The following is a 57,671-nucleotide window of genomic DNA, read 5'->3' as shown; positions in this document are numbered from 1 at the left end:
ATATTTGATCGCGCGGATCTGGACGTTGACCTGGGCAGGCCCGCGACGGGTTCGGTGGCGCCGGGAACGGGTGGAAGCGCTGTATTACCCGGTGCCGGACTCCGCAGGGCAAGAGTCATCGCTGGAAAACCGGGCGAGACCGGTTGGCCGGGTTCGTTGGTGGCGTGGATCGAGCGTTCTTTGTCGTAGGCGGGGGTTACTGTCCGGGTTGGGCGCGATCGGGGCGACATGTTGCTGGTAAAGGAGCTGGTGGATGACTTCATGGGTGTTGTTGGTGTCGCTTCCCGGCGGTGCTGCCGGCCGCGGAATCAGCGCAGGCGGCGGGGCGACGCCTCAGCACGGTGGGGGTCGGGGTAACCGATGAGTACCAGCGGGGATCGTCGGACTGCGGTTGCTGCGCGGCAGTTTTCGGTGACCACCCGCGCCCATGTGGCGGTCGACGACGCGACCGGCGAGCCGATCGGCCTCGACGACGTCGACACCCGGGTGGGGTGGCTGCTCAACCTGATTGCCAGTGCCGGTGGCGAGTTGGTGTCACGACTGTGGCAGCCGGCGACGTTCGATCTGCTCGCCGCCGGCCTGGACCGCCAGGACCGCAGGCTGCCCGCACAGGGCCATGTCGCCGCGGCCCGCCTCGGCTGGACTCCGATCTACCCGGACGGAATCTATGTGCCGTCACGGGTCACGCGGGTGGTGACGGCGCAGGTGATGGCGACCCTGCGGACCCTGGCCTACCGGGATGCCGCGATCACGGCGCTGTCGGCCCGATTCGACCCGGCCACCGGGGCTGTGGCACCGCCGACCGGGCCGGGCGACGCTGTGCCGTCGGGTTTCGCTCGAGGAGTACGACGCCAGCTCGCCGCACACGCCCGCCGCACCGACGGGGCGCAGTCGACCCGATTGCGGATCACCGACGTGCAGGGACCACCCCGGATGGCGGCGATGGCCCAACTGTCGGCCGCCGATCGGCAACTCGCGCAGATCACCGTGGCGGAGCGTGAGCTGGTGTTGACGGTGAAGCTGCCGACCTGCCCGACCCCGGCCGGGCGGGCGCAGTGGCGCAGTGTCCGGCTGACCGCGACCATCCCCGAGCATCTATACGGCAGGGCGATCACCGACTGGCATCTGCCGACCCTGGTCCTCGACCACCGGGGCTTGCTGTGGCGGTGCGCGGCCACCGAACTCGTCCCGGCAGCCGACCTGGACTCGGCCACGGTCGCTGTGGGGGTGGATTGGTCACCGACCACTCTGGGTGCCGCCGCCATCGTGGCAGAGGGTTCCGGCGGGTTGTCCTCGAACTTCCGGGGTTGGACCTACGACGACCGCGGCCTCGGGATCAAACTGGCGCGCCTGCAAGCGGAGGGGCAGCTGCTGCACGCCAAGGCGGCCCGGTTGACACGGCTGTCCGCCACCGCCCCACCCGAGGTCCGCGCCGAGTTGGAGGAGAAGATCGCCGTCCTCGACGCGCACCGCACCGCGGTGGGTATCAAGAGGGGGAAGATCAACCGGGAACTGGCCTTCGACTTCGCCCGGCAGGTCACCGAGTACGCCGCCGCGGCGGGCGCGCAGGTGATCGCGGTGGAGGATCTCACCACCCTCGAGACCCGCGGACACGGACGGGTGAACAACAATCGGGCCGCGCAGTCCGCCCGCCGCCAAGCGGCCACCGCGCTCGCGCACACCGCCGCAGGTCTCGGCATCACGGTGGTCTCGGTGCCCGCCCGGGGATCCTCCGCACAGTGTCCGGGCTGCGACGAACCGCTCTCCCGCCCCGGCGGCTATCACGACGCGTGGTGTCCTCGCTGCCGGGTCGGTGGTAACCGCGACCACGTGGCGGGGGTGAACCTGGCCAAACGCGCATTGCTCGGCAAGAACAACGTCACTCGTCGGCGGGGGCAGATGCCCGCGGTCCGGGCGGCCAAACATGCGCTAGTGCGCCAGTGCCGGGACAAGCACGGTCCCACCCCGAGCAGACCACGGCACCGCCGGGTCCGCCGCAGCCTCCCTGACGTGACACAGCGGTTGGGGGTGAATCCGAAACAGCATGTTCCTGCACCACAAGCGTCGGTGTGGGACACGGTCAAACCCACACCACCGCACGGTGATACCGGTAGCCGCGACACACGTACATCTCAGGCGTCCGCCATACTAGTGGCAGATAGTGTGAGATCTACGTAGACGCTCCGAAACGTCGCGTCCGTCGCCGGACGACGCTCCACTTCGTCGGATGTGGCGTGCGTCTCTCCTCGACACACTGGTCTCCAGTCACAGTTCGTCAGATCAGGGGTCAGGAGCCACACGATGAGCTTTACCGGTGTCATTCCGAGCACGACCGACACACCCCGTCCACGCCGGGACGAGGACGCCGTGTCGAGCGCGGTCCTGGCGTCCGGAGGTACCACCCCGCGGTTGCGTTTCGTCGATTCCGCGGATGCACTGCCCGAGCCGGCCGCCGTCATGGTGTGGCCGCAGGGCACCCCGTTGCTCGCCGAGCTGGTCGCGCTGTTCGCCGACCTGGGGTTGCAGGTGGCGTCCCACGAGCAGCTGCCCGCCGGTGAGTCCGGCACCCCGATGGTCCACCGGTTCGACTTCAGCACCGGCGACTTCGCCTGGGACGCCGAGACTCCGGGTCTGCTGTCCGACGCCTTCGAGGCCGCTGCCGCCGGACACCTGGAGGTCGACGGATTCACCCGCCTCGTCGCCGCAGCGAACCTGACGTGGACGGACGCCGTCCTGGTCCGGGCCGCGTGCCGCTACCTGCGCCAGGTGGGGCTGGGACTGTCGGAACCCAACATCGTGGCGATCCTGCTGCGGCACAGCGACTTCGTGCGCGGGTTCCGCGACCTGTTCACCGCCCGCTTCGATCCCGCCGTGGCCGGAGCCGACCGCGACGTCGCCGTCGCCGATGCCGAGCGCGTGCTGCTCGCGGCGATCGACCGCACCGCCACCATGGACGAGGACCGCCTGCTGCGCGGACTGCTGTCGTTCACGTCGGCCGTGCTGCGCACCAACTGGTTTCGACACGACCGCACGATCAGCGCCGCCCCGGCGGCGTTCAAGATCGACCCGTCGCTGCTGTCGCTGTCCGCGGCCGTGACTCCCTACCGGGAGATCTTCGTGCATTCGCCGATCGTCGAGGGCAGCCATGTCCGCAGCGGCCCGGTGTCGCGCGGCGGCCTGCGCTGGTCGGACCGCAAGGACGATTTCCGCACCGAGGTTCTGGGTCTGATGAAGACGCAGCACGTGAAGAACTCGCTGATCGTCCCGATGGGCGCGAAGGGCGCGTTCGTGGTGCGCACCGAGACGACCCCCGACGCGGTCCGGGCCGCGTACACCAGTTTCATCGACGGACTGCTCGACGTCACCGACGACATCGTCGACGGCGAGGTGGTGCATCCCAGCGACACCGTGATCTACGACGACGCGGACCCGTACCTGGTGGTGGCCGCCGACAAGGGCACCGCCCGATTCTCCGATCTGGCCAACAGCATTGCGACGCGGCGCGGGTTCTGGCTCGGTGACGCGTTCGCGTCCGGCGGTTCCGCCGGCTACGACCACAAGGCGATGGGCATCACGGCGCGCGGCGGATGGGTGTCCGTCCGCAGGCATTTCGCCGAGATGGGCAAGAACGTCGACACGGACGCGTTCACCGTGGTCGGTATCGGCGACATGTCCGGGGACGTGTTCGGCAACGGCATGCTGCTGAGCCGCGCGATCCGACTGGTCGGCGCGTTCGACCACCGGCACATCTTCCTCGATCCCGAACCGGATTCCGAGGCCTCGTACCGGGAGCGCGAGCGCCTCGCGACCGTCCCGGGCAGCAGCTGGGACGATTACGACCGCAGCCTCGTGTCGGCGGGCGGCGGCGTGTGGCCGCGGACGGCGAAGAAGATCCCGCTGTCTCCGCAGGTGCGTGAACGCCTCGGCGTCACCGCCACCGAACTGCCTCCGCACGAGGTGGTGAAGGCGCTGCTGACCGCGGACGTCGACCTGCTGTGGAACGGTGGAATCGGCACGTACGTCAAGGCGTCGACGGAGGTTCACGCCGACGCCGCCGACCCCGCCAACGACGCTGTCCGGGTGGAGGCGGCCGACGTGCGCGCCGCCGTGATCGGCGAGGGCGGCAACCTCGGTCTGACCCAACGCGCCCGCATCGAGTACGCGCTGCACGGCGGCCGGATCAACGCCGACTTCATCGACAACGCCACCGGCGTCGCCACCTCGGACCGCGAGGTGAATCTCAAGGTCGCGCTGGACGCGGCCGTGGCGTCGGGTGAACTCCCCGCCGCGGAACGGAACACGCTGCTCGCCCGGGTCCAGGACGAGATCGGCGAATCGGTGCTCGCCGACGCCGCCTCCCAGACGCTCGCCATCAGCCTCGCCGAAGTACATGCACCGTTCCTGCTCGGGCGGCACGAGCGACTCATCGAGAACCTCGAGCGGGACGCCGGCATCAGCCGGGCCGCCGAGGTCCTGCCGTCGGCGGCGGAACTGTCGGCGCGGCACCGCGCCGGCCAGGGTCTGGTCCGGCCCGAGATCGCGGTTCTGCTCGCACAGTCGAAGAACCTCGTCGTCACCGAACTGCTCGCCTCCCCCGTCCTCGACGACGCCGTGTTCGACGGTGTGCTCGCCGACTACTTCCCGGCGTCCATCCGCGAGCGCGTCCCCCAGCAGATCAGTGGTCACCGGCTCGCCCGGGAGATCGTGGCCGTGCTCGTGGCGGGCGACATGATCGACCGGGTCGGTCCGGGCCTGATCCACCGACTCGAGGAGCGCCTCGGCGTCGGCACCCCCGAGATCACCGTCGCGTACGCGGTAGTGCGTCAGGTGTTCGACATCGACCGCCTGTGGAACGAGGTCCTCACCCTGCCCGGTGCGTCCCACCGCACCCGGCTGAACCTGCACTTCGGCATCCAGGACCTGATCGAGCGCACCACGTCGTGGCTGCTGCGGCACCGCACCGCGGGCACGGATGCGCAGGCGCTCATCGAGCGTTTCGCGAAGCCGGTCCAGGAACTCGCCGCCGCGCTGCCCCGCCTCACCGGGGCACCGGCCCAGGACCTCGGGACGCTGCGGATCCTCGCGCAGGCCTTCGCGCTGGAGACCACCGCGCAGTCGCTCGGCCTGCCGATCACGCAGGTCGCCGAGACGTACCGCGAGTTCGGCCGCGTGGTCGGACTCGACTGGCTGTCGGAACGGTTCTCCGTCGGCGAGACCGGGACCGCGTACTGGGAGGCGATGGCCGGGGCCGTCCTCGTCGACAACCTGCAGGAGCACTGGCACGGCCTGATCGGACTCGTGCTGCGCGACGCCTCCCCCGCGACGTCCGCCGCCGACGCCGTCGCCGGCTGGCTGACCGAACACACCACCGCCGCCGACCGTCTGGCCCAGATGCTCTGCGAATTGCGGAGCCACGACCGCGTGGACAATTCGAGCATCTGCGTGATCGACGCCGAACTGTCGCTCGCACTCACCCGCCACTGACCAGATCCACCATTCGTCCACCTCAAGCACTTCAACCAAAGGAGCTCGAAAGTGCCTACTCTCCAACGTGATGTCGCCATCGTCGGTGCCGGCCCGTCCGGTCTGGCCGCGGCCACCGCGCTGCGCAAGGCGGGGCTGTCCGTCGCGGTCCTGGAGGCGCGCGACCGCGTCGGAGGGCGCACCTGGACCGACACCATCGACGGCGCGATGCTGGAGATCGGCGGCCAGTGGGTCTCCCCCGACCAGACGACGCTGATCTCGCTTCTCGACGAACTCGGCCTCGAGACGTTCGACCGTTACCGCGAGGGTGAGTCCGTCTACATCTCCGCAGCCGGTGAGCGCACCCGCTACACGGGCGAGTCCTTCCCCGTCGACGAGACGACGCGCAAGGAGATGGACCGGCTTATCCAGATCCTCGACGACCTGGCCGCGCAGGTGGGGGCGGAGGAGCCGTGGGCGCACCCGCTGGCCCGCGAACTGGACACGATCTCGTTCAAGCACTGGCTGATCGAGCAGTCCGACGACGCCGAGGCCCGCGACAACATCGGCCTGTTCATCGCCGGCGGCATGCTGACCAAGCCGGCGCACTCGTTCTCGGCACTGCAGGCCGTCCTCATGGCCGCGTCCGCCGGATCGTTCTCGCACCTGGTGGACGAGGACTTCATCCTCGACAAGCGCGTCATCGGCGGCATGCAGCAGGTGTCGATCCGGATGGCGGCGGCTCTCGGTGACGACGTCTTCCTGAACGCCCCCGTCCGCACCGTCCAGTGGAGCGAGCAGGGCGCGGTCGTCCTCGCCGACGGGGACATTCGCGTGGAAGCGTCCCGCGTCGTGCTCGCCGTCCCGCCGAACCTGTACTCCCGCATCTCCTACGACCCGCCGCTGCCGCGCCGCCAGCACCAGATGCACCAGCACCAGTCGCTGGGACTCGTCATCAAGGTGCACGCCGTGTACGAGACCCCGTTCTGGCGTGAAGACGGACTCGCGGGCACCGGATTCGGCGCCTCCGAGGTCGTCCAGGAGGTGTACGACAACACGAACCACGAGGACACCCGGGGCACCCTCGTCGCCTTCGTCTCGGACGAGAAGGCCGACGCGATGTTCGCGCTGAGCGAGGAGGAGCGTCGCGCAACGATTCTCGGCTCGCTCGCCCGCTACCTCGGACCGAAGGCCGCGGAGCCGGTGGTGTACTACGAGTCCGACTGGGGATCCGAGGAATGGACCCGGGGCGCGTACGCCGCGAGCTTCGACCTCGGTGGTCTGCACCGGTACGGGGCGGACACGCGCACGCCGGTCGGCCCGATCCACTTCTCCTGCTCGGACATCGCCGCCGAGGGCTACCAGCACGTGGACGGCGCCGTGCGGATGGGTCAGCGCACCGCCGCCGACATCGCCGCCCGCCTCGGCAAGTAACCCCGTCCGGTCATCGCCCGGCAGTCACGACTGCCGGGCGATGATCGCGAGCAGCAGTTCCGCGCGCACCCGCGCCACGTCCAGCCTGCAGTCGATCAGCGATTCGATGCGCGCCATGCGGCTGCGCAGGGTGTGCCGGTGCACGCCCATCGCCGCGGCCGCCGACTCCCAGTGCCCGTTCGCCTCGAGGAACGCCCGCAACGACCCCAGCAGCTCCGTGCCGTTGGTCCGGTCGTAGTCGTCGATCGGTGCGATCATCGTGTCCGCCAACGAGTTCAGCACCTCCCGCGTCGCGCTGAACGCGAGCAGCGCACTGCCGGTGAGCGCCGCGAACTCCAGCGGCTCGGCCCCCGATTCGGCAGCCGACGCCGCGAGCTGGGACTGTTCGATGGCCGCCACGAGTCCGGCGACCTCCCGCCTCCCGCTCAACCCGGCACGAATCCCCTTCCGCTCCGGCGCGGACAGTCCGCGCAGCATCGTCCGCGCGAAGTCGACGTCGTCGGTTCCCCTCAGCAGTACGGTGACCCGCAAATCCTGACGGCGGGAGAAGAGCTGCCGTCCGGCCTTGTTCATGGCCACCGCGACCGCGACCTCCACCCGGTCCGCGAGCGCAGGCGTCTCGGCGACCACCGTGAGTCCGCGCACCACCCCGTCGGTGTCCGCGGCGTGCCGGATCTGCGACCAGGCGGGGGCGAGATCGCGATCCTCCGTGAGCAGCAGACCGAGGGCGTGGGAATTGAGCCGGTTCTGCGCGGTCCTGAGCCGGACCGGTTTCTCGAAGTCCAACGCGAGCAACGAGTTCGCGTGACCGAGCAGGATCTGGTCGACGTGACTGAGCGCGGTGGGACTGATCACGGCGAGGTGGCCGTGCGGTGTGCTGCCGACGCTGATCTGCTGCACCGTGATCGACGCCCCCGACCGCGCCAGCGACACACTGCTCGACGCCCCGCCGGTGCCGGCCTCGAGCACCTCCCGCAGTTCCCCGAGCACGTCCTCGGTGGGCTGCGCCGGATGCGATTCCAGCACCCGCCCGGACAGGTCGAGGAGCAGGACGGTGGCCGCCGTGGCGACGGCCAGTTCGCGCACGGTGGCGCCGGTGCCGCCCTGGATGACGGCGCGCGTCATCCGCGGTTGCGCCCGCGATGCCCGCAGCACCGCCTCGTACTCCTGCTCCGCGAGACGGTTCATGACCCTCTTGACCACGGCCGCGAACGGAGTCGGCAACGGCACCTCGAGGAGCGGCAGTCCGATCTCGTCGGCGACGGCCACCAGATCCGCGGGCACCTCGGGATGGGAGAGTCCGGTGCCGAACCCGACCGCTGCTACCCCGGCGTCGCCGAGGCCGCGCAGGTATCGGGCCCGGTCGGCGGCGGTCAGCGGGAGCCGGATGCCGGTGGTGAGGAGCAGTTCTCCGCCGGAGAGCCATCGGAAGGGGTCTTGCAGTTCGGTGGTGTGGGCGAACGTGATCTCGTTGCCGAGACCGGCGGCGCCGCCCTTCAGTTCGAGAGCCAGGTCCGGCTGGGACAACATCCAGCGAACGGGGACGGTCATGTCGGCTCCTGCGCGGTTGCGGTCTGGTCCGTGTCACCCTGACCGGTCGGAATCGGGATGGCGCTGGACAAGTTGGCCAGCTGGACACGAACGGCTACTCCATTGTGTCAGACGCCGACCTCGAACAACGCCGAAACGGAACATTAACGAATTGAGTTCGTTTGCCCCCTTGCGTACAGGGCGAGCTCTCCGCATACTTAACGAATCCCATTCGCTAAGTGACCCACGTCTCACGCGGGCCGCCACCCGAGACACGGAGTTGTCCTTGTGCCACCGCAGGAACCCCACGTGACCGCCGCCACCCGCGTCCCCCTGACACTCCGCCGTGGAATCGCCACGTTCAGCATCTTCGTCGTCGGCTACATCACGGCCAACCTCATCCCGCTCATGATCATCGCAATGGTCGACGATCTCGGCGTCACCCAGACCGTCGCCGGCGCCGTCCTCACCGGCTCCCTGCTGGCCACCGCCCTCGTCTGCCTCGCGACCACCCGGTGGGCGTCCGGACGCTCCCGCCACCTGCTCGGCCGCGTCAGCCTCGTCGTCATGGCCGCCGGGTTCGCCGTCGCCGCCACCATCCACTCGGCACCGGTCGCGTGCGTCGCCATCATCGTCGGCGGCATCGGCGCCGGCGGCGCGGTGGCGGTCGGCGGCGCGGCACTCGCCGCGCTGAACAACCCGAACCGGGTGTCCGGGATCAACGGACTCGTCAACCGCACCGCCGTCACCGGCGTCCTGGCGCTGATCCCGATCCTCGGACTGCACATGACCAATGCCTTCGGGATCGTCGCGGTGCTGGCGCTGGCCACGGCCTTCACGATTCCCTGGTTGCCGTCCGCCCCCGCGGTCGACGACGACCAGCCGAGCGCGGCGCACACCCGAACCCCGTTGCCCGAGGGCGTCACCGAGAAGAAACTGGCCGTCGCCGGGTTCTCGCTCCTCGTGCTCTTCGCGATCTGGGCGATCGGCGAGGACTCGCTGTGGGCGGTGTCGGGCATCATGGGCGCCGAGCACGCCTCCCTGACGGAGCAGCAGATGGGGCTCGCCCTCAGCCTCTCGACTGCGGGCGGCATCGGCGCCGCCCTCGTCCTCACCGCGCTCGGTTCGCGGCTCGGACGCACCGCACCCACCGCCGTCCTCCTCGTCCTCGGCGCCGCCCTGAAACTGGGCTCGTGCCTGGCCACCGACTCGACCGCGTATCTGGTGCTCATCATCGCCTGGAACACCGTGTACGCCGCAGCCTTCATCTACGTGGTGGCCATCGCGGCCGCAACGGATTCGTCCGGCCGCTGGTCGGCCCCGTTGCTCGGCACCTATCTGGTGGGTTCGGCGTTCGCCCCGCTCTTCGGGACCCTCGTGACCGGCGCGGTCGGCTACGTCGCGTTCGGCTTCGTCCTCGCCGGCATCAGCCTCGTCCTGCTCGTGCCGATCGTCGCGATCGCCCGACTCTCGACTCGCACCGAGCAGGCCTCCGCATTACCCGGACAGGATCCCACTGCCCGGTACACCACCTCGACTGTCGTCTGAGGGAAAGAGAGAGAACAGCATGAACACGGAGACGACTCACTACCGGGGCGGCCGGATCTTCACCGCAGCCGAACCCGCCTGGGCCGAGTCGATGATCGTCCGGGGCGAGCGCCTGACCTTCGTCGGCGACACCGCGACGGCCGACACGCTCGCCGGGGACGCCCGCGTCGTCGACCTCGGCGGAGCCTTCGTCCTGCCCGGTTTCATCGACGCGCACACGCACCTGCTGATGATGGGGCAGGCCCTCCAGAAGCTGGACCTGCAGAGCGCCGCCGACCTCGGCGACATCCAGGACCGCATCCGGAGGTTCGCGGCCGACGATCCGGACGCACCGCGAATCCTGGGACGCAGCTGGCTGTTTCCCGCGCTGGGCGGTCACCCGCCGACGCGGCAGATGATCGACGCGGCGGAAGCCGATCGTCCCGTGTACCTCGATTCGAACGACGTGCACTCGGCGTGGGTGAACACCGCCGCGCTGCGCGAACTCGGCATCGACGCGAACACCCCCGACCCGATCGGTGGCCGGATCGAGCGTGATCCCGTGACCGGGGAGGCCACCGGAATGCTGTTCGAGACGGCGGTGACCCAGATCGTGTGGCCCGCCCTCGCGAAGTTGGTCAGCGACTCCGAACGGGACGTCGCCCTCGCGGCCGCGTTCGAGCAGTACCTCGCCGACGGTGTCACCGGGGCGGTCGACATGGCGCTCGGCGCGGACGAGGTCGAGGCGCTCGAACGCGCACTGGCCGCCGGCGGGGGCACGCTGCCGCTGCGGGTGGCCGGGCACTGGCTGATCGAACGAACCGACTCCGAAGAGGAGAACGTCCGCCAGGTGCACGAGGCGGTGGAGCATCAGAAGCGGCTGCAGGGTCCGTGGCTGCGGATGGCCGGGATCAAGATCATCATCGACGGCGTCATCGACAGTTGCACCGCGGCGATGAAGGAGCCGTACTCGGACGGCACCAACGCCGAGCCGATCTGGGACCTCGCCTCGCTGGCACCGGTGGTCGCCGCGGCGGATGCCGCCGGCCTGCAGGTGGCCATGCACGCCATCGGTGACGAGGCGTCGGAGATCGCGCTCGCCGCACTCGAACAGGCGATCGCCGCCAACGGGATCCGCCCGCGTCGGCACCGGATGGAGCACCTCGAGACGATCACGAAGGACAACGTGCAGCGGCTTGCGCGCCTCGGCGTCGTCGCGTCGATGCAGCCGGTCCACGCGGACCCCGCGATCCAGGACAACTGGCGTGCCATGCTGGGCGACCACAGGGTGGAGCGGGCGTTCCCGTGGACCGAGATGACGGCGGCCGGCGCCGTCCTGGCATTGGGCTCGGACGCACCGACGGCACCGCATCCACCGCTGCCCAACATGTACATCGCGACGACACGCAAGTCCGCGATCGATCCGACGCTGGCACCCAACCTGCCCGAGTACGCGCTGCCGATGGCCGACGCGCTCGCGCACGCCACCCGCGACGCCGCCTACTCCTGCCGGTGGGACGACCTCACCGGACAACTCGTCGCGGACAAGGCCGCCGATTTCGTCGTCCTCGACGGTGATCCGTTCACGGCGGGCACCGATTCCCTGCTCACCGCGCGGGTGCAACTCACCGTGGTGGCCGGCTCCGTGCGGCACGAGGCGGAGGTGGTCGGCAGCCACCACGTGTAGCCGCCTCGCTCAGTCCTGTTCCGCCCCGGCTGCTTCCGTGACGGTGCAGCCTATCTGTTCACAGAACGCCAGCATGGCCGTGCGCGCGGCATCGACCGTGATGAGACTGTTGCCCCCGACGATGTGCAGACCGTACGCGTCCTCGAGGGCCACCAGATTCATTGCTGCCTGGTCGATGTCGCCGCGCACGGCGAACTCCCCCGCCGCCTGACCGTCGCCGAGGACGGCGCGGTACGTCGCGAGTTGCCGCAGATACATCTTCTGCACCAGTTCGTCGTGCAGCGCCGAAGTGCCTGTCATGAAATCGAATTCGTAGAGCAACCGCATCAGGGTGTCGTCGGGGCCGCTCGGCAGTCCGGCGTCGATCGCGGTGCGCAGCTTGGCGGCGTACGACGACTGCGCGGCGACGGCCTCGTCCCGCAGATCGCAGTAGCGCTCGGTGCCGGCCCGATGGGCCTCGACGAGGAGCGAATCCAGATCGTCGAAATAGTAGAGCAGTGCGCCCCGCGTCAGACCCGCCCGTTTCGCGACGTCGGTCAGCGACAGCGACCTGAGCCCGTGCGCGGATCCGGCCTGCAGCGTCGCCTCGATGAGTTCGGAACGCCGCTGTTTCTGAGTGTTCGGTCGCGCCATGCCGTTGACACTAGCCGACGTGATCTGTGACACTCGGCCGAGTTGTTTGACGGACTTGTCAAAAAACTATTCGCTCCTCGTCCCCTCCCCGAACGGACACCCATGGACCAGACAGCCCGGCCTCCGACCGTCACTCCCCCCACCGCACCCGGCACCTACGAGGCCTCGCTCTCCCGCAGCATCGGCGTCGGCGGCAACATCCTCATCACCCTGTCGTCGATCTCGCCGGCGTCGAGCGTCTTCATCCTCGGCGGCGCGGCACTCGCCATGTTCGGCACCGGAGTGTTCTGGGCGTTCCTCGTCGCCGGCATCGTGAGCATCCTCATCGCCTTCTGCTACGCCGAACTCGCCTCCGCGTATCCCGTCGCCGGCGGCGACTACTCGCTCGTGTCGCGCGCACTCGGACCGGCGTTCGGCGTCGCGACGTTCTTCATCAGCCTCATCTCGCTGCCGCTGATCATCGCGGTCTTCGCCCTCGGGGTCGCCGACTACCTCGGCGTCGCGATCCACGGCCTGTCGCCGCAACAGACCGCGCTCGTCGTCGTCGTGATCACCACCGTGACCGCGTGTTTCGACATCCGGACGAACGCCTGGCTCACCGGGGTCTTCCTCGGCGTCGAAATGGCGGCCCTGGCCCTGCTCACCGTCCTCGGATTCGTCCACATGGAGCGTCCGCTGACCAGCCTCCTCAGCCCGGAGGTGCTCGATCCGAGCACCGGACAACTCGCGCCCCTCGCGATCTCCGGGCTGATGCTGGCCGTCACCCAGGGCATCTTCGCGTACAACGGGTACGGCGGCGCCGTCTATTTCGCCGAGGAGACCAAGAACGCGGCCCGCTCGATCGCGAAGGCGGTCATCTGGAGCGCCGTCATCACCGTCGCAACCGAACTCGTCCCGCTGATCGCGATCATGGTGGGTGCCCGCTCCCAGACCGCACTGTTCAATTCCAGCCTTCCCGTCGAGGCGTTTCTCACCGAACGCGCCGGTCACGCCGTCGCGATGGTGGTTCTGCTCTCGATCGCCCTCGCCGTGATCAACGCCATCATCGCCATCACGCTGCAGGCGGGCCGGCTTCTCTACGCCGCAGCTCGCGATCGCGCCCTGCCCCAGACGATCGCGGTGCCTCTGCAGGCGGTCAGCACCAAGGGCCGCGTCCCCGTGCTCGCCACCGTCGTCATGGGCGCCATCGCGTTCGCCGCGTGCTTCGTCCCCCTCGACGTGCTGCTCACCGCCACCGGGTCGACGCTCACCTTCACGTACCTGTTCATCGCGCTGGCCGCGATCAACCACCGCCGCGGCGACACCGACCGCCCCGGCTACCGCATGCCGCTCTGGCCACTCGCGCCGGGAATCTGCATCGCCGCACTCGGCCTCGTCTTCGTCGTCACGCTGCTCGACCCGGAACAGTGGCTCAGCCTGGGCATCTCCCTCGGCCTCGTCGCCGCCGGCTTCGCCTACTACGCCCTGTACCTGCGCCCGCGCAAGAACACCCACCTGCTGCTGCTGAACGCCGCCCCCGAGGAGACCCCCTGATGCTCGACCTGCTGCTGACCAACGGCGTCGTGCGCACCTTCGACACCCCCGGCTGGGCCGAGGCCGTGGGCGTCGCGGACGGCCGGATCCGGTACGTCGGAACCACCGAGGACGCCCCCGCCGCCCGGCGAACCATCGATCTGCGGGGACGGCTGCTCACCCCTGGCATCATCGACAGCCACAACCATCTGCTTCTCGGCTTCGACCCCGACGCAGTGAGTCTCGAAGGCGCACACGACCTTCCCGAGGTCCGGCGACGGATCGCCGCGCACGCGGCCGCCCGCCCCGACCTCGACTGGATCTGCGCCGAGAACGCCGTCTACTCCGTGGTGAGCGGGCGCCGCCCGAACGCCGACGACCTCCGCGGCCTCACGGACCGTCCGGTGTTCATCACCACCTACGACCAGCACTCGGTGTGGCTGAACGACGCCGCCCTGCGGGTGCTCGGCATCGACCGGGGCACACAGATCCCTTGGGGGCGACCGGAATTCGACGCCGACGGCGCACCCACCGGCTGGGTCACGGACTTCTACACCAGCGCGATGACCCGCTCCGGTCTGGCCGGGCTGCAACGCGACATCCCGATGTACTCGCCCGACCGCCGATACTGCCGCATCACGTCCAGCCTCGAGATGGCGACCGCGAGTGGCATCACCACAGTCGTCGAACCGCAGGTCCCGCTGGCCGAACTCGATCTGATGTACCGGGCGCGCGGCGAGGGGCGGATGCATTCGCGGGTGATCACCGCCCTGTTCCATCCCGTCGGCGCCGACGCCGCGTTCCGCCGGGACCTACGGGAGGCCGTCGACGGCGCACCCGTCGACGACATGCTGCGGCTCGGGCCGGTGAAGCTGTACGCCGACGACGTGATCGAACCGCACACGGCGGCCATGCTGTCCGAATACGCGAACCGGCCGGGCCACCGCGGCGCCCCGAGCCTGCCCCCGCGGGAGTTCACCGCGATGCTCACCGAACTCGACCGTCTCGGCTTCCAGACGCATACGCACGCGACCGGCGACTGGGGTATCCGCCTGGCCCTCGACTCGATCGAGCACGCCGGCCGGGTGAACGGGACGGTCGATCGCCGGCACGGCATCGTCCACGTCGAGTGCCTCCACCCGGACGACCTTCCCCGGTTCCGGGACCTCGGCGTCGTCGCGGCGATGCAGCCGCGGCACTGCTCCCCCGACCTCGTCGCGGGAACGTGGATGGAGAACGTCGGCGAGGATCGGTGGGACCGGGCGTGGCGTTTCCGTTCGCTCGCCGAGTCGGGGGCGGCGCTGGCGTTCTCGAGCGACTGGCAGGTCGGGGAGATGGACCCGCTCGTCGGCCTGTACTCGGCTCTCACCCGCTCCGGTCTGGACGGCGGGACCGACTGGACCCCGAACGAGCGGATGGACCTGGATTCGGCGCTGCGCGCGTACACCCGCGGCGGCGCGTGGGCGTGGCACGCCGAGGACGAGCTGGGCGTGATCCGGCCGGGTGCCCGCGCCGATCTGGTCGTCTGGTCGGCGAACCTCTACACGCTCGAGCCCGGGCACCTGCTGGACCAGCGGGCCGACCTCACCCTCGTCGGCGGCGCGATCGTGCACGACGCCGACGCCGACGCGAGCACCGGGGCGGACGTGCCGTTCGCCGGCTCCGGCGCGGCAGGCCACACCTGCTCGCACGGGTAACGCCGGAGTGGACAACTCGGCGCGGCGAGCGGCGCGTCTTTCACCATTTTGTCAGCTGCCTTCCGCTTGTGAGGCAGCGCACACTTGTTCTCAGATGTTCTGCAACTGCAGGCCCAGGTCGGAACGTTCGACCGACGGCCCGCTCCGAACCACGAGTTTCGACCCCACGAGAGGAACCGGTACCGATGTCGATCGACGTACTCGAGAACTACATCAACGGTGAGTTCGTCGCCTCATCCGCGACGGAGACGCTGGACTTGATCAACCCCGTGGACGAGAGCGTCGTCGGGCGTGCACCCGTGTCCACCAAGGCCGACGTGGACGCCGCCGTCGAATCAGCCGAACGCGCCTTCGTCTCGTGGGGCAAGACCACTCCGAGCGTGCGTCAGACCGCGTTGCTGAAGCTCGCCGACGCGATCGAGGCGCACAGCGACGAACTGGTCGAGGCCGAGTGCCGCAACACCGGGCAGCCCAAGCAGGTCATCGCCGACGAAGAGATCAAGGTCGGTGCCGACCAACTCCGGTTCTTCGCCGGCGCGGCCCGCATGCTCGAGGGCAAGGCCGCCGGCGAGTACATGGACGGCTTCACGTCCTACGTGCGCCGCGAGCCGATCGGCGTCGTCGGCCAGGTCACCCCGTGGAACTACCCGTTCATGATGGCCCTGTGGAAGATCGGTCCCGCGCTCGCAGCCGGCAACACGATCGTCCTCAAGCCCAGCGACACCACCCCGAACAGCACCCTCGTGCTGGCCCGGCTGACCAAGGGGATCCTGCCGGACGGCGTCTTCAACGTCGTCCTCGGCAACGGTGAGACCGGTGCCACGCTCGTGGAGAACCCCGCCCTCGGACTCGTGTCGATCACCGGCTCGGTGCGGGCCGGCATCGCCGTGGCCGTGTCCGCCGCCCGCCAGCTCAAGCGCGCCCACCTCGAACTGGGCGGCAAGGCGCCGGCGATCGTGTTCGACGACGTCGACATCGAGAAGACCGCGAGCGGCATCGCCGAGGCCGCGTTCTTCAACGGCGGCCAGGACTGCACCGCCGCCACCCGCGTGCTCGTCCACGAGTCCATCCACGACCAGCTCGTCGACGCCCTCGTCCGCAAGGCCGAGACCCTCAAGCCCGGCCTCCCGGACGACCCGGACACGTTCTACGGACCGCTCAACAACGTCAACCACTTCAACGCGGTCAGCTCCAAGATCGCCGCGCTCCCCGCGTCGGCGAAGATCGTCACCGGCGGAAAGCGTTCCGGCGAGCAGGGATTCTTCTTCGAACCCACCGTGATCACCGGCGTCGACCAGCGCGACGACATCGTGCAGGAGGAGACGTTCGGTCCCATCCTCACCGTGCAGAGCTTCTCCGACGAGAAGGAAGCCGTGACTCTGGCCAACGACGTCCGGTACGGTCTCGCGTCGAGCGTGTGGACCAACGATCACGGCGTCACGCAACGACTGTCGGCCGCACTCGATTTCGGTGCCGTCTGGATCAACTGCCACATCCCGCTCGTCGCCGAGATGCCCCACGGCGGATTCAAGTACTCCGGCTACGGGAAGGACCTCTCCGGCTACGGCGTCGAGGACTACACCCGCATCAAGCACGTCATGAGCTCAAACGACTGACGTCGCCCCACCCCATACCCATCCACGTCACGACCCTGAGGACTGCACCAACATGAACGACATCCAGTACCGGCTGCCGCAGAAGCGCGCCCTGGTCACCGAGCTCCCCGGCCCGAAGTCGGCGGCCCTCACCGCTCGCCGCCGCGCCACCGTGGCCGCGGGCGTCGGCTCCAGCGTCCCCGTGTACGCGGCGGATGCCGACGGTGGTGTGGTCGTCGACGTCGACGGCAACTCCCTGATCGACCTCGGCTCGGGTATCGCCGTCACCAGCGTCGGCGCATCCGATCCGGCTGTCGCCGAGGCGGTCCGGGAGCAGGTCGGGCACTTCACCCACACCTGTTTCATGGTCACCCCCTACGAGGGCTACGTCCGCGTCGCCGAAGAGCTGGCCGCCCTCACCCCCGGCGATCACGAGAAGCGCACCGTGCTGTTCAACTCGGGCGCCGAGGCCGTGGAGAACGCGATCAAGGTGGCCCGCCTCGCCACCGGCCGCGACGCCGTCGTCGCTTTCGACCACGCCTACCACGGTCGCACCAACCTGACGATGGCCCTCACGGCCAAGTCGATGCCGTACAAGGCCCACTTCGGCCCGTTCGCGCCCGAGGTGTACCGGCTCCCGATGTCCTACCCCTACCGGGACCAGGACGGACTGACCGGTGAGCAGGCCGCCCAGCGCGCCATCAGCCAGATGGAGAAGCAGATCGGCGCCGACTCACTCGCGGCGATCATCATCGAGCCGATCCAGGGCGAGGGCGGATTCATCGTTCCCGCCGAGGGATTCCTCCCCACCCTGGTGAACTGGGCGCGCGCCAACGGTGTCGTGTTCATCGCCGACGAGGTGCAGACCGGTTTCTCCCGCACCGGCGCCTGGTTCGCGTGCGAGCACGAGGAGATCGTCCCGGACATCATCACGATGGCCAAGGGCATGGCGGGCGGCATGCCGCTGTCCGCGATCACGGGCCGCGCCGAACTGCTCGACAAGGTGCACCCCGGCGGACTGGGCGGCACGTACGGCGGCAACCCCGTCGCGTGCGCCGCTGCGCTCGCCGCGATCGACAGCATGCGGAAGTTCGACCTGCCCGCTCGCGCACAGCACATCGGCGACCTCGCCCTGCCGCGGCTGAACGCCCTGGCCGCCGAGGTCGGCGTCATCGGTGACGTCCGCGGACGCGGCGCGATGCTCGCGATGGAGTTCGTCAAGCCCGGCACGAACGAGCCGGACGCCGAACTGACGAAGGCCATTGCCGCCCACGCGCTCGCACAAGGTGTCATTCTGCTGACGTGCGGTACGTACGGAAACGTCATCCGACTGCTTCCGCCGCTGGTGATCGGCGACGACCTGCTCGACGACGCGCTGACCGTCATCGAGCAGATCGTTCGCTCGCTCGTCTGACCCGTGCGCCTTTTCGGTGGCCCCCGCTACCGAAAAGGCGCACGAGCACGAAGTGCCCACCCATCGACCAGAGGAGACACCATGACCCGGACCACCACCGGCACGTTCCATCCTCTGGACCCTCTGGGAGCGGACGAATTCGCGCAGGCCGCAGCCGTCCTCGCCCGTGAACACGGCGTCGGGGACGGCTGGCGGTTCGCGTCGATCGAACTCGCCGAGCCGACCAAGGCGGAGGTGGTGGCCTTCGACGCGTCGGGCACCGTCCCGGACCGCCGGGCGATCGTCGTGTGCTTCGACCGCCGCAAGAACGAAACCTACAAGGCGCTCGTCTCGCTCACCGGAGACAACGTCGTCTCCTGGCAGCACATCCCGGACGTCCAGGCCAACTTCACGGTGGACGAATGGGAAGAGGCGGACGCCTTCCTGCGCGGGCACCCGGACGTCATCGCGGCGCTGGCGAAGCGCGGCGTCACGGACATGAGCCGGGTGTTCATGGACGTGTGGACGTACGGCGACGCGGTGACCCCGGAGAAGTACAAGGGCCGCCGGCTCGGCTGGTCGGACACCTGGGTCCGGGCGGCCGAGGGCGCGAATCCGTACGCGGGCCCGGTCAACGGTCTCCACTGCGTCATCGACGTGAACAGCATGGAACTGCTCGAGATCGAGGACACGTTCAGCGTCGAACGTCCCGAGGTCATGGGCGAGTACGTGCCCCGGCACATCCCCGAGCGGATCCGGAACTCCAGCACCCGGGCCCCGTTGAAGCCCCTGGACATCGTCCAGTCGGAGGGGCCGTCGTTCACCCTCGACGGCAACAAACTCGAATGGCAGAACTGGTCGCTGCGCGTGGGGTTCAACTACCGCGAGGGCATGACCCTGCACGCGGTGACCTACAACGATCACGGCCGGGTTCGGTCGATCGCGAACCGGATGTCGTTCGCGGAGATGGCCGTGCCGTACCGCGACACCAGTACCGACCACTACCGGCGCACCGCCTTCGACATCGGCGAGTGGGGCATCGGTTTCATGACCACCTCGCTCACCCTGGGTTGCGATTGCCTCGGCGAGATCCGGTACCTCGACGCCGTCCTCCACGACAGCAAGGGCGAGCCGTACACGATCGAGAACGCGATCTGCATCCACGAGGAGGACAACGCCGTCCTCTGGAAGCACGTCGACCACGACGCGGGCACCGAGGTGCGCCGCATGCGGCGGCTGACGGTGTCGACGCACGTGACGGTCGCCAACTACGAGTATCTCGTCTACTGGCGGTTCTACCAGGACGGCAACATCGAGTGCGAGGTCCGCGCCACCGGCATCATGGTGGTCAGCCACTTCCCCGAAGGCGGTGAGCATCCGAGCGGCACGCTGGTCGACAACCGCACGTACGCGCCGTTCCACCAGCACTTCCTGATCGCCCGGCTCGATCTCGACGTCGACGGCACCGAGAACACGGTGTACGCGACCGAGACCGAGATGGTGCCGATGGGGCCGGACAACCCGCTGGGTCTGGCGTTGCGCCAGAAGAACACTCCGCTTCGCACCGAACTCGAAGGCAGGCAGGACTTCGACTGGCAGAGCCAGCGCGCCTGGAAGGTCGTCAACGACAACACGACCACCGGACTCGGCACCGCCCCCGCCTACAAGCTCGTTCCCGGCGGCGCGATCCCGTCGATGTTCGACCCGGCGTCGCCGATCTTCCAGCGCACCGGCGCGATCGGGCACACCGTCTGGGTGACCCCCAACTCCCCCGACGAACGCTGGCCTGCAGGGGAATTCGTGAACCAGAGCAAGGACGATCACGGACTTCCCGAGTGGACCGCGGCCGACCGGCCGATCGAGAACACCGACGTGGTGCTCTGGTACACATTCGGGATCCACCACATTCCCCGGCCGGAGGACTGGCCGATCATGCCTGCCGACACCGTGTCGTTCTGGCTGAAACCGGTCGGATTCTTCGACCGCAACCCCGCCCTCGACGTCGCCCCCACCCCGGAGGCGTGCGATCACCACCATTCCCACCACGAGGACTCCGATGACTGATTTCGAACGGCTCCGTGCCACCCTGCCCACCGGTCTGTGGATCGACGGCGCCCAGACCGACCCGATCGACGGCGGCACCTTCCCGGTCTACGACCCCGCCACGGGGACCCTCATCGCCGACGTCGCCGATGCCGGTGGCAAGGACGCGATGCGCGCACTCGACTCCGCCGCCGCCGTCCAGGAGGAATGGGCCGCCACCGCGCCGAGGCAGCGGTCGATCATCCTGCGGTCCGCGTGGGAGAAGGTCATCGAGCGCACCGACGACCTCGCGCTGCTGATGACGATGGAGATGGGCAAGGCCTTGCCGGAGAGCCGCGGCGAGGTGAACTACGGCGCCGAGTTCCTGCGCTGGTTCAGCGAGGAAGCCGTCCGCATCCAGGGCCGCTACACCACGTCACCGTCGGGCAGCGGCCGGATCATGGTCACCAAGGTCCCGGTCGGACCCACCCTGGCCGTCACCCCGTGGAACTTCCCGCTCGCGATGGGCACCCGCAAGATCGGTCCCGCGCTCGCCGCCGGCTGCACGATCATCGTCAAGCCCGCCGAGGACACCCCGCTCACCATGCTGCTGCTCGCCGAGATCTTCGCCGAGGCCGGCCTGCCCGCCGGTGTGCTGTCGGTGCTGCCCGCGTCGAACGCCGCCGCCGTCACCGAACCGCTGCTCGCGGACCCACGCCTGCGGAAGGTGACGTTCACCGGATCCACCCGGGTCGGCAAGATCCTCATCGAGCAGTCCGCCCAGCAGGTTCTGCGCACCTCGATGGAACTCGGTGGCAACGCACCGTTCGTCGTCTTCGACGACGCCGACATCGACGCCGCGGTCGAGGGCGCGATGGCAGCGAAGATGCGCAACGGCGGCGAGGCCTGCACCGCCGCCAACCGCCTGATCGTCGCGAACTCGGTGCGCGAGGAATTCACCACCAAGCTCACCGAGCGGATCGCCGCACTCCGGGTCGGACCGGGCAGCGAGGACGGCACCAACGTCGGCCCCCTCGTCAACGAGAAGCAGCGCCGCAACGTGGCGTCCCTCGTCGACGACGCCGTCGCCGCGGGCGCCCGGGTCCGCACCGGCGGCACGTCCGTCGACGGTCCCGGCTACTTCTTCCAGCCCACCGTCCTCGACGAGGTGCCCGCGAACGCGCGCATCGTCCGCGAGGAAATCTTCGGACCCGTCGCCGCGATCACCGGATTCGACACCGAGGCCGAGGGCGTCGCCGCCGCCAACGACACCGAATACGGCCTCGCCGCATACATCTACACACAGAACGTCGACCGGGCGTTCCGCGTCGCCGACAAGCTCGAGAGCGGCATGGTCGGCGTCAACCGCGGCGTCATCTCCGACGTCGCCGCACCGTTCGGTGGAGTCAAGCAGTCCGGCCTCGGCAGCGAGGGCGGCACCGAAGGCATCGAGGAGTACCTCGAGACCAAGTACGTCGGCTTCGCGTAAACCGCCCGCCCCGAGACAGATCGGAACCGTCACCATGCGTTTGGTCGTTGGATATCTCGCCACCCCCAGTGGGGAGGACGGTCTGGCCCTCGGGGCGCAGCTCGCCCGCAGTCTCGGTGCACAGCTCGACATCTGCATGGTTCTCCCGCCGGACCGGACGGTCCCGGCGAGAGTTCCGGCAGAGACCGGCTACGACGACGTCCTCGCCTCCCGCGCCCAGCGCTGGCTGGACGACGCGAAGTCGTCGGTGCCGAGTGACATCGACGTGGAAGTGCACCTCAGCTTCCACGAATCGTTCGCGCAGGGCCTCATCGACGAGGTGTCTCGGCTGGGCGCGCAGGCGATCGTCGTCGGCGCCGCAGGGGACGGCCTGCTGGGGCGGCACTCCGTCGGATCGGTGTCGACGGAACTGCTGCACTCCGCGCACGTCCCGCTGGCCCTCGCACCCCGCGGGTCGCGGCACTCCACCGCGAAGAAGATCCGCGAGGTGACCTGCGCGCTCGGGACCCGGACGGGGGCGGACGTACTGCTGCGAACCGCCGTGCGGACGTGCGAGCGGATGCAGACCCCACTCCGCCTCGTCTCCCTCGTCGCCCTCGACCCGCAGAACGACCTCCGCGATCATCGCGACACCCCCGACGATGTGCGCGACCGCGCCGTCGCCCACGCGCAGACCACCCTCGACACCGCGAAGTCCGCTCTCCCGGAGGATTTTCCGATCTCGGTGCTCATCGCCGACGGATCCACCGTGGAATCGGCGGTCCGCAAGCTCGAGTGGCAGGACGGCGACCTCATCATGGTCGGCTCCAGCCGACTCGCCCAACCACATCGACTGTTCCTGGGATCCACCGCGGCCAAGATGCTCCGCGTCCTGCCGGTGCCCATGGTGGTCGTCCCCAAGCAGGAGTTCGAAAACAGTGAGTAAACCGTCCGCGACACCCGCCCCGGATCCACGATCGTCCCCGACCGGAGGTTCAGACATGACGAACAACGAAGGCGCGCCGGCGTCGGCCGACGTTGCCGTGAGCTCCAAGGGGCTGGCCACCGGCGCGGTCGGGACCTTCTCCGGGGCGATCCTCGGGATCTCCTCCGTGGCACCGGGTTACACGCTGACGGCCAGCATCGGGCTGATCGTCGCGGCGGTCGGATTGAAGATGCCCGCCATCTTCATCGCCGGCTTCATTCCCATGTTCCTCACGGCGTACGCCTACCGTGAGCTCAACTCCGAATCACCCGACTGCGGTGCGTCGTTCACCTGGTCGACGAAGGCGTTCGGTCCGTACGTCGGCTGGATGTGCGGCTGGGGCATGGTGATCGCCACGATCATCGTGCTCTCGAACCTCGCGGCGATCGCCGTCCAGTTCTTCTATCTGTTCATCGCGAAACTCTTCGACGCCCCGAGCATCGCGGATCTGCCGGGCAACAAATTCGTGAACGTCGGGACGACGCTCGTGTTCATCGCCCTGGCCACCTGGATCGCCAGTCGCGGCATCACCACCAGCGAGCGCCTGCAGGTCGCGCTCGTCGGCTTCCAGATGGTGCTGCTCATCGCGTTCGCGGTGGTGGCACTGGTTCACGTCGGCAACGGGTCCGCCCCCGCCGGGCTCTCGTTCGACCTGAGCTGGTTCAACCCGTTCACGGGACTGGCCGTCGGCGCATTCGTGATCGGCCTGACCGGCTCGATCTTCGCGTTCTGGGGCTGGGACACCTGCCTGACGCTGGGCGAGGAGTCGAAGAACCCGAAGAAGACCCCCGGTCGCGCCGGACTCCTGTGCGTGCTGACGATCCTGCTGACCTACCTGCTCGTGTCGGTCGCGGCGATGATGTACGCCGGCGTCGGCGAGGACGGTCTCGGCCTCGGTAACCCGGACAACTCCGAGAACGTCTTCGGCGCCCTCGCGGATCCGGTCCTCGGGAACTGGGGCGGCATGCTGCTGTTCCTCGCGGTGTTCGTCTCCTCGGTCGCGAGCCTGCAGACCACGTTCCTCCCCGCGGCGCGCACCATGCTCGCGATGGGCGCGTACGGCGCCTTTCCGAAGAAGCTCGCCGAGGTGTCTCCGCGATTCCTGGTGCCGTCCTACGCCACCGTCGTCGCCGGCGTCGTCACCGCGGTGTTCTACACCGTCGTCACGTTCCTGTCCGAGCGCACGCTGCTCGACACCATCGCCGCGCTGGGCATCATGATCTGCTGGTACTACGGCATCACCGCATTCGCCTGCGTGTGGTACTTCCGGGGCCGGCTGTTCACGAGTGTCCGCAACGCCGTCTTCCGGTTCGTGTTCCCGCTGCTCGGCGGACTCATGCTGCTCGCCGTGTTCGTCATCTCGATCGACGAGAGCATGGACCCGGAGAACGCGAGCGGTGCGTCGATCGGCGGCATCGGACTCGTCTTCTTCCTCGGCTTCGGCATCCTCCTGCTCGGCGCCGTGCTGATGCTGGTCATGCGATTCCGCAGTCCCGCGTTCTTCGAGGGCAAGACCCTCAACCGCGACACGTCCGCGCTGCGGGACGAGGGCGATCTCACGGCTCGATCGGAGCCTGCGCCACCAAGCCCGCGATAAGCGTCCGCAGCCCGAACTCGAATGCTGCATCCGCCCGTCCGGGGTTCGGCCCGGACGTGGCCAGGGCGGCCCGCATGGACTCGTTCGCCTCCGGGGCGGTCGCCCAGACCACCTCGGGTGCGGCGAGGTCCAGCGCCGACCCCAGCACGAAGCTGTCGACCGTCGTGATCGCGTGGAGAATCTCCTCGGGCGTGAAGCCGCCGTCCGAGAACGCCTGCGCCAGAGCGTTGTACAGCGCGAATGCCACACCGGACTGCACTGTGTGCGCGGTGAACAGAGGAATCAGCCGAGGATGCTCGGCGTAGTTGCGCCGATACTCGCGCGCCAGGCCGGCCACCGTCTCGCTCCACTTGCCGTCGGGGTCCGCCACCACGATGCCCGCCATCACACGCGCACGCATCAGTTCGATGATCTCCGCCCTCCCGGACACATGGTTGTACAGCGAGGAGGGCCGTACCTTCAGCCGTTCGGCGAGGCCCGGCATCGTGAAATCACCGGTGAGGTCCACCATGCGAATGGCAGCTTCGGTGATGATCTCCGGCGACAGCAGTCGCTGTGATGGCCGTGGCATGGGTGCCCTCCTGGTCGGTGTGCGTCACCGGCGACCGGGGTCGATACCGAAGGAATCGAAATCGTCACGCCCCACCCCTTGATCGCCGGGCATTCACCCACCATACTTAACGAATCCAATTCGTTTTAGGCGCTCGCCGAACCGAACATCCGAGGAACCACAATGTTGACGATTACCGCACTCACCCCTCCCGAGTCCCTGTCGCGGACCCGAGAGACGGGACGCACCCCGCTCCGCGTCGGACTCGTCCAGCACCGCTGGCACGAGAACGAGCAGGATCTGCGGACCGAACTCGACGAGGGCATCGCCGAAGCCGCTCACCTCGGGGCGCGCGTGGTGTTCCTTCCCGAGCTCACCCTGAGCCGATATCCCGCGTTCGTCGAAGGCGGTGACAACCCCGGCCGCCAGGCCGAGGACCTCCTCACCGGCCCCACGTTCACGTTCGCCGCCAAGGCGGCCGCAGAACACGGTGTCCTCGTCCACGCCTCGCTGTACGAGCGGAACGACGCCGAGAACGGCGAACAGTACGAGGACGGACTCGGCTTCAACACCGCCATCCTCGTCGCGCCGTCCGGCGAACTGCTCGCGCACACCCGCAAGCTGCACATCCCCGTCACCGCCGGCTACTACGAGGACACCTACTTCCGGGGCGGTCCGGCCGAGAACCCGTACCCGGTGCACGAGGCACTGGGCGGTGTGAAGCTCGGACTGCCGACGTGCTGGGACGAATGGTTCCCCGAGGTCGCCCGCGCCTACTCGCTCGGCGGCGCCGAAATCCTGGTGTACCCCACCGCGATCGGCTCGGAACCCGACCACCCGCAGTTCGACACCCAGCCGCTGTGGCAGCAGGTGATCGTCGGCAACGGCATCGCGAACGGCACGTTCATGGTGGTGCCCAACCGTCACGGCAACGAAGGCCTCATCAGCTTCTACGGCTCGTCGTTCATCTCCGACCCCTACGGCCGGATCCTCGCGCAGGCCCCGCGCGACGAGTCCGCCGTCCTCGTCGCGGATCTCGACCTCCAGCAGCGCGAGGACTGGCTGGCCCTGTTCCCGTTCCTGGCCACCCGCCGCCCCGACACCTACGGCGTCCTCACCGAGCCCGTCGACCACGCCTCCCCGTTCGGGAGGGCCTGATGACCTGGCGCATGCCCGCGGAAGGCGAACCGCACGAACGCACCTGGATGGCGTACCCCAGTGAGGGCTACTCCCTGGGCGACACCCCCGAGGAGCACCACGAGGCCCGCACCACGTGGGCCGAGGTGGCGCACGCGGTGGCGCGGTTCGAACCCGTCACCGTCGTCGTCGATCCCGGTCAGGTGCCGGCGGCCCGGGAGTACCTCTCCGCCGACATCGACATCCTCGAGGCGCCGCTGAACGACGCCTGGATGCGCGACATCGGACCCACGTTCGTGCTGTCCGAGGACGGACGGCTCGGCGGCGTCGACTGGATCTTCAACGGCTGGGGCGGCCAGGACTGGGCGCAGTGGGACAAGGACTCGAAGATCGGCGCGCTCGTCGTCGAACGGTCGGGGGCCGCCCTCGTCGACTCGCCGCTCGTCAACGAGGGCGGTGGCATCCAGGTCGACGGCCTCGGCACCGTGCTGGTGACCGAGACCGTGCAACTCGACGCCGGACGCAACCCGGGACTGTCCAAAGCCGACGTCGAGGCCGAACTCGCCCGCACGATCGGTGCCACCAAGGTCATCTGGCTGCCGCGCGGACTGACCCGGGACCAGGACACGTACGGCACGCGCGGGCACGTCGACATCGTGGCCGCCATCCCGTCGCCGGGTGTCGTCCTGGTGCACGATCAGCGCAACCCCGAACATCCCGACTTCGAGGTCAGCAAGGCCGTCATCGACGTGCTGAAGCAGACCACGGACGCCCGCGGTGAGTCGTGGGAGATCATCACCGTCCCCGCGCCGCAGGTTCTGCGCGACGAGGAGGGCTTCGTCGACTACAGCTACATCAACCATTTCGTCGTCAACGGCGGCGTCATCGCGTGCAGTTTCGACGATCCCGCGGACGAGGAGGCGGTCGCGATCCTGTCGGCGGCCTACCCCGGACGCACGGTCGTGTCGGTCGACGCCCGCCCGCTCTTCGCGCGCGGCGGCGGCATCCACTGCATCACCCAGCACCAGCCCGCCGTGCGCTGACGCCCCTGTGAGTACTTGTTAACCGCCCGTGGTTAACAAGTACTCACAGGGGCGGAGCCGCACCTAGCGGCGACGACGCATGTAGTCGCTCACGACCGCGGCACCGAGACCGTCCAGACCGGGCGCGACGACGCGTCCGCCCACGCGCTCGGCCATCCGGTCCACCACCCGCGCGAGACCGGGATCCTCGCCGAGCCGGAAGAACGTGACGTGGGCGCCGAGCCGGGCGAGGGTGTCGAGTTCCCGGACCGTCAGACCGAGGGTCCGGGCGCTCGGCGGGTAGTCGAAATACGCGAAACCGTCCGGCTCGAGGTGGGCGGTCGGCTCGCCGTCGGTCACGATCAGGACCACTGGTTGTGCGTTGGGGTGCCGGCGCAGATGCCGGGCCGCCAGCAACAGCGCGTGGTGCAGGTTGGTGCCCTGGTCCCAGGCGCCGTCCAATCCGGCCAGCTCCGATGGCGTCAGCACCTGCGCGTGCCGCCCGAACGAGATGAGCTGCAGTTCGTCACTGCGGAACCGGGTGCTCACCAAGTGGTTCAGGGCGAGAGCGGTGCGTTTCATCGGTACCCACCGGCCCTCCATCACCATCGAGAACGACGTGTCGACCAGCAACGCGACCGCCGCCTGCGACCGCTGCTCGGTCTCCATCACCTCCACGTCCGAGACGGACAACCGGACCGGGACGCGACCACGCTCACCGGGGTCGGACGCCGCCCGCAGCACGGCGTTGGTGATGGTGCGCGTGACGTCCCAGGGTTCGGTGTCGCCGAACGCCCACTCTCGGGACGCCCCGGTCGGCTCCCCCATCGACCCGGCGCGGCGCGTCTCCCGTTGCCCGCCACGCGAAGACAATTGCTGAGCCACGTCCCGAAGAGCCGTCTGCCCGAGTTGGCGCATCGCCTTGGGCGAAAGGCGCCACTGGCCGTCCGCCCCGCGGTCGAAGAAGCCCTGGTCGCGCAGGGCCTTCTCGAGCTCGGCCAGCGTCTTCGCGTCCGCGGCGGCCTCGTTGCCCAGCTGACGGGCCAGCGCCTCGGCGTCGATGTCGTCGAGTTGCGCACCCGCGTACTGCTGCGACAGCTGCTCCGCGAGCGACTCGAGTTCCGCGATGTCCTGCAACGCCCCGGTGCCCTCGCCCAGGCCCATGCCGTCGTCGCCGCGGAACCGCTGCGCGCCCTGCCAGTCCTCGCCCGGCCGCGCCGCCTGCAGGTGCTGGTCGAGCCGGTCCAGCTGTCCGATCAGCGACGGGTCGCCGAACGCCTGCTGTGCCAGCGCATCCAGTTCGTCGCGCTGCTCCTGCGACAGCGAGTTCCGCAGACGCTGGGCCGCCGCCGCCCGCTGCGCCAGCGAGTCGAGGAGTTCCTCGACGTTGCGCGGGTTCTCGGGGAAGTACTCCCCGTGCTTGTCCATGAATTCGTCGAACTGCTCCTGCGTGTCCTCACCGCGGGAGTGCTTGTCCAGCAGGTCGTTGAGGTCCTCGAGCATCTCGCGGATCGCCTGCCGGTCTGCCTCGGTCGCACCCTCGAGGGCCTGCTTCATGCCGGCGAACCGCTGGTCCAGCATTTCGCGGCCCAGCAGGTCCCGGATCTTCTCGTAGTCCTCGCGCGCCTGCGAACTGCGCCAGTCGTAGTCGGCGAGTTCCTGGACGGCCTGCGCCGTGGACGGGGACAGCTCCTCGAGGCGCATCTCCGAGAAGCGGGCATCGTCGTCGAGCGCGCGGGCCAGCGTCTTCCGTTCCTCGAGCACCGCGCGGTCGAGGAGTTCCCGGACCTCTTCGAGGGTTCCGTTCAGGTTGTTCCGCTTCAGCAGTTCACGACGCCGCCGATTGGCTTCGGCCGCAAGCTCGTCCAGGCCGCGCATGTCCCGGTTGCCGCGCCGGAGCATCTCGCGCAGCGCCTGTCGCGGCGAGCTGCCCGCGAACACGTCGTCGCCGATCGCGGCCAAGGCCTCACGCAGGTCCACCGGCGGCGCCAGCGGATCACCGCCCTCGTACGGCCCGTACCGCGCGTTGTGCGATCCGCGCTCCGCCTTGCGGGACATTACGAATACACCGTCTGCCCGTTGATGTCCGGGTTCTTCGAGATCCGCCGCGCCAGGTACAGCCCTTCGAGGGCGAACTCGGCGGCGGCGGCGCGCTCGCCGTCGGATTCGGCGCCGAGCCGCTCGGCCAGCACGTCGAGGACCTCGAGTTCGGGCAGCTCGTTCAGCAGCGCCTTCGCCGTGATCCGCTCACCGGTCACCACCGGGTCGCCCTGCTCGACGGCTTCCACGAGTTCCGCCAGGTCGATGCCACCGAGCCGGGTGCGGACCGTGTCGGCCGTGGCCCGGCGCAGCAGGTGCTCGAGGACCTCGATTTCACGCCCCTCCTCACCGGATTCGAATTCCACCTTGCCGCGCAGGACGTCGACGACGGTCTCGAGGTCCACCGGTCGCGCGACCGGGTCGGCCTCACCGAGCACCGCGCCGCGATGCACCGCCGCGGCGCTGACGGTTTCGGCGCCGGCCACCGCGAAACGGGCGGACACACCCGACCGCTGATCGACCGACGTCGATTCGCGGAGCAGGCGGGTGAACCGGGCCAGGATCTCGAGGAGGTACTCCGGGACCTCGGCGGTGAGGTGCGCTTCCTGGAGGATGACGGCGACCTCGTCGTCGAGCCGGGTCGGGTAGTGCGTCCGGATCTCGGCACCGAACCGGTCCTTCAGCGGCGTGATGATGCGACCGCGGTTCGTGTAATCCTCCGGGTTCGCGCTGGCCACCATCAGTACGTCCAGGGGAAGCCGGAGGGTGTATCCGCGGACCTGGATGTCGCGTTCCTCCATCACGTTGAGCAGCGACACCTGGATGCGTTCGGCGAGGTCGGGCAGCTCGTTGATGGCGACGATGCCCCGGTGCGCGCGGGGAACGAGGCCGAAGTGGATGGTTTCCGGGTCGCCGAGACTGCGGCCCTCGGCGACCTTGACGGGGTCCACATCGCCGACGAGGTCCGCCACCGACGTGTCGGGCGTCGCGAGCTTCTCCGAGTACCGCTCGCTGCGGTGCCGCCAGGCGACGGGCAGGCTGTCGCCCAGTTCCTGCGCCCGGCGGATCGACGCCGGGGTGATGGGCTCATAGGGATGCTCCCCGAGTTCGGAACCGGCGATCACCGGGGTCCATTCGTCGAGGAGCAGATTGAGGGTGCGGAGGAGGCGCGTTTTACCCTGACCACGTTCGCCGAGCAACACCACGTCGTGCCCCGCGATGAGTGCCCGTTCGAGCTGTGGTGACACCGTCTCCTCGAAACCGACGATGCCGGGCCACGGATCACGACCGTCGCGTAGGGCCGCGAGCAGGTTCTCGCGGATCTCTTCCTTGACGGTGCGTTGAACGTGGCCCGACTCGCGGAGCTCGCCGACGGTGGAAGGTCTGTGTTCCGATGACGTCACCACTCCAAGCTACGAGGGTTCGAGCGAATCGGCACGCGGTTAATACGCGCCGGCCCGCCCGGGTCAGTCCTCGCGGCGCAGCGGGAGCAGTTCGCGGACCTTCCGGTCGCGCAGATACAGGCCCGCCCAGACCACGATGCCGACGTACACCGCGAACAGAACGGTGCTGAACAACGGCTTCTCGACGCGCCAGTTGGTGAGTACCGCCCCACCGAGGTATCCGGTGAGCAGCACCGCACCCAGCGGGGCCGTTCGAGGCACCAGATAGAGCGCCGTGCAGATCAGCAGCACGATCCCGATCGGGACGATGATGTGCGCGGGAAGCCCCAGTTCGACGGCCGAATCCTCTACCGGTCCGAGCTTCAGGATCTTGCCGACGGCGTCGAAGAGGAGGAAGGCGCCGACGAGGCCGCTGAGGACCCAGCCCACCTTGCGCGCGGTTCCCGACTGCGCCGCGACGGGAGTGACCGTGGCGCTCACGACTCGTGTCCCTGTGCCGCTGCGGGATCCATCCACATGACTTCCCAGAGGTGACCGTCCGGGTCCTGGAAGCTGCGGCCGTACATGAATCCCTCGTCCATCGGTTCGTTGGAGAACGATCCGCCCGCCGCGAGCGCCTTGTCGGCCAGGACGTCGACGGCCTCGCGGCTCTCCGCGGAGATGCAGAGGATGGATTCGGTGGTCGTGCCGGCGTCCGCGATGGCCTTCTTGGTGAAGGTGGAGAAGAACTTCTCCGTCAGCAGCATGACGTGAATGTGCTCGCTGATCACGATCGACGACGCATTCTCGTCCGAGAACTGGGGGTTCCGCTGGTAGCCGAGCGCCTCGTAGAAGGCCGTCGACGTGCCGAGGTCCTTCACGGGGAGGTTCACGAAGATCATGGTGGGCATCGAATTCTCTTTCCGTCGGTGAAGTGGAGCCGATTCGGGTGAGGAGCCGTGCGACCTCGAGATCAGATCACGTACCAATGTTGCAAAAAGAAACCTATTGATGTCAATAGGCAACTTCGGTCTATAGTTGAAACATGGCAAGGCAGGCATACGGGCAGTTCTGCGGACTCGCGCACGCCCTGGACATCGTGGGACAACGCTGGGCAATGCTCATCGTCCGGGATCTCCTGGTCGGACCGCGGCGATATACGGATCTCAAGCAGGGATTGCCGGGCATCCCGTCCAACATTCTCTCGGCCCGCCTGAAGGAACTCGAGGAAGCCGACGTGATCGCGCGGCGCGCCCTGCCCCGGCCGTCGAACGCCGTCGTCTACGAACTCACCGACTACGGCAACGCCCTGGAGGACGCCGTGAAGTCGCTGGGGCGGTGGGGTGCGCGCACTCTCGGCGAACCCGACCCGGACGACGTCGTGACCGTCGACTCGATGGTGATGGCCCTGCGGTCGACGTTCCACCCCGACGCCGCGCGGGACCTCACCCTCGCCTACGAATTGCGCCTCGGGCCGATCGTGCTGTCCGCCCACATCGAGCGCGGCGAACTCGAGGTCGTCGAGGGCGCGGCCGAGCGGCCCGATCTCGTGATCGAGACCGGGCCGGCGGTGAAGGCAGTGATGGCGCGCGAGATCACGCCGGAGGACGCCATCGCCCTCGGCAACGTGACCGTCACCGGCGATCCGGCACTACTCGCCACGTTCGCCGACATCTTCAGCATCCCCTGACGTTCCGCCTACGCGGCGACACCGCACGAAAGCTGCGCGTCCAACTCACGCCAGGCGGCGTGGTAACGCTCGAGGGTCGCCCGATCAGCCTCCACCAGAAGGGAATCGAGCAGCAGTCGCGGGTCGGCGCGCCACGCCCGGACCACGTCCGCGACCGCCCGGTTGGAGAACAGGCCCGACCCGGTGAGCGCAGACACCCACTCGTCGATCGCTCCCCGATGAATCCGCTCGACGGCCTCCCGGCGGAATCCGCCGTCGACGAAGTCGAGGGAGAACATGGCGGCGACGACATCACCGGTGGTCAACTGTACGACGTTCATGGTGCGGCACCTTCCTGGAGTCGGAGCGTCTTCTCGGACGTAATCCGTTGGGACAACTACTGATCCTGACGCTAATCCGCGATTGTGTGAGTTCTGTGATGCTTCTCTGAGATCTCGGCCTCGATGCCCGTCACCCGCGACCGCCGAGCCCCTACACTCCGTGCATGGAGACCTGGGTTCTACCCGGCCTGCTCGGCCTCGGCCTCGCCGCCGCTTCGGGACTGCGCACGTTCCTGCCGCTGCTCATGCTCAGCGCCGCCGTGCACTTCGAACTGCTCGGCGTGACCCTGAACGAGTCGATGCGGTGGCTCGGTTCGACCGGAGCACTCGTGGCGCTGTCGATCGCGACGGTCGTGGAACTGACCGCCGATCTCATTCCGTTCGTCGACAACGCGCTGTCCCTGATCGGCAACGTCACCGGTCCCGTCGCCGGTGCCATCGCGACCTGGGCGGCGTTCGCGGACGTGGATCCGTCGACCGCCGCGATCGCCGGAATCGTGATCGGCGCACCCACCGCCCTCGCGTTCAGCACCGCGCAGACCGGAACCCGCGCGGTGAGCACGGCCTCCACCGGCGGACTGGCCAATCCCGTGGTGTCGGTGGTCGAGGACGCCGTCTCGTTCCTCACGTCACTGATCGCCCTGCTGCTTCCGCTGCTCGTCCTCCCCCTGCTCGCGTTCCTGCTGTGGTTCGCGTGGCGAGGCGTGCAGCGGGTGCGGCGACCTCGCGCATCGTGAACTGGTAGACAGTCCCCATGCCTGACACCGAGATCACGTTCGACAGCGGTGCCGTCACCTACTACGGCAGCCTCCGCACTCCCGACCACGCGACCAGTTCTGCCCCCGCCGCGCTGCTGCTCGCCGGCAGCGGTCCCACCGATCGCAACGGCGACAGCGCACTGCTCCCCGGTGACATCGGCACGCTCCGGTTCCTCGCGGACGTACTCGAGCAGCACGGCATCGCAAGCCTGCGCTACGACAAGATCGGCAGCGGCGAAACCGCCCTCGGCCCGTACGAGGTCGAAGAGGTCGGCGGCCTCGGCTTCACCACCTTCGTCGATGCCGCCTCCGCCGGCCTGGACTTCCTGGCCGCGCAACCCGGGGTCGACCCGTCGAAGCTGCTCGTGATCGGCCACAGCGACGGCGGACTCGTCGCGCTCGCCCTCGCGACCGCGGCGGACGAGTCCCGCGTGCACGCGGTGGGACTGCTCGAACCGCTGAGCGTCCGGCTCCTCGATCTGCTCACCACGCAGATCCACGGCCAACTCGACGCCGTCGTCGGCGCCGGGCAACTGCCGGTGGAACTGGCCGACGAACTCCGGCTCGCACTCGCCGACACCGTCGAATCGCTCCGCGCGTCGGGCACGATCCCCGACGACCTTCCCGAGCCCCTGCAGAACGCCGGGCTCGTCCACGCCAACGCCAAGGCCCTCGCCGAGGAGGACGCTCTCGACCCCCGCGCGCTCGCCGGCCGGCTGCCCGCAGGTTTCCCCGTCCTCACCAGCTGCTCCGCCAAAGACATTCAGGTGCAGCTCACGGACGTCGACGGCCTGAACGACGCCCTCGCGCACACCGCGTTGACCCCCGTACGGATGACGAACGCCAATCACGTCCTCAAGGACGTCGGCGACCGCCCCTCCACGGGTCCGGATTACGTGGAACCGCTGCCCTTTTCGGCAGAATTCACCGAACCGTTCAGCCGGTGGGTCGCCTCGCTGTGATCAGTTGCCGCCGGTCCCGGTGAGCATGGCCAGCAGCGTGCTCGCCAGCTCGGACACCAGCCCGAGGTTCTTGTCGTTGACGAGGTCTTGCAGTCCGTCGAGTCCCTCGACCTCGAGCAGCGGCGCGAGCATCTTCATCAGCTCCGAGTACTGAGCCGAGTCCGGTGCCGTCGACTTCGGCGTCGCCTTCGGGGTGGTCGCCTTCGGCGTCGTGGTGGTGGTCGACGACGCGCTGTCCTCGCTCACCTCGGGGGTCGCGGTGTCGGCGGGAGCCGCCGCCAACTCCTCCGACGGCGTCGACCCCGAGCCGGTCAGCAGGTAGGTGACGATGCCCGTCGTGATGGTGATCGCGTGCTTCAACTGGCCGTCCTGGCTTTCCAGCTGGGCGGAGTCTTCCTTGTTGGAACCATTCCCCATCTCGACGAACACCAGCGGGACCTGCGTCAGCGCCGGTCCGGCCACGTCGGCGCGGGTCTGCAGGCCGTCGTTCACCCCGGCATAGTTGGCGGGAACGAAGCCGTCGGACTTGTAGGCGTCGCGCATCATCTTCGACGCCTCGAGCCCGCCGCCCGACTGCGCCGCGTCCGCCTTCTCGTCCGGGATCGGCAGCGACGGGATGATCATGTGGAATCCGTGCTTGCTCGCGTCCTCACCCTGCGCCGTCGAGTCCGCGTGGATGCTCACCGCCAGATCTGCGTTCGATTCACTTGCCGCACGGGCTCTCTCGTCGACGCACCCACCCCAGCCGGTGTCGTCCTGACGGCTCTGGACGACCTTCGCGCCCAGACTCTCGAGGCTGCTCTTCACCAACTGGGAGACGTTCCAGTTGATGGTGTGCTCCGGCACCCCGCCCAGCGACGTCATGCCGCTCGTCTGGCAGTCCTTGGTGTTGCCCCGGCCGTCGTTCACCTGCTGTGCGAGGTCGTGGCCGTCGCTGGAACCCTGATGTCCGGGGTCGAGGAACACCGTCATCCCGGACAGCTCCGTCCCGGTCGCCGTCGCGGCGGGCTCCGCCGAAACCTGAGCGGGGATGAGCACGGACGCACCCAGGACGCAGGCGCCGAGGCCGGCCTTGATCGCAATTCGGTTCATAACGGGAATGGGCGCACCGTCGCAGTCCGGGCGCCACTCTCCTTCCACAGGTGCCACTCGAGTCACATCAGCCCCGAGTGAATCAGCTGCACCGCGGATGCGTGCCGCTCGAGGCCGGATCGAAAGCAACCTGTAACCAAAGTGGTGGGATCGAGTGCGCAGTTCTGCAGGCGAAGGTCGAGTGGACACGTGCACTTCTGCGCACTCAGACCGGAGCGCCCGCCTCCCGTAGGCGGTCCCGCACCCGCGTCACGACGACCTGCGGTCGCCGACGCAACTGTTCCGCGTTCACCCGCACCACCACCCACCCGAGTTCGGCGAGCCGTTCCATCCGCTCGATGTCCCCGGTGCGCTGACGCTCGTCCGACCGCTGACGCACGTCCGACCAATGATGTTCCCCGTCGTACTCGACGAGCACCTTCCACTGCTCCCAGCCCAGATGCGCGCGGGCGAAGATCCGACCGGACCGGTCCGCGATCGGTATCTGTGTTGTCGGTGCGGGTAACCCTCCGCGGACCAAGACGAGCCGAGTGCGCGTCTCCGGAGGGGACTCGGCGCCGGGATCCACGAGCGACACGACGTCGCGGAGATGCGCGAGCCCACGTTCACCCCGATGCCGGCCGGCGACCGCTGAAATCTCCGCCGGGCGCAGTCCGGTGACGTGGCAGAGGGCGTCGAGCACCTCGACGGCTCGATCGACGGGCAGCCATCTGCCCAGGTCGAAGGCGGTTCGCGCGGGGGTGGTGACACGCATCCCGTCCACGCTGCACACCTCGTCAGGCAGCAGCGCATCGGAGCGCACCTCGATGCCGTCGACGGAGCGTCTGCTGCCTCGCCTGATGAGCGTCGCCGACTCGTCCCCGCCGATCCACCGGGTTCCGTGCACGGCGGCCGCCGAGAAGCCGGCGAGCACCGCCTGCCCGTTCGCCCAGAGCCAGGCCGCGCGGGCGCGTGAGACCGCGGTCACCTCGACGCGCCCGAGGACGTACACATCTCGATGCAGACGTCGGAAGGTGCGCAACCCGTGGCGGGTGAGCCGCCCGTCTCGCAGCGCTTCCGACCCCCGGAACGGCTGCCCGAATTCCCCCATCCTCGAACCCTGGCAGTCCGGCACCCGACCGCGACCACGAATCCCGCGTCTGTGGACAACGCACGCTTCTGCCCACAGAGGCGTCAATGCGCAGAACTGCAGGTGAATATCGAGTACACACGCTGCATTTCTGCGTAGCCACCGGATAATGGAAGTGCAAACCCTCAACCGGTGCTGTACGGTCATCTACCAACCAGCAACGACACGCAGGAAGGTACGGCCATGATGCAGCTTCACGCGCTCTTCGCGTCCGTACCCGCATGGCGTCGCTGCTCCGCCGACAAGCACATCACCAAGTTCGGCGCACCCCGAGAATGTTGAGACTCAAACCAAGTCATTCTCGGGCACCCAGGGCAAACCCCTCGGGTGCCTTTTCTTTTACCTTTCACTTTCAGGAGCACCCCATGAAACTTCGCATCAACCAACTGTCCACGTCTCCCCCGTATATCGACCTGCCGGACGACCTCACCGGGTACGCCGTCACCCTCGACCTCTCGCACTGCGATGCCGCCCACGAGGCCGGCCTGGGTGAACTGATCAGCGAGGTCCGCAGCCGCGGTGCCGCCCGCGTGGTCATCACCGGTTCGCCGCGCGAACTCGAGGGCACCGGCCGCGCGCACGGGGCCGCAGCCGCCTGACGACGCAGAACGGGCCCCGGCAGATGCCAAGGCCCGTTCGAGAGTGCCGAACGCTAGTGCGCGAAGTGCCGCGCGCCCGTCAGGTACATGGTGATTCCGGCTTCCTTGGCCGCATCGATCACCTCGTTGTCGCGGACGGAACCCCCCGGCTGCACTACTGCCTTGACGCCGGCGTTCGCGAGCACCTGCAGTCCGTCGGGGAACGGGAAGAACGCGTCCGACGCGCCCACCGACCCGACCACCCGGTCACCGGCCCGCTGCACCGCGAGGTGCGCGGAGTCGACGCGGTTGACCTGGCCCATGCCGACACCCACCGACGCACCGTCGGAGGCGAGCAGGATCGCGTTGGATTTCACGGAACGGCACGCACGCCACGCGAACTCGAGATCCTTCAGGGTCTGTTCGTCGGCGGCGTCGCCGACGGCCAGCGTCCAGTTGGCCGGGTCGTCGCCCTCGGCGTCGAGCACGTCCCGCTCCTGCAGGAGCGCTCCACCGGACACGGGACGCAGTTCGATTCCCGTCGCGGTGGGTGCCTCGGCGAGGAGGACGCGGATGTTCTTCTTGCGCTGCAGCACACCCAGCGCACCGTCCGCGTAGGACGGGGCGATGATCACCTCGGTGAAGATCTCGGCGACCTGCTCGGCCATCTCCACGGTGATCTCACGGTTCGCGGCGATCACTCCGCCGTACGCGCTGACGGGGTCGCAGGCGTGCGCCTTGCGGTGTGCCTCTGCGATGTCCGCTCCGACCGCGATGCCACACGGGTTCGCGTGCTTGATGATCGCGACGGCCGGCTCGCTGAAGTCGAACGCCGCACGCCAGGCCGCGTCGCCGTCGGTGTAGTTGTTGTACGACATTTCCTTGCCGTGCAGCTGCTGCGCCTGAGCCAGACCCGCGGGTGCGGCGGGGTTCACGTAGAGGGCGGCAGCCTGGTGCGGGTTCTCGCCGTACCGCAGGACAGCCGAGCGGTCCCACGTGGCACCGGCCCATTCGGGGAACTGCGAGTCACCGGGTTCGACCAGCGCGGACGTCATCCAGCTCGCAACCGCGACGTCGTACGACGCGGTGTGCTGGAACGCCTGGGCGGCGAGGGCGGTGCGCTCGGGCAGCGTGAAACCGCCGCCGGCGACCGCGGTGAGCACGTCGTCGTAGCGAGCGGGATCCACCACGACCGCCACCGACGGGTGGTTCTTCGCGGCCGCGCGCACCATGGACGGACCGCCGATGTCGATCTGCTCGACGCACTCGTCGGGCGTCGCACCCGATGCGACCGTCTGCGTGAACGGGTACAGGTTCACGACCACCAGCTGGAACGCCTCGATGCCGAGTTCCTCGAGCTGCGCGAGGTGCTCCGGCTTCCGGGTGTCCGCGAGGACGCCCGCATGCACCCGCGGATGCAGGGTCTTGACGCGGCCCTCGAGGCATTCGGGGAAGCCGGTCAGCGCCTCGACGGGGGTGACCGGGATGCCGGCGTCGGCGATCTTCGCTGCGGTCGACCCTGTCGACACGAGCTCGACGCCTGCCTTGTGCAGGCCCGTAGCCAGTTCGACCAGACCGGTCTTGTCGTAGACGCTGACGAGCGCTCGGCGTACTGCCTTGCGTTCACTCACTGGGGATCACGGCCTTTCGTCCATCGGAAACAACTCCACGGGTGGCGACAGCGGCGATGACGTCCGCCAACAACCGTCGCTCCACAGTCTTGATGCGCTCGTGCAGGGTCGACTCGTCGTCGCCGTCGAGCACCGGTACGGGTTCCTGCGCCAGGATCGGGCCGGTGTCCACACCCGCGTCCACCAGGTGGACGGTAGAACCCGACACCTTCACGCCGTACGCCAGTGCATCCGGGACCGCGTGCGCACCGGGAAATGCGGGCAGCAACGCGGGATGCGTGTTGATGATGCGACCGCCGAAGCGGTCCAGGAAGGCGGGACCGAGGATCTTCATGAATCCCGCGGACACGACCAGTGACGGCTGGTGCGACGCGACGGCCTCGGTCAGGGCGGCATCCCAGGCGGAGCGGTCGGCGTAGTCGCGGAGCCCGATCCGGAAGTGGGTGATGCCGGCGGATTCGGCGTGCCGGATGGCGTCGCAGTCGCGGTCGACGCCGACGGCGACGATCTCGGCGGGGTACCCGTCGGTGTGGGTTGCGTCGATCAGCGACCTCAGGAGAGTTCCCGCACCGGACGCGAGTACGACGATCCGAGCGAGCTCGGACGTCACCGGCGAACCGGTCGTGGGCCTCAGGTGGTCACGCGAGGAAGTCAGCGCTCTACTCCTGAACAATCGAAAGGCCGGGTTGAATCGAAAGACGGGCGAAAATGGGGGCGGTCGCATCGTCGACCGACCAAGAGCCTAGTCGCTGGGGGTTGCGGGCCTTCGGGGCAGGTCGGCTTCGGGCGCCTCGTCGACGTCCGCGGGGTCTTCGGGCTCCTCCGTCGGCGCGTCTTCCTCGACCTCCGCGTCCACCACGACCTCGGCCTCGACGCCGGTGTCCTGGGGTGCGACGGGCGCTGCCGGCGCCTCGGTGTCGTCGACGAGTTCGGCTTCGATCACCCGACTCGGCGCGGCACCGGCCGGGACCTCCGGCTCGTCGACGACGGGGGCGGCGATCGCCGGGACCTCCTCCGCGCCGGGCAGATGCGGTTCCTCGTCTTCCGCCTCGTCCTCGTCCTCGGCGCCCCGGCTGCGGTGCCAGGCCACGATGACCGCCGTCACGGCGCCGGCGAGTCCGAGCCACGCGAACGTGAGCAGACCGAACGCCCACCAGTTCAGCTCGACCGTTCCGAAGGCGCCGAGTCGGCCGCCGGACACGAGGCCGAGGACCGCCATCACGACGCCCACACCCGCAGCGGCGGTCAGTACGGTGAACAGGGCTTCCTGCCCGGCGACCCGGCGTCCGCAGTCGCGCCCCAGCATCACGCCGATCAGCAGCGGAATCGCCAGCAGGGCAGGCCACGCGCCGCCCGACACCCCGTCGGGGACGGCGCCGAGCAGCGGCAACGGCGGCAGTGAACCACCGACATTCCCGAAGACACTGACCGAGACGTCCCCGATCTGCGCGGCCCCGCCTGTGACGGCGGCCGCGGCGCCCACCACGACGTTCGGCAGGTACAACACCGACAGGATCGTCAGCCCCAGCGTTCCGACGACGCCGTCGCCGCGTTCGAGCAGCGAACCGACCGTCGACCACTCCATCAGCAGCGAGAGGGTGATCATCAGCGCACCGGCCCCGAGAATCGCCATCATCGCGCGCAGCCCCGGCCGCACGGCACCCCGGACCCACGACGGGACCTCCGCACCGAGCGTCGGCCACATCGCCAGCGCCACGCCGATCGACGCCGCGAGCAGATGCACGAACAGCACCCACCCGAACGCGGCGAGCGTGTTCGGCGACGACAACGGGATCACCGCCGACGCATCCGCGACGACAGCGAGGCCGATGGCCGTCACGACCAGCGGCCCCGCGACCGCGGCGCCGATCACCCGTAGTGCGTGCCGCCGCGATGACGCCGGATCCACCACCGCAGCGCATCCGCGGGCCACCGCCCACGCCATGCCCGCCGTCGGGATCAGCGGAAGGACACCGAGGGTTGTGCCGTCGATCGTCAACGGCACCTGGTGGATCGCCAGCCACGACGCCGCGATGGCACCGAATGTCCCCGTGAGGTCGCTGTTCGCCGCCACAAGCGTGACGACGATGAGTGCGGACAACAGGACGACGGTAACGCCCGCGGGCCGGAACGCGACCGCGAGCAACGCCCGCATCTCGTCGGCGTCGGGCACGGGTCGCTGTCGCGGGGCTTGCCGCGCATCACCGCGGCCGGCACCAGCGTCACCGGCCCGCCGCTCGTCACCACTGACGGCCCGCCGCTCGTCACCACTGACGGCCTGCCGTCGTGCACCCTGTGCGACGCGCTGCGCACGATCAACCAAAGAACTCATCCCCTCGAGAGTGGCACTCCGACGCCGCGACAGCGGTCAGGCGCGCCGCACAGAAGTGGCCTCCGACCACGCTCGGTCAGAGGCCACCTGCTGGACAGGCCGCTACTTGTCGTCCCTGTCGGCACGCGGGTCGAAGGCCTGGGTCGGTGCGCTGAGCCCCTCCGATTCGGGCTTCTCCGCCGATTCGGCCGGTTGCGCCTCGGTGGCCGGCTGCTCGCCGTATTCCAACGTGCGCTCCACCGGCGAAGACTCGGCCTGCGCGCCATACGCCGGCGCCGCGTGCTGAGCGGAGCCATAGCTCGTTCCGGCCGGGTACTGCGAGCCGGGCGTTCCGGTGCCCTGCGACGGGCTCGACGGCTGCGAGTACCCCTGGTACTGCGGCTGCTGGTAGGCGGTGGTCGGGGCGTCGTACGACGCGGACCCGGCACCTGCGCCGTAACCCTGCTGGGGCTGCGACGGCTGACCGTAGCCCTGACCGTATCCCGGCTGACTCTGCGACGGCTGGCCCTGCTGGCCGTAACCCTGCTGCCCGTACGGCGGATTCTGCTGACCGTAGCCGGGCTGCGACTGGCCCTGCTGCTGTCCGTAGCCCTGCGGGGCGCTCTGGCCGTAGCCCTGCGGCTGCTGCCCGTACGACTGCTGCGGAGCCTGCCCGTAGCCCTGCGGGGCGGCGCTCTGGCCGTAACCCTGCGGAGCCTGTCCCGGCTGACCGTAGCCCGGGGCCGCGGCGGGCCGGGGCGCCGGCTGCTTGAGGACACCGAGTTCGAACAGCACGGCTGCGACCGCCACCGCCGACTGGATGAATCCGAGAACGAGGATCGAGATTGCGCCCCAACCGGAATCCGCGTCGACGTTGAGGTAGACGAACAACGCGAGTACCCAGCCCGCGACGGACGCCGCGGCTGCCGCGCCCGCATAGGACTGCTTCGGGAGGAGGGACGCTGCTGCGAGCAGACCGCCGAGGAACAGAAGTCCGAGCCCGTCCGTGTTGGCTTCGAACGAGTTCACGGACTCGCGGGCCAAGGTGGCGTACGGCGCGAAGCCGAGCAGCAGGTTGAGGACACCGAGAACTGCGACACCGATCAGAAGGAAGAAGCCCAGGCCTTTCGAATCTCCCCCTGCAGTCGGTTGCGCGGGCGGACCGTAATTCGGCCCTCCGGGCGTGAACGTCATGACTTCTCCTAGTCGACAAGTGGTCGTCTGCGTGCGCTCTTCCGACGCTAGCCTACGTATACCCGTCGGTCACTGCCCTCAGTCGCGGCCCGTGGCGCCCCGAACAGCGCAGGAGACAGAACAGCGCAGGAGACAATGGTCCGGTGCCCTATACCCTCGCTCCCCGCACCGCCGATCTCACCGCCCTGACGGAGGTGAAGCACTCCCGGTTCATCGCCGCCCTGCGGCGCGTCGAGGACGCGGAGGCGGCGCAGGCGTTCGTCGAGGATCAGCGGCGCGCGTATCCCGATGCGCGACATCACTGTTCGGCGTACATCACCGGCAACCGGCCCAGCGACCGGGTCGAGCGCGCGAGCGACGACGGCGAACCCGGTGGCACCGCGGGCATTCCGATGCTGCAGGTACTCAAGGCCCGCGACCTCGTCGACGTCGCGGTGGTGGTGACGCGGTACTTCGGCGGAATCAAGCTGGGGGCCGGCGGGCTGGTGCGCGCCTACTCGGGCGCGGTGGCCACCGCCGTGGATGCGGCACCGCTCGTACGCAGGGAACGCCGCGACCTGCACACGCTCGCGGTCGGTCATGCCGACGCGGGACGTGTCGAGGCGGAACTGCGTGGGCGGGGCGTCGTCGTGGTGGACACGGCGTACGCGGAATCCGCGGTCCTCACCCTCGCGGCGCGGGACTCGGCGGAGCTGGCCGATCTGGTCGCTGCCGTCACGTCGGGGACGGGGACACTCGATCCGGCCGGGGAAATGTGGGTCGATGCCTGAACGGCTCGTGCGTGGTTGACGAGTCCAGAGACTCGTCAACCACGCACGGGCGCGGAGCGCTTACGCCTGGACGGACAGGCTCTGCAGGATCTCGCGAGCGAGCGCAGCGGTCTCGGACGGCGTCTTGCCGACCTTCACGCCGGCAGCCTCGAGGGCGTCCTTCTTGGCCTGCGCGGTGCCCGAGGAGCCGGAGACGATGGCGCCTGCGTGGCCCATGGTCTTGCCCTCGGGGGCGGTGAAGCCCGCGACGTAGCCGACGACCGGCTTCGTGACGTTGGCCTTGATGTAGTCGGCGGCACGCTCCTCGGCGTCGCCACCGATCTCGCCGATCATCACGATGACCTTGGTCTCGGGATCCTTCTCGAACGCCTCGATGGCGTCGATGTGGGTGGTGCCGATGACCGGGTCGCCGCCGATGCCGATGGCGGTCGAGAAGCCGAAGTCACGCAGCTCGAACATCATCTGGTAGGTCAGCGTGCCCGACTTGGAGACGAGACCGATCGGGCCGGAGCCGGCGATGTTGGCCGGGGTGATGCCGACCAGCGACTCGCCCGGGGTGATGATGCCGGGGCAGTTGGGTCCGATGATGCGGGTCTTGTTGCCCTTGGAGACGTTGTACGCCCAGGCGTACGCCGAGTCCTGCACGGGGATGCCCTCGGTGATGACCACGAGCAGCGGGATCTCCGCGTCGATGGCCTCGACGATGGCGTCCTTCGCGAAGGCCGGGGGAACGAACGCGATGGAGACGTCCGCACCGGTCTTCTCGATGGCCTCGGCGACGGTGCCGAAGACGGGCAGCTCGACGCCGCCGTCGTGGGTCACGGTGGTGCCGGCCTTGCGGGCGTTGACACCGCCGACGACCTGGGTCCCGGCCTTGAGCATCAGCGCGGTGTGCTTCGTGCCCTCGCCACCGGTGATGCCCTGGACGATGACCTTGGAGTCCTTGGTCAGGAAGATAGCCATGTGATTTAAGTCCCTTTACTTTGCGGCGAAGGCCAGCTCGGCAGCCTTGTCGGCAGCCTCGTCCATGGTTCCGACGACCGTGACCAGCGGGTGGGCGGCCTCGGCGAGGATACGACGACCCTCTTCGACGTTGTTGCCGTCCAGACGGACGACCAGCGGCTTGTTGGCCTCGTCACCCAGCGTCTTCAGGGCGCCGACGATGCCGTTGGCGACCGCGTCACACGCGGTGATGCCACCGAAAACGTTCACGAACACGCTCTTGACCTGCGCGTCGTTGAGAATGACGTCGAGTCCGTTCGCCATCACCTCTGCGGAGGCGCCGCCACCGATGTCGAGGAAGTTGGCGGGCTTCACGCCACCGTGCTTCTCACCTGCATAGGCGACGACGTCCAGGGTCGACATGACCAGGCCGGCGCCGTTACCGATGATGCCGACCTCACCGTCGAGCTTGACGTAGTTGAGGTCGTTTTCCTTGGCCTTGAGCTCGAGCGGGTCGGTGGCGTCCTTGTCCTCGAACGCCTCGTGGCCGGGCTGACGGAACGCAGCGTTCTCGTCCAGCGTGACCTTGCCGTCGAGAGCGAGGATCTGGTCGTCGGGCGTGCGGACGAGCGGGTTGACCTCGACGAGGAGAGCGTCTTCCTTGATGAAGACGTCCCACAGCTTCTGGATCGTCACGGCCGCTGCGTCGAGCACCTCGGCGGGCAGCTTTCCTGCCTCGGCGATGCTGCGCGCGAACGCGAGGTCGACGCCCTTGACGGCGTCCACGGGGATCTTCGCGAGTGCGTCGGGGTTCTCCTCGGCGGTGACCTCGATCTCGACGCCACCCTCGACCGAGCACATGGCCAGGTAGGTGCGGTTGGTGCGGTCGAGCAGGAAGGAGATGTAGTACTCCTCGGCGATGTCACTCGCCTCTGCGACCAGCAGCTTCTTGACGATATGACCCTTGATGTCGAGGCCCAGGATCGCCTCGGCGTTGGCCTGCGCTGCATCGACGTCGGCGGAGTACTTGACGCCACCCGCCTTGCCGCGGCCGCCGACCTTGACCTGTGCCTTGACCATCACGGGCTTGCCGATTTCTTCGGCAATCTCGCGTGCGCCGGCGACCGTGTCGGTAACACGTCCAGCCGAAGTCGGCACCTCGTGCTTGGCGAAGAGTTCCTTCGCCTGGTATTCGAAGAGATCCATCTGCTCACCGTCTCGTCTGCGTTGACACCCGCTCGAGGGGTAGGAGCGGGTCTGTTTTGGACTTTAACCAGTTGCCGGGCCCGGTCTGCGCCCGCGTGTCTGCTATGTGGTCCACATCACGCGATCTGGCACATTGAGGCGAGCCTCACCCGAAAACTTGAGGCGAGCCTCACCCGAAAACTCGAGGCGGGCCTCACTGAAATCGGCGAGGAAGACCTCACCGCTTTCTGCTGCGTGTCGTGAGGGCCGCGGCAGCCGCAATCAACACTATGCCCACCGTTGCGGGGACGACACCGGCCCCCGTTTCGGGGTCGGTGACCCGGGCGTCGGTGAGCGGCCACGACAGGAGGTATACCCCCACGGCAACGGCCGAACCGAGCAGCAGAGCCACCGCCCTGGCGGGCCGGGCACGTGAGGCGACGATCACTGCGAGAACGACGGCGACGCCGAGGAGCACGCGACCCCACACGTCGAGGTTCCACGGGAATTCGGCGAACGATGCGGGGGCGTAGTCGTCGCCGCGTGCATCGGTCCCGTGGAAGAGGGGCAGCCCCAGTCCGACGACTGCGGCGACTGCGCCGAGGCCGCCGACGGCGAGGACCGCGATCGACGTGGACGGTTCCTCCGATGTGTCGATCTCCTCGCGTTCCGCCGAACCGGCGAACCACGTCAGCACGCCGGTGATCCCGGCCGTGACGGCCGCGCACCACAGCAGGGCGGCTCCGGCTCCGGCGCCGATCCCCGGCACGTCGGTGGCGAGTACCACGGACTGCGACACCGAGGCGACGGAGAACGGGATCGTCACCCACAGCACCCCGACCGCGGGTCGGACGGCGGAGGCGAATTCCGACAGCAGCAGCCAGACGCAGCCGACGACGAGGACGAGCGCGGCGACGAGCACGACGCGGGTCGCGTAGACGTCCGGGCGGGTGATGCCTGCAGGGGTGTCGAGGACGGGAAGCAGCGCGCCGGCGACGGCGAGCGCGGCAGTGACGATTCCGGCGATCCCGGCGGCGACGTGCCAGCGCGCGATGCGGGCGCGCGCCGCGGCGGCTTCGGCCCGCAGAGCCGCCTTGGCGACGCCCTTCGCGGACAGCGTGACGACGCCCGCCTTCCCCGGTGCGCCCTGCGTCGGAACGGACGGCGACGCGGCGGCGAGCGTCTTCAGGATCCTGCCGTCGCGAGTCCGGTCGATCATCGGGATGCAGGCTCCGACGAGCACGAGGACGCCGGCGCCGACGGTCCCCCACACCGCGCCGGGTCCGGGTTGGATCCGCTCACCGGCCGCGAGCCCGGCGACCAGGCGGGTGCCGACCACGCCGAGCGCGGACAGTCCTGCCCCGACGAGTGCGCCCGACGCGACCGGCGGCGAGATGGACGCCAGCGCGGAGGCGACGACGATCAGAACTGCCGCCGCGATCAGGCCGGCACCGGCAGATGCGGCGAGGTCCGACTCGACCACCGTCTGGACGAGGATCACCGGATCCTCGGACACGAACGCGGGAGCGAACAGGGCGCCCACGAGCACGACCGCGGCGATCACCGCGACGGCGGACGGCAGGAAACCGACACGGGCGCCGGTTGCCCGCCCCACCTGTTCGGAGCTGCGCGCGTCGCCGTAACCGTCCATCAGGGACATGCGGTGGACAGCGACCATGCCGAGCAGGCCGGCGAAGGCGATGAGGACGTGCCCGGCGAGGGCCGCGTACGCACCGGACCCGGCGGCGAGTTCGGCTGCAGTCGTCGGCCGGAACAGCTCGAGTCGATTGGCGTCGATGGCATCGGTCCACAGCTGCGTGTCGAGGACGACGGCGCCGACGGACACCGCGCCGGCACCGGCCAGCAGCGCACCCGCCACCGCGGTGCGCCGGGCGAGAACCGCGAGGAGGGCGACGAGGGGCGCGGCGACCGCGAACACGGCCGCCCACAGCGCGGACGAGCCGATCCCGGCCGGCGTGGCCGTTCCGTCCACGGACCGGACGGCCTGCAGGACGGGCGCCGACGCCACTCCCAGGCCCCCGACGAGGCCCAGGACGACCGCGACCACACACCCGCGGCGCGCCCGGGCGGGATCGGGCTCGTCGCGGACCGTCGGTCCGGTGCCGCCGGACGAGGGAATGCGTTCGGGCTCGGCCCTGCGCCCGTCCGGGGATCGAGTAGATGACGCCACAGGCCGACGCTAGCTCTTTGCGACCACTTCCCCCGTGATGTGACACGCCCTCGCGGGGTGCGAGATTGAACCGAGACGAAACGTGGGTTCGACGTTTCCCCAGCTCAGTTTGTGATGCGCATCACATGTAGCCGTTCCTTCGCGTTACAGGTTGCGCGCATCGCAACCGTTTCGTTACCGTCGCCAAGGTCTAAGTCACAGGTAGGTCACGAGCAGGAGGACGGACGGGCGTATGCACCACCGCAGCCAGTTCACGGCCAGCCGTTTTGTGAGTCACCACGGTGACGAATTGCGGGGTCACAAGGACGAAGTCACGCCCACGTACCCCTCGAGATCGGTCGAGCGTCACTCCGAGACCGATAGTTCTGAGATTTCCAGCATGTTCGTTCGCAATTCCCGTTCGGCCGCCGACAGCGCCGACGCCCCCAACGGCTTCGCCACCGTCGACACCGAGTCCGAGATCCCCGGCTTCACCCCCCGCAGCGGTTCCGAGTCCCCCGAGGGCGCACCCTCCCACTCCCGCCGCGGAGCCCACCGACTCCCGACTCCCCCCTCAGCTCTCAAAGGCCGCGCCGCCGTCCTCGCAGTCGCCGCGGGCGCCGTAGTCGCCGCCGGCCAGGCCGCAGTCACCAACGGATCCTCCGGCTCGTCCGACCACTCCGAGGTCGCCCTCGCCAGCGACGAGTCGAGCGCCATCGGAACCACCGCCGAACCGCAGGCCGCGCAGTTCTCCACGGTCGCCGACACCGCCGCGTCCGACTCGAACGCACCGCAGGTCCTCAACATCGCGAACCCCACGGACCTGTCGCAGTTCAGCAACCTCCTCGCCAAGGGACAGCGTTTCAGCGAAGAGCGCGCCGCCCGCGAAGCCGCTGCCCGCCGCCCGCTGTTCGTCCTCCCCGCCGTGGGAACGTTCACCTCCAACTTCGGAACCCGCTGGGGCACCCTGCACGCGGGCGTCGACATCGCCGCCCCGATCGGCACCCCGATCGTGGCCGTCGCGGACGGCGAGGTCATCGACTCGGGTCCGGCTTCCGGGTTCGGTATGTGGGTTCGCCTCAAGCACGCCGACGGCACCATCACCGTCTACGGCCACATCAACACCTCCACGGTCACCGTCGGCCAGAAGGTCATGGCGGGCGACCAGATCGCGACCGTCGGCAACCGCGGTTTCTCCACCGGCCCGCACCTGCATTTCGAGGTTCACCTCGCCGGCGAGAACAAGATCGATCCCCTGCCCTGGCTGGCCTCCCGCGGCATCAGCCTCGGCCCCGAGATGGACTGACCGGAACCTCCCCGGCATCACCCGAACCACGACGACTGCGGCGCATGCATTGCATGCGCCGCAGTCGTTTTCGTGTCTCTACAGCTTGACCATCGGGACGCCACCGATCAGCATCAGCCGGACCTTGCCGGCGCTGCCGAAGTCGATCGTGACCGTCGCCGTCGGTCCGGCGCCCTTGGTCTCGAGAACCGTGCCGAGGCCGTACTTGTCGTGGCTGACCCGGTCGCCGACCGCGAGGACCAGATTGTTGTTGCGGGAGCGGGCGGCACCGAAGCTCGGCGTGCCTGCCGAGCCGCCGCCGTAACCGGAACCGCCGCCGAAGCCCTGACCGCCGTACCCCGATCCACGCGCCCGGCCGCCGCCGATCGCGTGGCCCGAGCCGATGCCCGTTCCGGGGTCCTCACGGCGCCAGTGCACGAGATCCGACGGGATCTCCTGCAGGAACCGCGACTCGGGGTTCTGGATGGGCTGCCCCCACGCCGAGCGCATGACCGCCCGCGTCAGATACAGACGCTGCCGGGCACGGGTGATGCCCACGTACGCGAGACGCCGCTCCTCCGACAGTTCGGCGGGGTCGCCGAGCGCCCGCATGTGCGGGAACTGGCCGTCTTCCCACCCGGTGACGAAGACGACGGGAAACTCGAGCCCCTTCGCGGTGTGCAGGGTCATCAGGGTGACGACGCCCTCGTCGTTGTCCGGCAGCTGATCGGAGTCCGCGACCAGAGAGACCCGTTCGAGGAAGGCGGCGAGGGAACCGGGGTCGGGCTCGCCGTCCCGGGCGTCGACGTCGCCGTCCTCGGGCGGATCGACGAGTCCGGCCGCGTTCCGGGCGTCGGAGCTGAACTCACGCGCCACGCTGACGAGTTCGTTGAGGTTGTCGAGCCGCGCCCCGTCCTGGGGGTCACTGCTCGCCGCGAGCTCGGCGCGGTAGCCCGTCCGCTCGAGGACCGCCTCGACGACGTCACCGATGTCGCCGAGCTGATCGGGCACGACGTCGACGGCGGTCGTCTCCGGCGGTAGGAGGACCCGCAGTCCGTCCATGAGCTCGAGGAACGCCGCGATGGCCTTCTGGGAACGTGTGTTCAGCAGCGGGACCCGGCCCTCCCCGCCGTCCCGCAGCGCCTCGGCGAAGCTGATGCCCCGCTGCTCGGAGTGCACGGCCACACAGGCCTCGGCGCGGTCTCCGATGCCGCGGCGCGGAGTGTTGAGGATCCGGCGCAGGCTGACGGTGTCGTCCTCGTTCGCGAGGACGCGGAGATACGCGACGACGTCGCGCACCTCCTTGCGCTCGTAGAACCGCACCCCGCCGACGACCTTGTACGGCACGCCGAGCCGGATGAAGATCTCCTCCAGTGCGCGGGACGAGTTGTTGGTGCGGTAGAACACCGCCACCTCGCCGAACTTGGCGTCGCCGGAGTCGACGAGCTTGTCGATCTCCGAAGCCACGAACGAGGCCTCGTCGTGCTCGTTGTCCGCGACGTAGCCGGTGATGAGCTCACCCACGCCGGAGTCGGTCCACAGCCGCTTGTCCCGGCGACCGGTGTTCTTGGAGATCACCGAGTTGGCCGCCGACAGGATGTTCTGGGTGGAGCGGTAGTTCTGCTCGAGCAGGATGGTGCGGGCGTCGGGGTAGTCGCGCTCGAATTCCTCGATGTTGCGGATGGTCGCGCCGCGGAACGCGTAGATCGACTGATCCGCGTCGCCCACCACGCACAGCTCGGCGGGGGCGACCCGATGGTCTGCGTCCTCGCCGTCCGCCGTTCCGCCGACCAGCTCACGCACCAGCATGTACTGGGCGTGGTTCGTGTCCTGGTACTCGTCGACCAGCACGTGGCGGAACCGGCGGCGGTAGTACTCCGCGACCTGGGGGAACGCCTGCAGCATCGCGACCGTCTCACCGATCAGGTCGTCGAAGTCCAGTGCGTTCGCCGAACGCAACCGCTGCTGGTAGTGGCCGTACACCTTCGCGATGAGCCGGGGCAGTTCCGCCGGATCCTTGTCGGCGTCGGCACTCGCCTGCTCCGGATCGATCAGCTCGTTCTTGAGATTCGAGATGTGCGTGGCGAGGAGCCGCGCCGAATAGCGCTTGGTGTCGATGTTCAGGTCCTTGGCGATCATCGTCAACAGTCGCCGCGAATCGTCCGCGTCGTAGATGGAGAAGTTCGAGTTGAGGCCGGGAAGCAGCGCCGCCTGGGCCCGGAGGATCCGCACACAGCTCGAGTGGAAGGTGGACACCCACATGCTGTTGGCCCGGGGGCCGACGAGGTGGGCGACGCGCTCGCGCATCTCGGCGGCGGCCTTGTTGGTGAACGTGATGGCCAGGATCTGACCGGGCATCACCCCCCGCTCGGCCAGCAGATACGCGATGCGACGGGTCAGCACCGCCGTCTTGCCCGAGCCCGCACCCGCGACGATCAGAAGCGGAGAACCGGCGTGCACGACCGCTTCCCGTTGCGGTGGGTTGAGGCCCTGGAGGAGCGCGTCCGACCCCGTGCGCGCAGGTGCGGCGGCGCGCGGAGTCGTCTCGTTGCTCAGGGGAGAAGCGGTGCCGGAGATAGTGTTCATCTGCCATCACCCGGGGTACTCCCGAAGCTTTCCGTGGGATGTTTGGGGCGGCATGGTTGCGGATATATGTCGGTGCCTCTCGCTAGAGTTCGGGCATGGGGGAGGTCGTGCGTTACACCTACCGGTTGCGCCCTGGCGCAACGGCGCAGCGCGCGTTGATTGCGGAGTGGAATCGCTGCCGGTTCCTGTGGAATGAGGCCGTTCACCAGCAGAAGTTGGGCGGCAAGCCGTCGTTCAGCAAGCTGTCGAGACTCCTTACCGAAGCCCGAGCACGCAACACCTGGCTCCGCGCCGGGTCGCAGGTCGCCCAGCAGCAGATGTTGCGGACGTACGGGCAGTCGCTCAACCATTCCTTCACCGTCAAGGGCCGCGGCCGACCTGGCTACAAGGCGCGGAAAACAACGCGCCCATCCGTCGAGTACACCACCCGCGGCTTCCGCCTCGTGGACGGGAGACTGGCTCTGGCCAAAGGCGTGACGATTCCGGTGGTGTGGTCGCGTGAGTTGCCCTCGCTGCCGACAAGTGTTCGCATCTACCGGGACAACCTCGGACACTGGTACGCGTCGTTCGTAGTGCGGCGGGAGATCGAACGCGTTCCCGATGCTGGCGGTGCTATCGGGGTGGACTGGGGTGTTGCTACCACCGCGACCACCACGGACCCGGAGTTCGACCTGCCGTACCGCGGGCACCGACGACGCTGCGCTGCGGAGCTGGCGAAGGCGCAACGAAAGATGGCCCGGCGTCGTCGACCGAAAGGCAAAGCCCAATCCAAGGGATACCTGCTTGCAAAACGCCAAGCAGCTGCAATTAGGAAGAAGGCCGCCCGCCAGAACCTGCACGAGGCCAGGGTCTGGGCGCGACGTGTGGTCGACCGTCACCAACTGATTGCGGTCGAGGACTTCAAGCCCAGCGTTCTCTCCAAGTCGACGATGGCCCGTAAGGCCGCGGATGCTGCGGTCGGAACGGCTAAACGAGAACTGGTCGAGCGCGGCCGTCGAGCGGGCCGGAAGGTGGTGATGGTTCGGCCCGCGAACACGACGATGACGTGCTCCAATTGCTTTGCGAGAGCCAAGCAGCAGTTGGAACTCGCCGAACGCACTTTCCGGTGCCACGCTTGCGGACACTCCGACAACCGGGACCGGAACGCTGCCAGGGTGATCCTGACTGTGGCAGAACGAGGCCACACCAGTGTTGATGACGTCAGACATGTGCAGCCCTCCTCTGGGTCGGTTGCAGGTGCTGTCAGAGCTGGAAATCCCACTGCTTCGGGGAATCGTTAACAACTATCAAACTTACCGGCGTGTACCGACAGCGTCACAGCGGCTTGGCCTGCGAGGTACCGCCATGGCAAACTGGTACACATGTTCAGACCGTCGTCGCGCCCCCTGTGGCGATTTTTTTACGGGTACCGGCCTCCGGTGCCCGTGAACTGAACAGCTCACGAGCCCCGAGGTCCGCACCGGATCCGGGGCTTTTTTCGTCAAACGAGCCTGGATCGGTAACGACTCGAGCCAAAACAACGATCCAAGTTCTGACAAGAGGGAGACGAACCAATGAGCACTCAGACCGTCGCATCAGCCGCCAAGGAAACCGCTGTTCCCACCAGCGAGGCCGAGATCGAGGTTCTCCGCCAGGAGATCGACAAGCTCGACGCCGAGATTCTCGCCGCAATCAAGCGCCGCGCGGAGGTCTCGCAGCTCATCGGGCGCACCCGGATGGCGTCCGGCGGTCCCCGTCTCGTCCACAGCCGTGAGATGAAGGTGCTCGAGCGGTTCAACGAGCTCGGCCAGGAAGGCCACACGCTCGCCATGCTGTTGCTGCGCCTCGGGCGCGGCCGCCTCGGTCACTGAGTTCCCGAAGCGGCCTGCCCCTACACCGGCGGCGGTCGTTACGGCTCGAGTGCCACATACTTGGTGTCCAGGTACTCCTCGATGCCTTCACTGCCCCCTTCGCGCCCGAAGCCTGATGCTTTGACGCCGCCGAAGGGGGCAGCGGTGTCCGAGATGACTCCACGGTTGACGCCGACCATGCCCGATTCGAGGGCGTCGGCGACGCGGAGTGCGCGGTCGAGATCGCGGGTGAAGATGTAGGACGCCAGGCCGAACTCCGTGTCGTTGGCCGCGGCGATCCCCTCGTCCTCGGTGTCGAACCCGGCGATCGCGACCACCGGTCCGAACACTTCCTCTTTCAGGATCCGGGCCTGGGCGGGAATCTCGTCCAGCACCGTCGCCGGGTAGAAGTAGCCCGGACCTTCCGGCGCGACGCCGCCGAGCCGCACCCGCGCGCCCGCGCCGACGGCGTCCTGCACGAGTTCCCCGACCTTCTCGAGTTGATCCGCGTTGATCAGCGGGCCGAGCGTCGTGTCGGGGTCCGTGCCCGGACCGAGTGTGTACGACGACAGCTTGTCGACGAGCTTGGCGGTGAATTCCTCCCGCACGCTGTTCGCGACGTGGAAACGATTGGCCGCGGTGCAGGCCTCACCTCCGTTGCGCATCTTGGCAAGGACGGCGCCGGCCACGGCCTTGTCGACGTCCGCGTCGTCGAAGACCACGAACGGCGCGTTCCCCCCGAGCTCCATGGAGGTACGCAGCAGCCCCTTCGCCGACTTCTCGACGAGCATCCGTCCGACACCGGTCGAGCCCGTGAACGTCAGCTTCCGCAGTCGCGGGTCGTCGAGCAGCGGACCGGTCACTTCCCCCGACTTCGATGTCGGCAGCACCGACAGCACGCCCTTCGGCAGTCCCGCGTCCGCCATCACGTCGGCGAGCAGCAGCATCGTCAGCGGAGTCTCGGAGGCGGGTTTGACGATCATCGTGCAGCCCGCGGCCAGGGCGGGGCCGATCTTGCGGGTACCCATCGCGAGCGGGAAGTTCCACGGGGTGATCGCCAGACAGGGCCCGACGGGCTGCTTGGTCACGAGGATGCGCCCGTTCCCCGCGGGCGCCGGTGTGTAGCGGCCGGCGATGCGCACGGCTTCCTCACTGAACCACCGGAAGAACTCGGCGCCGTACTTGACCTCCGCCGCGCTCTCCGGCAGCGCCTTGCCCATCTCCAGCGTCATCAGCAGGGCGAAGTCGTCGGCCCGGGCGGTGATCTTCTCGAACACCGCTCGCAGCAGTTCCCCTCGCTCCCGCGCGGGGGTCGCCGCCCACTCCCGCTGCACCGCGGCCGCGGAGTCGAGCGCCTTCATCGCGTCGGCGGGACTGGCGTCCGCGACCTCGGTGAGGGCGTCGCCGGTGGCCGGGTCGAAAACGGTGAACGTGGCGCCGTTCTCGGCGTCGCATTTCTCGCCGCCGAGGAAGAGGGTGGTGGGGACGGTTCGCATGAGTTCGACAGCATCCATGACGTCCATCATGCGCCGCACCGAAGTTCACACGGAAGTTTCGACGCGCGGGCATTAAGCTCAAATCTCGTGAGCTCAGACATCACCGGAACCGCTGCCTGGCAGAAATTGCGTGATCATCACGCTCAAATTCAGTCCGTCCATCTTCGAGAGCTCTTCGAGAAGGACCCGGCACGCGGCCAGGAACTCACCGTCTCGGCCGGCGACCTGTACATCGATTACAGCAAGCACCGCATCGACCGCGACACCATCGGGTTGCTCCTCGAACTGGCGCGCACCGCAGAGGTGGAGGCACGCCGTGACGCGATGTTCGCGGGCGAGCACATCAACACCTCCGAGGACCGTGCCGTCCTCCACACCGCACTGAGGCTGCCCGCCGACGCGTCGCTCGTCGTCGACGGGCAGGACGTCGTGGCCGACGTTCACGACGTCCTCGATCGCATGGGCGACTTCACGGATCGGGTGCGCTCCGGCGAATGGCGCGGTGCCACGGGCGAGAGAATCAAGACCGTCGTCAACATCGGCATCGGCGGATCCGACCTGGGCCCGGTCATGGTGTATCGCGCGCTGCGCCACTACGCGGACGCCGGCATCAGTGTTCGGTTCATCTCCAACGTCGACCCGTCCGACCTGGTGCGCAGCCTGCAGGGCCTCGACCCGGCCACCACCCTGTTCATCGTGGCATCCAAGACCTTCTCGACGCTCGAGACGCTCACCAACGCCACCGCCGCGCGACGGTGGCTGCTCGCCGGCCTCGGCCTCGGAAACGACGCCGTCGCAAAGCATTTCGTCGCCGTGTCGACGCACGCGGATCGGGTGGCGGAGTTCGGCATCGACACTGCCAACATGTTCGGGTTCTGGGATTGGGTGGGCGGCCGGTACTCGGTCGATTCCGCCATCGGACTGTCCGTGATGGCGGCGATCGGCAAGGAGCGATTCGCGGAGTTCCTCGCCGGCTTCCATGCCGTGGACGAGCACTTCCGGACTGCGCCGCTCGAGGAGAACGCGCCGGTCCTGCTCGGGCTGATCGGGCTCTGGTACTCGAATTTCTTCGGCGCCGAATCCCGTGCCGTGCTTCCGTATTCCAATGACCTCGTGCGGTTCCCGGCGTACCTGCAGCAGTTGACGATGGAGTCGAACGGAAAGTCGGTGCGCGCCGACGGTTCCCCCGTTCCCGCGTCCACCGGTGAGATCTTCTGGGGCGAACCGGGAACCAACGGTCAGCACGCCTTCTACCAACTCCTGCACCAGGGCACCCGGCTCGTCCCCTCCGACTTCATCGGTTTCGGCGAGCCCACCGACGACCTGCCCACCGCCGACGGCACGGGCAGCATGCACGACCTGCTGATGAGCAACTTCTTCGCCCAGACGAAGGTCCTGGCGTTCGGGAAGACGGCCGACGAGATCGCGGCCGAGGGAACACCCGAACATCTGGTGCCGCACAAGGTGATGCCCGGCAACCGGCCGTCCACCACGATCCTCGCGCCCAAGCTCACGCCGTCGGTGATCGGACAGCTGATCGCCCTCTACGAGCACCAGGTGTTCGTCGAGGGTGTGGTGTGGGGCATCGACTCGTTCGACCAGTGGGGTGTCGAGCTCGGCAAGACGCAGGCCGTCGAGCTGCAGCCCGTGCTGACCGCCGCGGATGAGCCCGCCGCGCAGAGCGATTCGTCGACGGACAGCCTGGTGCGCTGGTACCGCCGTCAGCGCGGACGGGCCTGATTCACCAGCTCTCGGTGGTGTAGACCCGGCCCGAACGATCGACCAGCCGCGCCCGCAGTTCGTGCTGCTCGATCCACCGGATCGCACCGATGCCACGGGCGAGGGCGGCGACGCTGGCCGCGTGCGCCCAGAGTGCGTCGTCGGCGATGACGGTCACCGTCTCCCATTCGGTGGCGGTGGGCGGTTCGGTGAGCGGGGGCCCGAATGCCGTCGCCATCGCCGTCCCGTTCACCAACTCCACGTCGCCGTCGCCGGGCACCGGGATCTGCCAGCCTCCTGCCGGGCAGTGGCCGGCCGTCGCGACGACGTCGCCGATGCGCACGGCGGCGCCGCACTCGAGTTGGCGGGCGACCAGTTCCGCCGCCCGATCCACCGTGTCGGCCTTCGCGGTGTCGGTGATGTCGAACGACGCACCCCACGGCGCGAACACGACGTCGTCGTCGATCTGGATGTCGAGGAAGCTGGGCGCCGGATGCACGGTGGGGATCAGGTCCTCGTCGGCGGATTCGGTGGCGAGCGGATTCACCACGCCGTCGGTCATCCGCGCCGCCCACAGCGCCGAACGCAGCAGTGCGGACATTCGCCGGCTGACCTTCACCGGGGCGCCCTGCGAGAGGTTGACCGCATGGATCTCGGCGTCGCCGCGGTGGATATCGCAGACCGATTCGGCCTCGTCGATGACGGCCGCGATCAACGCGGCGGCCTCGGGAAGGGCGGCGCCTTCGGTCACGTCGACCTCCACGACGGAACCCCACACCTTCCATTTCTCGACGCTAACCATGGCGGACTCCGTGTGCGGTCAGTACAGCGCTGCACTTCCATTATGCGCCGGTTGTCCAGAGGCCTACGTCCCGCAACTGTCTCGATCGGTCGTACACTTCGCTGGTGAGCGCCCGATTGAGCGTCGTCGACGAGATGTTTCTACGCACCCATCGGGGGTGGGGAACGCCGATCGTGATGCAGGGACTGTGGCGTACCGACGGGTGGGTGGACGCCACGACCCTCGATGCGCTGACCGCGGAGCTCGCCCGGGGGCCGCTGGGCCGGCGGGTGGTGCGTCCGCGAATCCCCGGCGCGCGGCCCCGGTTCGAGCCGAGTTCCGACGCCTTTCCCGTCGAATACTCCGACATCGCTGCGGGGTCGGTTCTCGCGTGGGCGGACGAGCAGGGTTCGTTGCCGGTGGACCCCGAGCGTGGTCCCGGCTGGCGCCTGGCCTGCGCACGACCGGCCGAGGGCGGCACGGTGCTGTCACTGGTGTGCTCGCATGTGATCGCGGACGCGCGGGGTCTGGCGGCGGCCATTGCGGCCGCGCTGCAGGGCCGGCCGCCG

At 68.6% G+C, this 57,671-nt stretch carries 44 protein-coding genes and 1 pseudogene; 25 read left to right on the top strand and 20 right to left on the bottom strand.

The window, feature by feature from the left end; genetic code table 11:
* Nucleotides 1-360: 360 nt before the first annotated feature.
* The 3 genes from RJ1_RS27730 to RJ1_RS27720 all read left to right on the top strand — a co-directional run bounded on the left by RJ1_RS27730 (nt 361) and on the right by RJ1_RS27720 (nt 6,897).
* On the top strand, nt 361-2,178 hold the full coding sequence (locus tag RJ1_RS27730) for a zinc ribbon domain-containing protein (protein ID WP_073365737.1): 1,818 nt from the start codon (nt 361-363) through the stop codon (nt 2,176-2,178).
* 123 nt (nt 2,179-2,301) lie between these two features.
* Complete coding sequence (locus RJ1_RS27725) at nt 2,302-5,484, top strand: NAD-glutamate dehydrogenase domain-containing protein (protein WP_073365736.1); 3,183 nt, start codon at nt 2,302-2,304, stop codon at nt 5,482-5,484.
* Between the two features lie 51 nt (nt 5,485-5,535).
* Nucleotides 5,536-6,897 (top strand): flavin monoamine oxidase family protein, encoded by a 1,362-nt coding sequence (locus RJ1_RS27720; protein ID WP_073365735.1) that lies wholly within the window; start codon nt 5,536-5,538, stop codon nt 6,895-6,897.
* A 24-nt stretch (nt 6,898-6,921) separates the two neighbouring features.
* Here RJ1_RS27720 and RJ1_RS27715 read toward each other — a convergent pair whose 3' ends face one another.
* Entirely contained in the window at nt 6,922-8,448 is a 1,527-nt protein-coding gene (locus RJ1_RS27715; RefSeq protein ID WP_073365734.1) for a PucR family transcriptional regulator, read from the bottom strand.
* A 288-nt stretch (nt 8,449-8,736) separates the two neighbouring features.
* Here RJ1_RS27715 and RJ1_RS27710 point away from each other — a divergent pair, with 288 nt between their 5' ends.
* Entirely contained in the window at nt 8,737-9,975 is a 1,239-nt protein-coding gene (locus RJ1_RS27710) for an MFS transporter (RefSeq protein ID WP_073365733.1), read from the top strand.
* A gap of 19 nt (nt 9,976-9,994) precedes the next feature.
* Nucleotides 9,995-11,641 (top strand): amidohydrolase, encoded by a 1,647-nt coding sequence (locus RJ1_RS27705; protein ID WP_073365732.1) that lies wholly within the window; start codon nt 9,995-9,997, stop codon nt 11,639-11,641.
* Nucleotides 11,642-11,650: 9 nt separating this feature from the next.
* On the opposite strand, the gene RJ1_RS27700 is transcribed toward RJ1_RS27705, so the two are convergent.
* Nucleotides 11,651-12,274, bottom strand: coding sequence for a TetR/AcrR family transcriptional regulator (locus RJ1_RS27700; protein ID WP_174695026.1), 624 nt, complete (start codon nt 12,272-12,274; stop codon nt 11,651-11,653).
* Nucleotides 12,275-12,376: 102 nt separating this feature from the next.
* Between RJ1_RS27700 and RJ1_RS27695 the strand changes: the two genes are divergently transcribed.
* From RJ1_RS27695 to RJ1_RS27660, 8 genes are all read left to right on the top strand, one after another.
* Nucleotides 12,377-13,807, top strand: a complete 1,431-nt coding sequence (locus tag RJ1_RS27695; protein ID WP_073365730.1) for an APC family permease — start codon at nt 12,377-12,379, stop codon at nt 13,805-13,807.
* Nucleotides 13,807-15,483 carry an amidohydrolase gene (locus tag RJ1_RS27690; RefSeq protein ID WP_073365729.1) on the top strand — a complete coding sequence of 559 codons (1,677 nt, stop codon included), beginning with the start codon at nt 13,807-13,809 and terminating at the stop codon, nt 15,481-15,483. Before RJ1_RS27695 ends, RJ1_RS27690 begins: the two co-directional genes overlap by 1 nt.
* Before the next feature lie 185 nt (nt 15,484-15,668).
* Nucleotides 15,669-17,099, top strand: coding sequence for a gamma-aminobutyraldehyde dehydrogenase (locus tag RJ1_RS27685; protein ID WP_073365728.1), 1,431 nt, complete (start codon nt 15,669-15,671; stop codon nt 17,097-17,099).
* 52 nt (nt 17,100-17,151) lie between these two features.
* Nucleotides 17,152-18,492, top strand: a complete 1,341-nt coding sequence (gene gabT / locus RJ1_RS27680; RefSeq protein ID WP_073365727.1) for a 4-aminobutyrate--2-oxoglutarate transaminase — start codon at nt 17,152-17,154, stop codon at nt 18,490-18,492.
* An 81-nt stretch (nt 18,493-18,573) separates the two neighbouring features.
* Nucleotides 18,574-20,535: a primary-amine oxidase gene (locus RJ1_RS27675; protein ID WP_073365726.1), complete on the top strand. Its 1,962-nt coding sequence runs from the start codon at nt 18,574-18,576 to the stop codon at nt 20,533-20,535.
* Nucleotides 20,528-21,982, top strand: coding sequence for an NAD-dependent succinate-semialdehyde dehydrogenase (locus RJ1_RS27670; RefSeq protein WP_073365725.1), 1,455 nt, complete (start codon nt 20,528-20,530; stop codon nt 21,980-21,982). Before RJ1_RS27675 ends, RJ1_RS27670 begins: the two co-directional genes overlap by 8 nt.
* A gap of 34 nt (nt 21,983-22,016) precedes the next feature.
* Nucleotides 22,017-22,907 carry a universal stress protein gene (locus RJ1_RS27665; RefSeq protein WP_073365724.1) on the top strand — a complete coding sequence of 297 codons (891 nt, stop codon included), beginning with the start codon at nt 22,017-22,019 and terminating at the stop codon, nt 22,905-22,907.
* A gap of 55 nt (nt 22,908-22,962) precedes the next feature.
* Complete coding sequence (locus RJ1_RS27660; protein ID WP_073365723.1) at nt 22,963-24,543, top strand: APC family permease; 1,581 nt, start codon at nt 22,963-22,965, stop codon at nt 24,541-24,543.
* Here the strand turns inward: RJ1_RS27660 and RJ1_RS27655 are convergent.
* The gene (locus RJ1_RS27655; protein ID WP_073365722.1) at nt 24,503-25,114 is read right to left on the bottom strand and encodes a TetR/AcrR family transcriptional regulator; all 612 of its coding nucleotides are present in this window, start codon (nt 25,112-25,114) and stop codon (nt 24,503-24,505) included. The two genes, RJ1_RS27660 and RJ1_RS27655, sit on opposite strands and share 41 nt — an antisense overlap.
* Nucleotides 25,115-25,276: 162 nt before the next feature.
* Here RJ1_RS27655 and RJ1_RS27650 point away from each other — a divergent pair, with 162 nt between their 5' ends.
* On the top strand, nt 25,277-26,251 hold the full coding sequence (locus RJ1_RS27650) for a nitrilase-related carbon-nitrogen hydrolase (RefSeq protein WP_073365721.1): 975 nt from the start codon (nt 25,277-25,279) through the stop codon (nt 26,249-26,251).
* A complete protein-coding gene (locus RJ1_RS27645; RefSeq protein WP_073365720.1) occupies nt 26,251-27,273 on the top strand; it encodes an agmatine deiminase family protein in 1,023 nt (340 codons plus the stop codon). The genes RJ1_RS27650 and RJ1_RS27645 overlap by 1 nt, the downstream gene beginning before the upstream one ends.
* 63 nt (nt 27,274-27,336) lie before the next feature.
* Here RJ1_RS27645 and RJ1_RS27640 read toward each other — a convergent pair whose 3' ends face one another.
* From RJ1_RS27640 to RJ1_RS27625, 4 genes are all read right to left on the bottom strand, one after another.
* The gene (locus tag RJ1_RS27640; protein WP_073365719.1) at nt 27,337-29,310 is read right to left on the bottom strand and encodes a vWA domain-containing protein; all 1,974 of its coding nucleotides are present in this window, start codon (nt 29,308-29,310) and stop codon (nt 27,337-27,339) included.
* Nucleotides 29,310-30,695 carry an ATP-binding protein gene (locus tag RJ1_RS27635; protein WP_073365755.1) on the bottom strand — a complete coding sequence of 462 codons (1,386 nt, stop codon included), beginning with the start codon at nt 30,693-30,695 and terminating at the stop codon, nt 29,310-29,312. The genes RJ1_RS27640 and RJ1_RS27635 overlap by 1 nt, the downstream gene beginning before the upstream one ends.
* A gap of 63 nt (nt 30,696-30,758) precedes the next feature.
* Nucleotides 30,759-31,175 (bottom strand): DoxX family protein, encoded by a 417-nt coding sequence (locus tag RJ1_RS27630; RefSeq protein ID WP_073365718.1) that lies wholly within the window; start codon nt 31,173-31,175, stop codon nt 30,759-30,761.
* Complete coding sequence (locus RJ1_RS27625) at nt 31,172-31,585, bottom strand: VOC family protein (protein ID WP_073365717.1); 414 nt, start codon at nt 31,583-31,585, stop codon at nt 31,172-31,174. The genes RJ1_RS27630 and RJ1_RS27625 overlap by 4 nt, the downstream gene beginning before the upstream one ends.
* Nucleotides 31,586-31,719: 134 nt before the next feature.
* On the opposite strand from RJ1_RS27625, the gene RJ1_RS27620 reads away from it, so the two are divergent.
* On the top strand, nt 31,720-32,364 hold the full coding sequence (locus RJ1_RS27620) for a winged helix-turn-helix transcriptional regulator (RefSeq protein ID WP_073365716.1): 645 nt from the start codon (nt 31,720-31,722) through the stop codon (nt 32,362-32,364).
* Nucleotides 32,365-32,372: 8 nt separating this feature from the next.
* On the opposite strand, the gene RJ1_RS27615 is transcribed toward RJ1_RS27620, so the two are convergent.
* Nucleotides 32,373-32,684, bottom strand: coding sequence for a hypothetical protein (locus RJ1_RS27615; protein WP_073365715.1), 312 nt, complete (start codon nt 32,682-32,684; stop codon nt 32,373-32,375).
* Between the two features lie 164 nt (nt 32,685-32,848).
* Between RJ1_RS27615 and RJ1_RS27610 the strand changes: the two genes are divergently transcribed.
* Entirely contained in the window at nt 32,849-33,421 is a 573-nt protein-coding gene (locus RJ1_RS27610; RefSeq protein ID WP_073365714.1) for a DUF4126 domain-containing protein, read from the top strand.
* A gap of 17 nt (nt 33,422-33,438) precedes the next feature.
* A complete protein-coding gene (locus tag RJ1_RS27605) occupies nt 33,439-34,404 on the top strand; it encodes an alpha/beta hydrolase family protein (RefSeq protein ID WP_073365713.1) in 966 nt (321 codons plus the stop codon).
* Here RJ1_RS27605 and RJ1_RS27600 read toward each other — a convergent pair whose 3' ends face one another.
* A complete protein-coding gene (locus RJ1_RS27600; protein WP_073365712.1) occupies nt 34,405-35,496 on the bottom strand; it encodes an N-acetylmuramoyl-L-alanine amidase in 1,092 nt (363 codons plus the stop codon).
* A 205-nt stretch (nt 35,497-35,701) separates the two neighbouring features.
* A complete protein-coding gene (locus RJ1_RS27595; RefSeq protein ID WP_073365711.1) occupies nt 35,702-36,586 on the bottom strand; it encodes a type IV toxin-antitoxin system AbiEi family antitoxin in 885 nt (294 codons plus the stop codon).
* 404 nt (nt 36,587-36,990) lie between these two features.
* Between RJ1_RS27595 and RJ1_RS27590 the strand changes: the two genes are divergently transcribed.
* Nucleotides 36,991-37,224, top strand: a complete 234-nt coding sequence (locus RJ1_RS27590) for a hypothetical protein (protein WP_073365710.1) — start codon at nt 36,991-36,993, stop codon at nt 37,222-37,224.
* A 53-nt stretch (nt 37,225-37,277) separates the two neighbouring features.
* On the opposite strand, the gene purH is transcribed toward RJ1_RS27590, so the two are convergent.
* The 4 genes from purH to RJ1_RS27570 form a co-directional block, all read right to left on the bottom strand.
* Entirely contained in the window at nt 37,278-38,834 is a 1,557-nt protein-coding gene (gene purH / locus RJ1_RS27585) for a bifunctional phosphoribosylaminoimidazolecarboxamide formyltransferase/IMP cyclohydrolase (protein WP_073365709.1), read from the bottom strand.
* Nucleotides 38,827-39,507 carry a phosphoribosylglycinamide formyltransferase gene (gene purN / locus RJ1_RS27580; protein WP_073365708.1) on the bottom strand — a complete coding sequence of 227 codons (681 nt, stop codon included), beginning with the start codon at nt 39,505-39,507 and terminating at the stop codon, nt 38,827-38,829. Before purN ends, purH begins: the two co-directional genes overlap by 8 nt.
* 69 nt (nt 39,508-39,576) lie before the next feature.
* Nucleotides 39,577-41,157 (bottom strand): cell division protein PerM, encoded by a 1,581-nt coding sequence (locus RJ1_RS27575; protein WP_083400764.1) that lies wholly within the window; start codon nt 41,155-41,157, stop codon nt 39,577-39,579.
* Nucleotides 41,158-41,268: 111 nt separating this feature from the next.
* On the bottom strand, nt 41,269-42,339 hold the full coding sequence (locus tag RJ1_RS27570; protein WP_073365707.1) for a DUF5336 domain-containing protein: 1,071 nt from the start codon (nt 42,337-42,339) through the stop codon (nt 41,269-41,271).
* Between the two features lie 143 nt (nt 42,340-42,482).
* Between RJ1_RS27570 and RJ1_RS27565 the strand changes: the two genes are divergently transcribed.
* Nucleotides 42,483-43,109, top strand: coding sequence for an IMPACT family protein (locus tag RJ1_RS27565; protein ID WP_073365706.1), 627 nt, complete (start codon nt 42,483-42,485; stop codon nt 43,107-43,109).
* A 60-nt stretch (nt 43,110-43,169) separates the two neighbouring features.
* Here RJ1_RS27565 and sucD read toward each other — a convergent pair whose 3' ends face one another.
* From sucD to RJ1_RS27550, 3 genes are all read right to left on the bottom strand, one after another.
* On the bottom strand, nt 43,170-44,072 hold the full coding sequence (sucD, locus tag RJ1_RS27560) for a succinate--CoA ligase subunit alpha (protein ID WP_073365705.1): 903 nt from the start codon (nt 44,070-44,072) through the stop codon (nt 43,170-43,172).
* A 15-nt stretch (nt 44,073-44,087) separates the two neighbouring features.
* Nucleotides 44,088-45,257, bottom strand: a complete 1,170-nt coding sequence (sucC, locus tag RJ1_RS27555; protein WP_073365704.1) for an ADP-forming succinate--CoA ligase subunit beta — start codon at nt 45,255-45,257, stop codon at nt 44,088-44,090.
* Between the two features lie 217 nt (nt 45,258-45,474).
* The gene (locus tag RJ1_RS27550) at nt 45,475-47,427 is read right to left on the bottom strand and encodes a hypothetical protein (RefSeq protein WP_083400665.1); all 1,953 of its coding nucleotides are present in this window, start codon (nt 47,425-47,427) and stop codon (nt 45,475-45,477) included.
* A gap of 232 nt (nt 47,428-47,659) precedes the next feature.
* Between RJ1_RS27550 and RJ1_RS27545 the strand changes: the two genes are divergently transcribed.
* Nucleotides 47,660-48,712, top strand: coding sequence for a M23 family metallopeptidase (locus RJ1_RS27545; protein WP_073365703.1), 1,053 nt, complete (start codon nt 47,660-47,662; stop codon nt 48,710-48,712).
* Between the two features lie 78 nt (nt 48,713-48,790).
* On the opposite strand, the gene pcrA is transcribed toward RJ1_RS27545, so the two are convergent.
* Nucleotides 48,791-51,277 carry a DNA helicase PcrA gene (gene pcrA, locus RJ1_RS27540; RefSeq protein WP_073365702.1) on the bottom strand — a complete coding sequence of 829 codons (2,487 nt, stop codon included), beginning with the start codon at nt 51,275-51,277 and terminating at the stop codon, nt 48,791-48,793.
* A gap of 95 nt (nt 51,278-51,372) precedes the next feature.
* Between pcrA and RJ1_RS27535 the strand changes: the two genes are divergently transcribed.
* Together RJ1_RS27535 and RJ1_RS27530 are read left to right on the top strand one after the other, a co-directional pair.
* The gene (locus RJ1_RS27535; RefSeq protein ID WP_073365701.1) at nt 51,373-52,557 is read left to right on the top strand and encodes an RNA-guided endonuclease InsQ/TnpB family protein; all 1,185 of its coding nucleotides are present in this window, start codon (nt 51,373-51,375) and stop codon (nt 52,555-52,557) included.
* Between the two features lie 273 nt (nt 52,558-52,830).
* A complete protein-coding gene (locus tag RJ1_RS27530) occupies nt 52,831-53,127 on the top strand; it encodes a chorismate mutase (RefSeq protein WP_005238528.1) in 297 nt (98 codons plus the stop codon).
* 38 nt (nt 53,128-53,165) lie between these two features.
* On the opposite strand, the gene RJ1_RS27525 is transcribed toward RJ1_RS27530, so the two are convergent.
* On the bottom strand, nt 53,166-54,620 hold the full coding sequence (locus RJ1_RS27525) for an NAD-dependent succinate-semialdehyde dehydrogenase (RefSeq protein WP_174695025.1): 1,455 nt from the start codon (nt 54,618-54,620) through the stop codon (nt 53,166-53,168).
* 69 nt (nt 54,621-54,689) lie between these two features.
* Here RJ1_RS27525 and pgi point away from each other — a divergent pair, with 69 nt between their 5' ends.
* Nucleotides 54,690-56,342, top strand: a complete 1,653-nt coding sequence (pgi, locus tag RJ1_RS27520) for a glucose-6-phosphate isomerase (RefSeq protein WP_073365699.1) — start codon at nt 54,690-54,692, stop codon at nt 56,340-56,342.
* Nucleotide 56,343: 1 nt separating this feature from the next.
* On the opposite strand, the gene RJ1_RS27515 is transcribed toward pgi, so the two are convergent.
* Complete coding sequence (locus RJ1_RS27515) at nt 56,344-57,123, bottom strand: FAD:protein FMN transferase (protein ID WP_073365698.1); 780 nt, start codon at nt 57,121-57,123, stop codon at nt 56,344-56,346.
* 104 nt (nt 57,124-57,227) lie between these two features.
* Here RJ1_RS27515 and RJ1_RS27510 point away from each other — a divergent pair.
* Nucleotides 57,228-57,671 (top strand): annotated as a pseudogene (locus RJ1_RS27510) (hypothetical protein); the annotation flags it as partial.

It is taken from the genome of Rhodococcus jostii NBRC 16295 (genome assembly GCF_001894825.1).
GTDB classification, from domain to species: Bacteria; Actinomycetota; Actinomycetes; order Mycobacteriales; family Mycobacteriaceae; genus Rhodococcus_F; species Rhodococcus_F jostii.
Note: the sequence above shows the minus strand (reverse complement) of the source record. Positions and strands in the feature narration are given on the sequence as shown.

Bases quoted from the DNA above. Each gene is read 5' to 3' on its own strand.
- RJ1_RS27730 (WP_073365737.1), top strand. From the start codon at position 361: ATGAGTACCAGCGGGGATCGTCGGACTGCGGTTGCTGCGCGGCAGTTT.
- RJ1_RS27725 (WP_073365736.1), top strand. From the start codon at position 2,302: ATGAGCTTTACCGGTGTCATTCCGAGCACGACCGACACACCCCGTCCA.
- RJ1_RS27715 (WP_073365734.1), bottom strand. From the start codon at position 8,448: ATGACCGTCCCCGTTCGCTGGATGTTGTCCCAGCCGGACCTGGCTCTC.
- RJ1_RS27705 (WP_073365732.1), top strand. From the start codon at position 9,995: ATGAACACGGAGACGACTCACTACCGGGGCGGCCGGATCTTCACCGCA.
- RJ1_RS27700 (WP_174695026.1), bottom strand. From the start codon at position 12,274: ATGGCGCGACCGAACACTCAGAAACAGCGGCGTTCCGAACTCATCGAG.
- RJ1_RS27695 (WP_073365730.1), top strand. From the start codon at position 12,377: ATGGACCAGACAGCCCGGCCTCCGACCGTCACTCCCCCCACCGCACCC.
- RJ1_RS27690 (WP_073365729.1), top strand. From the start codon at position 13,807: ATGCTCGACCTGCTGCTGACCAACGGCGTCGTGCGCACCTTCGACACC.
- RJ1_RS27685 (WP_073365728.1), top strand. From the start codon at position 15,669: ATGTCGATCGACGTACTCGAGAACTACATCAACGGTGAGTTCGTCGCC.
- gabT (WP_073365727.1), top strand. From the start codon at position 17,152: ATGAACGACATCCAGTACCGGCTGCCGCAGAAGCGCGCCCTGGTCACC.
- RJ1_RS27675 (WP_073365726.1), top strand. From the start codon at position 18,574: ATGACCCGGACCACCACCGGCACGTTCCATCCTCTGGACCCTCTGGGA.
- RJ1_RS27670 (WP_073365725.1), top strand. From the start codon at position 20,528: ATGACTGATTTCGAACGGCTCCGTGCCACCCTGCCCACCGGTCTGTGG.
- RJ1_RS27665 (WP_073365724.1), top strand. From the start codon at position 22,017: ATGCGTTTGGTCGTTGGATATCTCGCCACCCCCAGTGGGGAGGACGGT.
- RJ1_RS27660 (WP_073365723.1), top strand. From the start codon at position 22,963: ATGACGAACAACGAAGGCGCGCCGGCGTCGGCCGACGTTGCCGTGAGC.
- RJ1_RS27655 (WP_073365722.1), bottom strand. From the start codon at position 25,114: ATGCCACGGCCATCACAGCGACTGCTGTCGCCGGAGATCATCACCGAA.
- RJ1_RS27650 (WP_073365721.1), top strand. From the start codon at position 25,277: ATGTTGACGATTACCGCACTCACCCCTCCCGAGTCCCTGTCGCGGACC.
- RJ1_RS27645 (WP_073365720.1), top strand. From the start codon at position 26,251: ATGACCTGGCGCATGCCCGCGGAAGGCGAACCGCACGAACGCACCTGG.
- RJ1_RS27640 (WP_073365719.1), bottom strand. From the start codon at position 29,310: ATGTCCCGCAAGGCGGAGCGCGGATCGCACAACGCGCGGTACGGGCCG.
- RJ1_RS27625 (WP_073365717.1), bottom strand. From the start codon at position 31,585: ATGCCCACCATGATCTTCGTGAACCTCCCCGTGAAGGACCTCGGCACG.
- RJ1_RS27620 (WP_073365716.1), top strand. From the start codon at position 31,720: ATGGCAAGGCAGGCATACGGGCAGTTCTGCGGACTCGCGCACGCCCTG.
- RJ1_RS27615 (WP_073365715.1), bottom strand. From the start codon at position 32,684: ATGAACGTCGTACAGTTGACCACCGGTGATGTCGTCGCCGCCATGTTC.
- RJ1_RS27610 (WP_073365714.1), top strand. From the start codon at position 32,849: ATGGAGACCTGGGTTCTACCCGGCCTGCTCGGCCTCGGCCTCGCCGCC.
- RJ1_RS27605 (WP_073365713.1), top strand. From the start codon at position 33,439: ATGCCTGACACCGAGATCACGTTCGACAGCGGTGCCGTCACCTACTAC.
- RJ1_RS27600 (WP_073365712.1), bottom strand. From the start codon at position 35,496: ATGAACCGAATTGCGATCAAGGCCGGCCTCGGCGCCTGCGTCCTGGGT.
- RJ1_RS27595 (WP_073365711.1), bottom strand. From the start codon at position 36,586: ATGGGGGAATTCGGGCAGCCGTTCCGGGGGTCGGAAGCGCTGCGAGAC.
- RJ1_RS27590 (WP_073365710.1), top strand. From the start codon at position 36,991: ATGAAACTTCGCATCAACCAACTGTCCACGTCTCCCCCGTATATCGAC.
- RJ1_RS27570 (WP_073365707.1), bottom strand. From the start codon at position 42,339: ATGACGTTCACGCCCGGAGGGCCGAATTACGGTCCGCCCGCGCAACCG.
- sucD (WP_073365705.1), bottom strand. From the start codon at position 44,072: ATGGCTATCTTCCTGACCAAGGACTCCAAGGTCATCGTCCAGGGCATC.
- sucC (WP_073365704.1), bottom strand. From the start codon at position 45,257: ATGGATCTCTTCGAATACCAGGCGAAGGAACTCTTCGCCAAGCACGAG.
- RJ1_RS27545 (WP_073365703.1), top strand. From the start codon at position 47,660: ATGCACCACCGCAGCCAGTTCACGGCCAGCCGTTTTGTGAGTCACCAC.
- pcrA (WP_073365702.1), bottom strand. From the start codon at position 51,277: ATGAACACTATCTCCGGCACCGCTTCTCCCCTGAGCAACGAGACGACT.
- RJ1_RS27535 (WP_073365701.1), top strand. From the start codon at position 51,373: ATGGGGGAGGTCGTGCGTTACACCTACCGGTTGCGCCCTGGCGCAACG.
- RJ1_RS27530 (WP_005238528.1), top strand. From the start codon at position 52,831: ATGAGCACTCAGACCGTCGCATCAGCCGCCAAGGAAACCGCTGTTCCC.
- RJ1_RS27525 (WP_174695025.1), bottom strand. From the start codon at position 54,620: ATGGATGCTGTCGAACTCATGCGAACCGTCCCCACCACCCTCTTCCTC.
- RJ1_RS27515 (WP_073365698.1), bottom strand. From the start codon at position 57,123: ATGGTTAGCGTCGAGAAATGGAAGGTGTGGGGTTCCGTCGTGGAGGTC.